Source organism: Mesorhizobium sp. M0618 (genome assembly GCF_040320765.1).
Lineage (GTDB): Bacteria > Pseudomonadota > Alphaproteobacteria > Rhizobiales > Rhizobiaceae > Mesorhizobium.
The window spans coordinates 167,776-222,896 of sequence record NZ_JAMYQH010000005.1 but is presented as its reverse complement, the minus strand read 5'-3'; the positions used below and the strand labels follow the sequence as shown (position 1 = coordinate 222,896).

Here is a 55,121-nt window from a genome sequence, read left to right as displayed (position 1 = left end):
TTTATCGCAAGGCCGGTAGCGGCGTCGAAGACGCGCACCGACGACGTAGTGGGGGCAATGACAGCGGTGTCGCCGATAGCCAGTCCGACATCATTGTCGAACACCGTTTTCACAGCCGCCTCGCCCTGGCCGAGATGAACGATGGTGCGCGCACCGATCCGTTCGACGAAGGTCACCGGCATTGCGAGGCCCTGCCCATTCTGCACCAACGTCGCCTGTTCAGGACGGAATCCGTAAAGCACCTCGCCGCGCGCACCACGCATGGCCGCCGCGAGTTCGACCGGCAGCGGCGGCGTGACGCCCAGCGGTCCGAGATCGACGACCAGTCCGCGGTCGCTTTCCACCGGCCTGCCCTTGAGCAGATTCATGCCCGGCGCACCGATAAAGCGGGCGACGAAGACATTGGCGGGATCGTTGTAGACCTCGAGTGGCGTGCCGACCTGCTGCAACACGCCATGATCCATGACCGCGATCCGGTCGGCCATGGTCATCGCCTCGAGCTGGTCGTGGGTAACATAGACCATGGTCTGGCGGAACTGCCGCTGCAGCTGCTTCAGTTCGGTGCGCATGACGGCCCGGAAAGCCGCGTCGACATTGGACAGCGGCTCGTCGAGCAGGAAGATCGCCGGCTCCATGATCGCCGAGCGGCCGATCGCCACCCGCTGCAATATGTTGACTGACAGCCTGTCGGCCTTGCGGTCGAGCAGCGGCGTCAGTTGCAGCATCTCGGCGATGGCGCCGACACGGCGATCGATCTCGGCTTTGGCAGCCCCTCGCATTTTTGGTCCATAGGCAAGGTTCTGGCGCACCGTCATATGCGTGAAGATGGCGTAGTTCTGGAAGACGAAGCCGACGCCGCGCCGGCCCATCGGTACGCCGGCCATGTCGCGCTCGCCGAACAGGATCTTGCCGCCGGTCGGCTCTTCCATGCCGGCGATCATGTTCATCGTCGTCGACTTGCCGCAGCCCGACGGGCCGAGCAGCGCCATGAACTCGCCGTCTGATATTGCCAGGTCCATGGTCTTGAGCGCGGTAAAGTCGCCGAATTTCTTGACCAGGTTCTGCAAGTGGATCGCGCTCATGCCGCTACCTCGCGTGCCCGCGCCATGCGCTTCATCGCGAACACCGCAACGATCGACAGCACGATCAATATGGCCAGCGCGATCGCCGCCACATAGCCCCAGATCAGGTCCTGCGTGGTGAGCTTGTAGATGTAGACCGAGATGGTTTCGGTGGCGACGCCTGGACCGCCGCCGGTCATGATGTAGAGCGTGTCGAAGATCTTGAAGTTCTCTATCACCCGGATCGCCAGCGCGATGATGATGATCGTCTTCATCTTCGGCAGCACGATGGTGACGAAGCGCTGCCAGGGATTGGCGCCGAGCAGCGTCGCCGCCTTGATCTGGTCCTCCGGCACGCCGACCAGGCCGGCGAGCAGGATGAGGAACATCAGCGGCGTCCATTGCCAGATATCGGCGACCATCACCGCGATCAGCGCCAGCGTCGGATCCGACAGCCAGGCGATGGTGACGGGAGAACCGGTCAGCGACGACAAGATGTCGTTCACCGGGCCGCCTGACTGGAACAGCATGAAGAACATGTAGCCGGCCACCGCCGGCACCACCATCATCGGCATCAGCAGGATCGAGTAGAAGACGCGCTTGCCCGGGAAATCGTCGGCAAACAGCGTCGCCAGTGCCAGGCCAAGCAGGAATTCCGCCGGCACGCAGACGATCATGACGATGGCCGTACGCTTCAGCGCGCTCCAGAAGCGCGCGTCGGCGGCGAGATCGGTGTAGTTGGCAAAGCTGTTCCACATCGACCAGGCGCTCCACCAGCCGGTGCCCGACAGAGGCGACCAGTCGGTGACGCTGATGTAGAGCTGCATCAACAGCGGGAAGGCCGAGATGAACAGCACGAGGATCTGAGCGGGCAATGTCAGCCGGAAACCCAGCCTTGCGCCCTCGTCACGCGAACCCGGCCTTGCTCCGACGGTTTTCATCTCATCCTTTGAAATCATGGCAGTCACCGCGCTCATTGCTTGAGCGCCCCGAATGTCAGCCCGCGCACCAGATGGCGTTGGATGGCGATGCCCATGATGACCGGCGGCACGGCCGCGATCAGGCCAAGCGCCGCCTTGGCGCCATAGAGCTGCCCAGTCATCGAGGAGGATAGCGAGGCCATGTAGACCGGGATGGTCACCCATTCGCGCGTCGTCAGAAGCAGCGCGATCAGATAGTCCGACCAGTTGAGGATGAAGACGAAGAGCGCGGCACTTGCCAGCGGCGCGCGCATCATCGGCAACGTGATGCGAGTGAAGACGCGCAGTCGCGAACAGCCCTCGACAAGCGCCGCCTCCTCGATCTCGCGCGGCATGTCGTCGAAGAAGGTTTTCATCAGCCAGAAGGCGAACGGCAAGGTGACGATGCCGTAGATCAGCGCCAGGCCCCACCAGCTGTCGGTGAAGTTGAGGAAAGCCCACATGATCATCACCGGGATCATGACCGCCATCGGCGGAAAGATCCGGAGCTGGATCAGCGCCAGCGGCAGGTTCTGGCCGGAGCCGAAACGCGACAGCCCATAAGCCGCGGCAGTGCCCGCCGACATGGCGATCACCGTGCCGAAAACCGCCGACAGCAGCGATGCGAGGATCGGCTTCAGCGCGTTACGGTCGAGCGCGACGATCAAATTGTTGGTCGACTCGCCGAAGACGAAACGGAAATTGCTGAGCGTCGGGTTCTTCGGCCACCAGGTCAGGTCGGCGCCGGTCGCCGACCATTCGGCGATCGGCTTGAAGGCCATCGATACCATCCACAGGATCGGCACCAGCGTAACCGCCATGGCCGCGAAGATCGCGGCATAGCGGAATATCAGGAAAGGAAAGGAACGCTTCATCTGGCGGCTTTGCTGGTGGCGTTGTGGGCGGAGGGGAGAAGCAAGCTCCTCCCCTCCTTCGATATGATCCAGGGAGAAGGATCAGACGATTGGATCGAGAACTGTCGGCCAGGCCTCCTTGTTGGTCTTGATGGCTTCGAGCAGTTTGTCCTCGCCGGTGCGCCGGGCGATCTTTTTCCACTCTGCCTCGGTATCGGCCATCGCCTGCTCCGATGTCTTGGCCTTGGTCAGCGCCGCCATCAGGTTCTCGTCGAGCGCATTGTGGAAGGCTGTCGCGCCGGGATAGTTGATGGTTGGCACGGTGCGGGCGACCGTCTCGCGCACGACGTCCATGTGGTAGGCATGATAGGTCTGGCGCACCAGCGGATCGGAGAAGTCCGAAAGCCGGAACGGGTCCAGATAACCGCCGGGGTTGGCGCTCATCCATGCGTAGATACGGGCCGAGCCCAGCCATTGCAGCAGGAGATAGGCGACCTCCTGGTTTTTCGACTGCGACGAGACCATGCCGGTCAGCGAGAACCACAGCACGGAACGGCTGATCAGCTTGCCGCCGATCTCGCGGCCGGGCGGCAGCATCGAGCCGATCTTGCCGGTGACGGCTGAATCCTTGTTGCCGGCATTGTCGAGGAATTTCGGCAAGTTGGAGAAGGCGCAGGTCATCGCCGCACCACCCTTGGCGAAGTTGCCGTATTGCTCCGGCCAACCCCAGGAGATCGCATCCGGCGAATGATGCGCGAGCGAAGCGACATATTCGTTGGTGGCGGCAATACCTTGCTCGGAATTGATCATCGGCTTGCCGTCATCGCCAAACAGGAATTGGTTGGGCGAAGCCATCGAGACATAGCGCTGGTACCAGTTCGTGTAGCCCCAGCCCTGGTTGCGCAGGTCGGTCGAGCCGAACAGGCCCTTGTCCGGTCGCTGGAAGAAGGCGGCTATGTCGCCATGCTGCTTCCAGGTCTTCGGCGGCGCCAGATCGTAGCCGTATTTGTCCTTGAAGGCCTTCTTCTCGGCTTCGTCGCCGAACAGGTCGGTGCGGTAAACCCAGGTCTGGAAGTCGCCGTCCAGCGACACGCCATAGTTCGAGCCGCGGTATTTGTTGAGCAGCGACACGCCCTTGGCGCCGTTGACATAGCCGCTGACGGGATCGTCCCACTCAGGCTTATGCTGCGCGACAAAGTCGTCGAGCTTGGCGATGCCGCCGGTTTCGGCGAGGTCGCCGAGGCGATTCCATTCGGTCGAGTAGATGTCGTAGGCCCCACCCTTGGTGGAGATGTCCTGCATCGTCTTGGTGAATTCCTGGCCGTTCGGCAGACCGACGATTTCGATCGCGATGCCGGTTTCCTTTTCCCACAGCTCCTTGATAGACGGCGCACCGGCCGGGAACGGCTGCGTGAGCTGGCCGATCGAGCCGTCGGACAGGCCGAGCACGATCTTGGCCGGCGCCTTGCCGGCGCCCTTCAGCGCCTTGGCCGCTTCGATGGCGCGGCCTTCCGGCGTGTCGGCGCCATACTGATAGCGCTCGGCACCATCGAAGCCCGTCGGGCCGCCGATCATGCCTGGCGCCAGCGCGTCGGCCGCATAGGCTCGGCCGGGACGAATGAATTGCGGCGCAATGCCAGTGGCGGCCATGATCACGGCCGCTTTTCCTCCAGACGCCAGCAGGCGGCGCCGCGAGATGCGGATCAAGTCAGACATTGAAACTCCTCCCATAGGGTCACGTTTCCTCCACGACCCTATGAGGGATATTGACGGCAGCACGGGAAGGCTGTCAACATCATAAATAATCAAAACACCTCACAACATCGCAAATAGGGCGGGGAAATGCGTAAAACCGGGATCCATACATCACTCCTGATGCCTCGATTTGATGGGAAACGCCTCTTCTCGATCCTGCGCGGCACAGCCGGATCATTTGATTTAGCCCGGCGGCTTGCACATCGGCCAAGGGCGGATACATCATTTCCCATCAGAATCGCCGATGGTGGGGAAGCCGTCGCCGGCCGATCTGACGCTTGCAGGAGATGAGAGACGGTGCGTTCCACCCTGACTGACATAGCCCGGGAAGCCGGCGTCTCCGCCGCCACCGTCGACCGCGTGCTCAACAACCGCCCCGGCGTACGGGCGCGCACGCGCGAAATCGTGCTCGAAATGGCGCAGCGGCTCGGCTACATCGCCGAAAGCCCGAACGGGGCGCCGCCGCGGCATTTGCGCGGCGACGTCATCCGGCTCGACTTCGCCCTGCCGGCCGGCACCAATTCCTTCATCAAGATGCTGCACCGCCAGATCGAGGCACAGGCTCTGGCGCGGCCCGACCTCGATGTTCGTATCGCCACCATAGAGGGCTTCAATCCTGACCGGCTCGCTCGCCTGTTGCAGGATCTGCGCGGACAGACGCAAGGCGTCGGCGTCATCGCGCTCGACCATCCGACGGTGCGCGAAGCAATCCGCTCCCTGTCGGCCAACGACATCAAGGTGGTGACCATCGCCTCCGACATCCTGCATGTACCCAGGGTCGCCTATATCGGCATCGACAACCGCGCCGCCGGGCGGCTGGCCGGCTATCTGCTCAACCGCTTCATGGGATCGGGGCGTCCGGGCAAGGTGGCGCTGTTCGCCGGCTCGCTGTCTTATCGCGGCCACGAGGAACGCGAGATGGGGTTCCGCCACGTATTGACCGAGGAATCACCCAATCTGCAGATCGTCGAGATGCGCGAAATGCTCGACGACCGCGAGAAGGCCTATTCGGAGGCATCGGCCCTGCTGGAGCGGCACCCCGACCTTGCCGCGATCTACAATGTCGGCGCCGGCAACACCGGCATCGCCCGCGCGCTCAAGGAGCGCGGCCGCGCCCAATCCATGGTCTTCCTCGGCCACGAAGTGACGGACGGCACCAAGGACCTTCTGCTCGACGGCACGCTCGACGCGGTCATCGACCAGAACCCGCGCGTCGAGGCCCGCGAAGCGCTCAACACCCTGATCCATGCGGTCCGGGGGCTGCCCTACGAATTGCACCAGCCAAGGCTGCAGGTGATCTTCAAGGAGAACATTCCGGAGATTTGACCTGTACGAGGCGGCGCCGCAAAGCGCCGCCAACTCAATCTTTCCGGGCCTATTGGACGGCAGCGACCTCAGCCGCGGCGCCATCGACAAAGCTCTTGTCGACCCATTTGCCATAGTCGATCGAGCCCTTCAGGAGCCCGGCGCTGGCCATGAATTTCTCCTCGCCCTGCAAGGCGGCGATCGCGTCGTCCGTGAGTTTCGGATCCTGATGGAACACCCCGTCGGCATAGGTCTTGCGGACGGATTTTTCCGACGACTTGGTCGCCTCGACAAAGGTCTTGATCGTCTGGTCCGGATGGGCGTCGGCCCAGCGCGAAATCTCGATATCGACCTTCAGCAGCCGCTTGACCAGATCGGGATATTTCGCCGCGAAGGCGCCGTTGACCGAGATGACGTTGGGCACGTTCCATTCCGGATGGGTGCTGGTGTCGAACAGGACGCGCGCCTCGCCGGTGTCGACCAGCTTGGCCGCCGTCGAATCAGTCTCGACAATGGCGTCGATATCGCCGCGCAGCAGCGCCGGGCCGGATGCCTCGAAAGGCAGGTTCAGACCTTCGACATCATTGGTGGTCAGGCCGACGCTGTTCAGCGCCTTGCTGAAATTCGAATGCCGCACCGTGCCGGTCAAATAGGCGACCTTCTTACCCTTGAGATCCTGCAGTGTCCTCAGCGGCGAGTCGGTCTTGACGACGATGTAGGAACCGCCAGCCTTCACATAGCTCGACAGGCCGATCAGCTTGATGTCGGCGCCGGACGCCGCAACGCGCAGCGCTGGATTGTTGCCGGTATAGGTGAATTCGGTCGCGCCGGTGGCCAACGCTGTCGTCGCCTCCGAACCGCCATTGAAAGTCACCAGTTCGACCTTGATGCCGTCCTTGGCGAATTCCTTCTCCCACCAGCCGTCCTTCTGGGCGAGGATGAATTTGAGATGCCCCGGCGCGGTACTGCCGATGCGGATGATTTCCGGCTTGTCCTGGGCGAAGGCAGGCATGCCGCCAAGGCCGATGACGACGGCAATGGCGCCCTTCAGGAGCAGTCGGCGAAGTGCATCGAATGGAATGCTGGGCATGGGAAAAATCCTTCCTGATTGGAATGAATGGACGGCTCAGATGAGCGAGGTCTCGGACTGGCCTTTCCAGGCTGTCGCCCAGCGCTCGAACCAGACAAGCAGGTAGTTGACGGTCAGGCCGATGACGGTCAGCGTCAGGATGCCGGCATACATGTCGGCCGTTTCCATCATCAGCTGCGAGTTCTGGATGAGGAAACCGAGGCCGGATTTGGCCGCCAGCATCTCGGCGCCAATGACCGCGAACAGCGAGGATTTCACCGCCAGCCGCGCGCCGGCGACGATCGAGGGAATGCTGGCCGGCAGGATGACTTTCCGGAACAGATCGAAGTCGGACGTGCCCATCGAGCGCGCCGCCTTGATCAGCAGCGGATCCACCGACTTGACGCCGCTGATCGTGTTGACGAGGAGAAAGAAAACCGAGGAGTAGAAGGTGATCGCCACCTTCGATTCCTCACCAATGCCGAGCAAAAGGATGAACACCGGCAGCAGTGCGAATTGCGATGTGTTGCGCAGCGTCTGCACCAGAAGGTCGGAAACCTTCTCGAACAGCCAATAGCGCCCCATCAACAGACCGAGCGGGATGGCCACCACCACGCCGAGTGCGAAGCCGATCGCAGCGCGCTGCAGGCTTATGCCGATATGCTCGATCAGCACGCCCGAGGCGAGCAGCGCCCACCAGGCGACCAGCACCTCGCTCAGCGGCGGAAAGAAGATCCGGTTCAGCCAGCCGAGCCGGGGCGCGATCTCCCACAGCAGGAAGAACAGGCCGAGCAGCGGCAAGCCATAGAGGAACGTGCCGTGGCTCGCTTTCTTGCTCCGGTTCTTGGCGCTGGCCTTGATGGCCGGGACCCTAGCGACGGCGACCGTTTCGCCAGCGCCGGCAAACAGGTGGAGCGCTCCAGCGGAGCCAAACTTCTCGGTCAGATAGGCCATTGGTCCAGCTCCTCAGTGACTGAAGGCTGGCGACAGGGTCCAGTCCTTCTGCGCCTTGTTGACCTCGTCGCGCAGCACGTCCCAGACGCGGGCGCGATAGGCGTTGAATTCGGCGCTGGCGCGGATGTCGCCGTCGCGCGGCCGTGGCAGGTCGATATCGATGATCTCCTTCACCGCGCCCGGCCGCGCCGTCATCACCACCACGCGATCGGCGAGGAAGATCGCCTCGTCGATCGAGTGGGTGACGAAAATGACAGTCGTGTTGATCTTGCCCCAGATCCGCAGCAGCTCGCCTTGCAGCAGTTCACGCGTCTGCTGGTCGAGCGCCGCGAACGGCTCATCCATCAGCAGCACTTCCGGGTTGCTGGCCAGCGCACGCGCGATTGCCACACGCTGCTGCATGCCGCCGGACAGCTGGTTGGGAAAACGGTCCTCGAAACCAGCAAGGCCGAACAGCGCCAACAGATGGCGGGCTGTGGCGGTACGCTCGGCCTTGGCCACGCCGCGCACTTCCAGCGCATATTCGATGTTGGCGAGCGCCGTGCGCCAGGGAAACAACGCATATTGCTGGAAGACATAGCCGGTCTTTGGATCGGGCCTGGTGATGCGCCTGCCGTCGAGCTGGACATTGCCGCCGGTCGCCTGCGTCAGCCCGCCAATGATATCGAGCAGCACCGACTTGCCCGAGCCGCTCGGGCCGACCAGCGTGATGAACTCGCCTTTGCGGATCGAGAGATCAACGCCGTCGAGCACGGTGACGCGGTCGGTCGCCTCGCCATCGACGGTGACGAACTGCCCCGGCTTGAGCTGGAACGTCTTGCTGATGTCGCTGACGACGATCCGGTCCATGTTCGGGCGATCCATATCTGTCTCCGATCGGTTCACTGCGCCACGCGGATGCGGTGCGTCGGGTCGAATTCCGAGCCGCCCGCCTTGCCGCGCTTCCAGCCAAGCGCGCGGGCATAGGAGCCGAACAGCCGTCGGGCGTCGGCCTGAGCTTCCGTGATGCCGGTCGGCCCTTCGGCGAACTCGGCCACATAAAGCGCGTCGGTCGGGCAGTAGATCTCGCAGAGAAAGCAGGTCTGGCAGTCCTCCTGGCGAGCGATCACCGGCACGCCATTGTCGGTCGCGTCGAAGACGTTGGCCGGGCACACCTTGACGCAGATGTCGCATTCGACGCAGCGCGGGGCCGAGACGATCTCGATCATGACGCCAGCTCCGCCAGCCGCTCAGGCGCACCTGCGATGCGGAACTCATCCACACCGGTGATGACCAGCCGGTGCGCGAAGGCCGGGCTCTTGCCCGGTAGGTCGGTGCGGCGATGCATGCCGCGGCTCTCGGTGCGGTGCAGCGCTGCGGCCACGGACCAGCGCCCGGCAGCGGCGATCGATGCCGCCTCGCGCGTGCGGACCCGATCCAGCCCCTCGCCTTGCAGATGGTCGCGCACGTCGCGCCAGACACTCTCCAGCCGCTCGCCGCTTTTCTCCAGGCCCTCGCCAGTGCGGAAGAAATTCTTGCCGAGCGGCGTCACTTCGCTACGCACCGCCTCGATAACTTCGCTCGCCGAGATGTCGGCACTCGCCGACGATGCCGGACGCAACCCGGCTTGGCCGAGCGATTGCACCGCGCTGCGGAAGGCCTTGCCGGTGCGGCGCTTGGCATGGGTCGAGGCGCCCTTGCCGGCCCACCAGCCGCTGGCCAGCGCCCAGGACGAATTGACGGCGCCGCCGCCCGACACGGCCCCGGTCATGATCTCGCGGCTGGCGGCATCGCCGGCGACGTAGAGGCCGGGCACGCCGGTGGCGCAATCGTCGGAGACGATGTCGATGCCGCCGGTGCCGCGCACCGTGCCTTCGGCGCGCAAGGTGATGCGGAACAGCTCGCTGAACGGATCGATGCCGGCGCGGTCGTAGGGCACGAAGCAATTCGGCTGGCCCTGGCGCAGCCAGCCTTGCAGCGCCGGCTCGGCCTGATCGAGCCGCGCATAGACCGGGCCGTCGATCAGCGCGCGCGCCACTTCCTCCTCGCGGTCGCCGATGCCGTTACGCAACGGCTCGCCGGTCGGTCCGACGATCGGGGAGCCATCTTCGCGATGGAACGAGGCCCAGCGGAACGGCAGGCCCTTGTTCAGCGATGAGCCATAGGGCGCCAGCGTGTATTTGCCGGTGAACTCTATACCCGACAGGCTGGCGCCGGCTTCGGCCGCCATCAGATAGCCGTCGCCAGTCAGCCCGGTGGCGCCGAGGATGCGTTCGCGAAAGGCGCAGCCGCCGGTCGCCAGCACCACGGCGTTGGCGTCGACGCGCCAGTCCTGGCCGATCTGTCTCGCAACACCAGCGGCGCCGACAATGGCATCGCCGTCGGACAGAAGTTCGAGCGCCGGATGATGGTCGAGTACGGTGACGCCGGCCAAAAGCACCCGGCGGCGCATGAAGCGCATGTAGTCCGGGCCGCGCAGATTGGCGATGTAGAGCCGTCCGTCATCCTCGCTCGGAAAGGGATAGCCCCATTCGGACAGCCTGAGCAGGTTGCGGTAGGCGGTGTCGACGCAGCGCAGCATCCAGCGCGGGTCGGCGAGTTCGCCGGTGCGCTGCCAGCGTCGTTCGACCACGGCGTGCCTGTTGTCACCCGGCGGTACGCACCAGGTGCCGGTATTGGACGGCGCAGTGGCGCCGCTGGTGCCGAGATAGCCCTTGTCGGCCAGCACCACCTTGGCGCCGCCCTCGGCCGCAGAGACTGCTGCCCAGGCTGCCGACGGACCGCCGCCCAGCACCAGCACGTCTGCCTGGAGCAGCAAGCTGTCGGAAGCGGATTTTTGCGGCTTGGGCATGGACACCTGGCGAACGCGTCGAGGCCGGCGCTAGGCCGCGCGCGCCGCGCTGGAAGACCAGACCGGCTCGTTGCCGGCACTCCATTTGATGTTGCAGCCGATCGACGGCACTTGGCTGGCAATGGGCCTGCCGCCCTCCAGCACGGTGTCGACCGCCGCTCGCAGATCGGCACCCGTCACCGGCTTGCCGTTGCCCGGCCGCGCCTCGTCGAACTGGCCGTGATAGGCGAGCCGCCGGTCAGTGCCGAACAGGAAGAAGTCGGGCGTGCAGGCCGCGCCATAGGCTTTCGCCGTCTGCTGCGACGCATCCTTGAGATAGGGGAAGGAATAGCCGAATTTTTCGGCCTCTTCGCCGATACGGGCAAGCGTTTCTTCCGGATGCGCTTCGTGGTCGTTGGCGTTGATCGCCACCACCTGCAGCCCCTTGCCCGCATAATCCCTGGCGAAAGCGGCAAGCTGCTCGCGGATCAGCACGACGAACGGGCAGCGGTTGGAAATAAAGGCGACGAGCAGGGCCGGCTTGGCGTCGAAATCGGCGAGGCGGTGCAGCACGCCTTGCGCGTCGGGCAGCAGGAAGTCGGTGGCCCTGGTGCCGAGGTCGATCGGATTGGACTCTGTCTTCGGCATCGATGCGCTCCCATGTGCAACCATTTTTCACAGCCCAAGATGCGAGCGCTCCGAACGTTCGCAGTTAGTCTATGAATTTAGTATAATTATAGGCTGGAGAGCCCATTCACGGTCAACCGCGCGGCTTAGAATATCGTGCCAATGTTTCAGGCTGAGCCGCCAAGTTTGTTCGGGCGGAAGCCGATCCGGAGAAATCCGGACGGATAGGATTTATCAAGCGCAACGGGTTCGCCGACGAATTGGTACTGCCCAGCCGAACCGCCTTCCGATTTTTACGACGTCATTCCCCTTCCGGATAGAGCGCCTTCGCCAGATCGCGGATCGCATCTGATGTGCGCGGCCCGAAGCCGATCATGTAGGCGCCGTCGAGCACGACCAGCGCCTTGTTGGCCGCCGCTGGCGTTGCCGCCAGCGCGCGGTTGCCGAACACCTGCTCGGGCGTCGGCCCGCCCTTGCCGTCGCTCATCATCAGGATGACATCGGGCGCCATCTCGATCAGTTTTTCCTCCGACGCCGCCTTGTAGCCCTGCACGATTTCCATCGGGTTGAGGCCGCCGGCATAGCGGATGATGGCGTCGGCAGAAGTACCCGCGCCGGCAGCGCTCAGACGTACCAGGCCATGGAAGAACACCACCTTCTTGCGCCGCTCCGGCGGGATTTGCGACGCCAGATCCGCGGCAGCCTGAAAGGCCGTGAGCACCTCGGCGGAAACCGCCTTGCCCTTGTCCTCGAGCCCAAGGCTGGCGGCGATCAGGGTGATCTTGCGGTCGATGCCTTGCGGGCTGTTGTCCTGCCGGACGAAGACGATCGGGATTGCCAGCGACTTCAGCACCTCGACCGCTTCAGGAGGCCCGCTGTCTTCGGCGGCCAGGATCAGGTTGGGGCGCAGGCTGGCCAGCCCCTCGACCGAAAGCTGGCGGCGGTAGCCGACATTGGGTTTTTGCGCGACTTCAGGCGGATATTTGCTGCCGCGATCGATAGCGACGATTCGCCCGCCGGCGCCCAGCGCGTGGACGATCTCGGTGACGTCGGAGCCGAGCGTCACGATTCGGGTCGCCGCGCCCGGCACGACGGTTCGCCCCAGCACATCGACAACGGTCTCGGCGGCCAGCGCCTTGAAGCCGCAGGAAGACGCCAGCACCGACAGTGCCAGAAGCAGCACCGCCGCGATCCTGCCAGGTTGTGACCAGTGGGTCGTCTTGCCTTCGCCTAAACTGCCGACCATGCCGCTGTTCCCGTGCCAGATGCTTCTCGATGATGGTTGGCTATAAATTTAAAGTTGACTTGTGTCATCATGTTTTAATATGTGACCCATGCCCTGACCTGCCTGGTCGAGGGATTTTTAATCATGCCAGCCAAGGCCGTTCAGCCACCGCCAGCAGTTTTGCTTTTGCTCGGGGGCAGCATGACAACTACAACAAACACGACATTGAGGGCGAGCACCGCGCTCGCCTTCGTGCTCGGCCTCTGCGCCGTGCCTCTTGCCAGCGCGCAGGAACAGGACCGGGAGAAAAAGGCCGCCGCCAAGACCGGCCGCCTGGCGTCGGCCAGTGTCGCGCAGAACCAGCCGGCGACGATGCTCGACGTGATCACCATCTCGGCGACGATGATCAAAACGGCGGTGATCGAATCGATGGCCGCCATCAGCGCCGTCGATCAGGACGAACTCGACCGCATTCAGCCCGACACAGCGGCCGATATCTTCCGCACCACGCCCGGCGTCGCTGCCTCGATGAATGGCGACGATCCCGCAACCGCCATCAACATTCGCGGCCTGGAGCAATATGGCCGCGTCGTCGTGACGCTCGACGGCGCCCGTCAGGACTATTGGCGCGTCGGTCATGGCTCTGGCTCGTTCTATGTCGAACCGGACCTGATCAAGGAAGCCACCGTCATTCGTGGCCCGGTGTCGAATGCCTATGGGTCAGGCGGCATCGGCGGCGTCGTCTCCTTCGAGACCAAGGACGCCGGCGATTTCCTCAAGAAGGACGAGCGCTGGGCGCTGAGCGAGAAGCTCGGCTACGAGGACAATGGCGACGGCTTCACCACCAGCACCACCGGTGCCTACCGCTTTAGCGGCGATGCCGACATCATCGGCAACCTCATCTATCGCGACCGCGACAGCTACACCGACGGCAATGGCGACACCGTGCCGTGGACCGGCGAGCGGGTGACCAGCGGCTATCTGAAGACGACGCTGCGGCCGGCCGATGACCATGAGCTGAAGCTCGGCGCCATCCTGCAGCGCTACAATGACCAGATCACCGGATCGAGTGGCTCGACCTCGCCGACGCTGAGCCGCTACGACACCAACACCACCAACCAGACCTACACCGCCGCCTACACCTGGAAGCCCGACGACAATGAGCTGATCGACTTCAGCGCCAATGCCTATCACAACCGCACCCGCGCCGAGCAGACACAGGTCTGGCCCACCTCGGCGATCGGCAATTTCCGCTTCTACGATGTCGCCACGACAGGCTTCAACGTGAAGAACTCCTCACGTTTCGACGCCTGGGGACTAGCACATACGCTGACCTACGGACTCGATTACTACTATCTCGAGGCCTCCTCGGAAGCGGCGCATTTCGGCGCTGGCGAACAGCAGGGCTATGGCGGCTTCCTGCAGTGGCAGGGCGATTACGAGGACTGGCTGCAGGTCATCACTGCGATGCGGTATGACGGCTACCGGCTCGATGGCGAGACGCGCATCCCGTCACCGCAGGAAGCCTCGATCTCCGGCGATCGTTGGTCGCCGCGCCTCACCGTCGGCGTCATGCCATTCGATGGCTTTCAGCTCTATGGCACCTATTCCGAAGGCTATCGGGCGCCGGGTCTGCAGGATGTCTTCCGTGGCGGCGGCGCGCATGGTGGCGGCGACACATATCGGCCCAATCTTCTGCTGCAGCCCGAGACGGCAAAGAACTGGGAGGCCGGCGTCAACGTGAAATATGACGATGTGCTGACGGCGGATGACCGGCTGCGCGCCAAGGTCAACGTCTTCCACACCGCCGTCGAGGACTATATCGACGTCGACCTGACCGTCCTGCCGCGCACGGCGATCAACATCGGCGACGCGCGCCTGAAGGGGGTCGAGGCCGAGATGGTTTATGACTATGGCTCAGGTTTCGTGAACCTCTCCGGTGCGCTGATCGACGCCAAGGTCGTCAGCGGCGTCTATTCCGGCCAGGCACTGAACAACACGCCGCTCGACCGCTTCTCGGCCACCATCGGCTTCCGCATGCTGGAGGACCAGCTCACCGTCGGCGCGCAATATCTCAGCGTCGGCAAGATCACCCGCACCAGCCGCACCAATCCCAACGCCGTGCCGGTCGTCGATGACGGTTTCGATCTGGTCAACGTCTTCGCCAACTGGCGCGTCAATGACAACCTCAAGCTCGACTTCGGCGTCGATAACATCTTCAACACCGCCTACACCGACCCGCAAAGCGCATGGTCGACCTCGGCGGCAACCGAACAGGGCGAGGGCCGCACCTTCAAGGTGGCCCTCACCGGCAGGATCGGAGGCTGACAATGAACGAAGCATCGGTGCGTGAACTGGCCTGTGAGGCACAGCTCAACCTGCGACATCTGCCTGATTACATGGACAGCATCAGCGACAGACTGCAGAGCTTCGAGGCCGATGCTTCGCATCATGGACAGCGAATCGATTTCCGCTTCGCCTTTGGCGAAGCCTCCATCGACATGGAGCGGCTGGTGATGCGGGCCAATGCCGCCGACCGCGACGGGCTGGCCCGCATCAAGGATCTGCTCGCCACGGCGGTGCAAGTCTATGCCAGGGACGAAAACCCCGAAATCGTCTGGACCGGCGATCTCTCAGGCGAAACCAGCCTCGCTCAGTTCCGCGAGATGGTGGTGACGGATGTTCGCGACCTCACCCCGCATATGCGCCGCATCCGCCTGGCCGGCGAGAACCTCTCGCGCTTCGCCAAGTTCGGCGGCATGCATATCCGCATGCTGTTTCCGACGAGGGATGTCCCCGATCCGCTCTGGCCGGTGCTGGGCGGCAATGGCCTCCCGGCCTGGCCCGCCGACGACCGGCGCCCGGTGGCGCGCGTCTACACCATCCGCGCGCTCGACGTGGAAAAGGGCATCATCGATGTCGACTTCCTGATCCATCCCGGCGAGAGCGTCGGCTCCGCTTGGGCCATGCAGGCAGTGCCCGGCATGAAGGTTGGCATCATGGGGCCGGTCGGCCGTCCGGTGCGGCAGGCAGAATGGTATGTCTTGGGCGCCGACGAAACCGGCTTGCCGGCGCTGGCGCGGCTGCTGGAGACGCTGCCGGCCGAGACAAAAGGCGTTGCGTTCGTCGAGATCGCCAATGACGGTGAACGGCAGGAGATCGCCAATGCCACCGGCATCGAATTGCATTGGCTGACACGGGATGGCGTGGCGGCGGGCGAGGACAGATTGCTGGCCGAGGCTGTCCGCTCGGTAGCGTGGCCGCAGGACGGTTCGGCCTTCGGTTGGTTCGCGGCGGAAGCCGCTGCCGCCAAGATCGTGCGCGAATATTGGCGCGACACTATGGGACTTGGTCGCGATCAAACGCTGGCGGCTGCCTATTGGCGGCGTGGTGCTGCCGGATTGATGGCGGGGTGAACTCTGATGATCGGCCCGCCGTCTTTGCCGATGCCGATATCAATTTGATCACCGGAGACAAGGTTCGAAATATCGCACACCACCAGCGGCATACGGATGTCATAAAGAAATTCGGCAACGATGGCGCCCACCGCCAGGATCGGGTCCGGCCGCTCCAGAAGAATACCGGCCGGCGCCGTGCCTCTGCGGATCGCCTCAGCCAGGACCGAGGATGAAGACGATGAGCCGCGCCCGCTCGGCATGACCAAAATCCTGCCGGCGACATTCTGGCCGAGACCGGGATGCGAATGGTCTGTTATCTCGCCGGTCTCGGCATCGATGCCGCCCCAGAAGCTGAGCGCTTGCGAAAATACCAGCGCCTGGCCCTTGGCCTCGCCGGCCAGCTGGAAGGTGCCGGTTCGTTCCACTGGTCGCGTCATGAGGCGCTCCGCACGACATGCCCGGCCGCAGCAGAGCGGATGCAATCCCGCATCTCGGCGAAGGCGACGGACACGCCGATATTGCCCGGCGCGTAATGTGCCCATTTGCCGGAATTGGTCATCACGACGCCGTCGAGGCGTTCCAGGATCGATGTGACATAGGTGCAGGTGTCGGCGACCGGGACCAGACCAAACGCCTCCATCCCCGCCAGCGCGCCCTCCTCCTGCAGTCGCGCCAGGGTCGCACGGCCCGTGTTGACGTAGATCGGGATGCGCCTTCCGGGTGCTGCCTCGCGCAGCAACGGCAACAGTCGCATCCACTCCTCATACGAAAAATGCGGCGTGCCGAGCGACACGGCCGCCACCGGCGCGCCATCCCGTACGCTCGATAGCCTGGCCAGCGCATGGTCGATATCGGCGCGGGTGATGCGGATCGTCTCGTCAGGCGCATGACCCTGGAACGCCTCATCGAGCGTCATCGCTTCCGGCGTGATGCCGACCGCATGGAACAGCGCCACAGCACCCGTCGTTGCAGCCGCCGCGCCCAGCGCCTTTAGCTGGTCCTCATCGCGCGGCTGCGGCAGACCGGCAATCACCGGAACGCGGTCGCCGCTCGCTTGCCCGATGAATAGCCCGACGCCGACGAAAAGGCTGTCGCTCGGCTCGCCGTCCAGAACATCCAGTTCGAACAGGATCCGGCCGCGCCGGTTCTCGCCGAGATGCAGACCCCAGGCCGGCGCGCGGCCGGTCATGGCGCAGCACAGATCGATGAAATCGCCATAGCGATTGGTGCGCGCGCCGATCACTGAATTGGCAAAGACGATGGCGTTGGATTCGCCCCAGGCGATCTGCTGGCCGAAGGCTGGCCGGAAGCGCGTCTGGTAGGGTGCGCAAGTGAATGTCGCCTGGCAGCCAAGCTCCAGATGCGCCTTCATCAGCCGCCGCGCCGGCACCTCTTCCGCCGCCGGCATCTTTACCATGCCGGGATGGATGAGATCGAACGAACCGACATTCAATGTTGTCGGCACCTGGACGCGGCCACCGCCTTCGACCAGCCGCTCGACGAAATCGAGCCCTGCCTTGCCGTGGTAGAGACAGCCGTCGATATGGGCGCCAGTGATGTCGAGGAGGCTGCCCGCGCCGACCGCCTTGGAAAAGGCGACCAGGATTTTCATGGCAGCGGCCGCGGACGGGCCCTGCTCGCCGTCGAGCATGGATCGGTCCTCGGCGGTCAATTCCAACGTCATGGGTGTGCTCCGGACCTTACTCGATCTTGTGGCGGGACAGCACCCCCCTCTGCCCTGCCGGGCATCTCCCCCGCAAGGGGGGAGATTGGCCCTCATATCCGCCTTCGCAAATTCCCAACGCTTCGGGAAGAGCATCGGCGCTCAAGCAGCCGATCTCCCCCCTTGCGGGGGAGATGCCCGGCAGGGCAGAGGGGGGTGCGAAGGAACGCCAACAGCCCCATCTATCGAACCGCGTCGACTATCCCGCCGCGATCAACACCGTACTCTCCGGCGACCAGCGCAGAACGACCTCCTGACCTTCCGCCAGCCTGTCGACACCCGTGTTCTGCACAATCACCTTCAACGTCTGGCCGCCACGCTCGACGAAATAGGTGCTGTTGTTGCCGGCGAAGATGCGCTTGGAAACCTGCCCCTTGAGCATGTTGGCGGTGCCATCCGGTGCTCCGGCATCCGTGGCGATGCGGATGCGTTCGGGGCGCACGGCGCAGCTCGCCTTGGCGCCGGCGGCAAGCTTGGCACCCGCGCCAGCGGCAATCGCCGTGCCGTCCGGCAGCCGGATGCCATCGCCCGTCGTATCGCCGCGAAAAATGTTGGCGTCGCCGAGGAAGGTGGCGGCGAACTCGCTCTTCGGCCTGTTATAGATCTCCTCCGGCGGCCCCTCCTGCACCAGCCTGCCGTCGCGCAATATGCCGATGCGGTCGCTCATCGTCAGCGCTTCTTCCTGGTCGTGCGTGACGAAGATCGTGGTGATGCCGATCTCGCGCTGGATACGTTTGAGCTCGATCTGCATGTCGACACGCAACGCCTTGTCGAGCGCGCCCAATGGCTCGTCGAGCAGCAGCACGCGCGGCTTGGTGACGATGGCGCGGGCGAGCGCCACACGCTGACGTTGGCCGCCCGACAGCTGATGTGGGCGGCGGCCACCGAGCTTGCCAAGCTGCACAAGATCGAGCGCGCGCTGCACCTCGGTCGCGATGATCGCCTTGGCCTCGCCGCGCACAGAGAGGCCGAAGGCGACATTGTCGGCGACGCTCATATTGGGAAACAGCGCATAGTTCTGGAACACCATGCCGATGCGCCGCTTTTCGACCGGCAACCGCTCGACGCTTTCACCGCCGATGGTGATGCGGCCGGAATCGGGAAAATCGAACCCGGCGATCTGCCGCAGCAGCGTGGTCTTACCGCTGCCCGACGGCCCGAGCAGCGCGTAGAAGCCGCCATCGGCGAAGTCGATGGAGACGTTGTCCAGTGCCTTGTGTGCGCCAAAGCTGCGCGAGACATCAGATACCTGCACGCCGGCCATTATTTCTCTCCGCCGAATTTGAAGAAGCGCGCCGTGAGCAGCATCAGCGCCATCGACACGACAATGATGATTGTCGAGACCGCATTGATTTCGGGTGTGAACCCTTTGCGGATCGCGGCATAAATTTCGACCGGCAGCGTCGTCTGCCCCGGCGTCGCCAGGAAATAGGACACCACGAACTGATCGAACGAAACGGCAAACGCAAACAGCCCGCCGGCGATGACGCCGGGCATGATCCAGGGCAGCGTAACGCGCCTCGTCACCTGCCACTGGTTGGCGCCGAGCGAGCGCGCCGCCTCTTCCAGCTCCGGCGCGAAGGTCTGCAGCCGGGCCGAGACGACGACGATGACATAGGGCAGCGCCAGTGCGACATGGCCGAGCAGGATGGCATGCAGGCCACGGCCGATGCCAACGCCGAAGAAAAAGATCAGCATCGCCGTGCCGGTGATCAGCCACGGTATGGCGATCGGCGGAAACAGCAGCGCCTGCAGGAATTTCTTGCCACGAAACTCATAGCGGTAGAGCGCCAATGATGCCGCCGAGCCGAGCACGACGCAGATGACTGTGGTGATGACCGCGATCTCGACGCTGTTCCAGGTGGCCGCGATCAGCTGGTCGTTCTGCCACAGCGAGGCGTACCATTCGGTCGTCCATTCGAACGGCAGTTGGTAGAAGGGCGAGACATTGAACGACATCAGCGCCATGATGATGATCGGCAGATAAAGAAAGGCGAGCAGCAGCCCGATGTAGAACCGGCCGAGCCATTCGAGGATGCGGGTCGTCGCCATCACGCGGCCCTCCGCAGCATTGGCGAGGCCACCGCCAGAATGACCAGCACCACCGCCAGCAGGATGAAGGAGAGCGCCGCACCGAGCGGCCAGTTGAACACGGCGACGAACTGGTCCTCGATGACCGTGCCGTAAAAGGTGCCGGTACGGCCGCCCAGGATGCGCGGCTCCATGAACGAACCGACGACCGGCACGAAGATCAGCGCCGCACCCGCCACCAATCCGGGCATCGACAGCGGGATGATCACCCGCTTCAGCACCTGCAGCCGCGAGGCTCCAAGCGAACGCCCGGCCTCGATCAACGAGTCGTCGATCGCCTGCAGCGTCAGATAACAGGTCAGCACCATGTACGGCACATAGGAATGCACCAGCCCGATGATGACGGCCGGATAGGAATACATCAGGTCGATGTTGATCTTGAACGGCAGCACGGCATTAAGCGCGGTGTCAAGGATGCCACCTTCGCGCAAAACCATCGCCCAGGAGAAGATGCGCACCAGCCCGTTCGACCAGAACGGCAGGATGACGAGCAGGAAGATCGCCTCGCGGCTGCGCCCCTTCAGCACCTTGGCGAGCACATAGGCCGCGGGATAGCCGATGACGACGCACCACAGCGTCACTTCGAGGCCAAGGCGCAGCGAGGCCAGCAGCAGCGTCAGATAGAGGCTCTGCGAGAAGAAGGCGGCATAGTTGCCAAGCGTGAACGCCCACGGCTTTCCCGACAGCGGCAGCTCGGTCATGAACGAGAAGAAGACCATAGCGGATAGCGGCAGGAAGATCGCCACCGTCAGCCAGAGATAGGCTGGCGCCAGCAGCGGCAATGCCGATCTCAGCCCGCTTCGCGACGCTGTCGCAGCTGCCATGGTACCCTCCTCCCAGTATTGGAAGAACCAGCCGACGCGAACCGCCGGCTGGCCTGGCTGTGATCTTACTTCACGTCGACCTTAAGCTGCTGCCAGAGCGCCAGATAGGCTGCGCGCTGGGCGTCGGTGATCGGCGCCTGGAACTGGATGCGCTTGGCCACTTCGGGATCACCCATGACCTTGCGGTTGAAGGCATCCTCGGGCAGCGCTTCCACCGCCTTGGTGTTGGCGGAGACGGGAGCACCGACCTTGGTGACCCATTCGACGTAGAATTTCGGGTCGATCATGTAGTTGATGAAGGCCTCGGCGCCGGCTACGTTCTTGGCGCCGACCGGAATGGAAAACGCGTCGAGCCAGGCAACGGCGCCTTCCTGCGGCACCACCAGCGAGACCGGCAGCTTGAAATGCGTCTTGGCGCGGTCGGCCGAGCCGCTCCAATAGGTGCCGATGTCGATCTGGTTGGAGGCGACCATCTGGTTCCAGTCGTTTTCCGAGCTCCAGAAGGTCTTGATCTGCGGCATCAGCGAGGTCAGCTTCGTCTTGACCGCATCCATATCCTTGATGTCGTTGATGTTCTGGCCAGTGGCGATGGCGCCGAACTGCACCGCTTCAACGGCATCGTCGCGAATGACGACGCGGCCCTTGTGGGCGGCATCCCACATTTCGGCGATGCTCGTCGGTGGCTTGTCGAAGGACTTTTCGTTGATGGCGAGTGCGGTGAGACCCCATACCCACGGCACGCCATAGACCTTGCCGTCGTGGACGAGCATTGGCGATCCCGCCTTGTCCTTGCTGATGTCGGCGTAGTTCGGCAGCTTGGAAACGTCGATCGGCTGGATCAGTTTCCCGGCCATCGCCTGGTCGTTGAAGGCGGCGTTGATCATGACCACGTCATAGAGGCCGGGATTGGTCCGGATCTTGGTCAGCATTTCCTGTTCGGAATTGAAGAAATCGTTGACGACCTTGTTGCCGGTCGCTTTTTCGAAAGCCTCGACGGCCCACGGTTCGTCGGCGCCGTAACCCTTCCAGTTGAGCACATGCACTTCGTCGGCCTTGGCGGCGAACGCGAGTGCGGAGGTAAAGACGGCGGTCGCCGTCAGCAGAGCAGTAAAATCAAGCATGCGCATGGTTGGTTCCTCTCTGTGGGTTTGCCCGGTTCCCGGGCTTGTCAGGCTTTTCCAGCTGTTATGCATTGGCCTTCTGTGTCCGGCCTGCTCCCGATAGGTCGGCGGCATGGCTCAGGAATGTCTGGATTTCACGGTTCGTCGGCGCCGACGAGCCACCATGGCGAGTAACCGAAATGGCCGCCGCAGCATTGGCATAGCGCGCTGCCTCGAAGGGCGGGATGCCGTGCGCCAGCGCGCTGACGAAACCGCCGATATGGGTGTCGCCGGCGCCATTGGTGTCGACGGCGTTGACCTTGAAGCCGGCAATGGTCTGCGCTGACCCATTGGCCAACCGTACGTGGCACCCCTTTGGCCCGGAACGGATGACCACACCGGCAGCTTGCGGGCAATGGTCGACCAGAAGTCGCGCCGCGAGGTCCTCGACATCGCCCGGGCCAGCAATCTCGACCGCCTCCGTCCTGTTGCAGCTCAGCCATGTGGTGCGGGCAAGCACCCGCGACAGGATCGGGCGCGGAATGTCCGAGATGACCGGGGTCGGATCGAAGACGAAGGGAATATCTGCCGGAAGTGCCTCGATCCAATCGGTGAGCGCATCGCGGCTCTTGGGATAGCTTAGCGTGTAGCCGGAGGTGAACACCCAGTCTCCCGGCGCCACCGCGACCGGCGCCATCAGGTCGCGGCTGAGCACGCTCTCCGCCCCTGGCCACGACACGAAGGTGCGTTCGGCGTCGCTCGAAATCATGGCGACGCAGTTGCCGCTGTCCGTCAATGGCGATGGCGGCGTCAGCGCCGCGATGCCCTCGGCGGCGAAAGCGGCACGCAGGAAATCGCCATTGGGTCCGCTGCCGAGTTGGCCGCCGAACACCACCTGCATGCCGGTGCGGCTGGCCGCGGCCATCATGTTGAAGCCGCCGCCGGCGACCTGGGCGAAGCTCGACGCCGTCTTTTCCATGCCGGGCGCCGGCAGGGCGTCGATGCGGTAGACATAGTCGACCACGGCACTGCCGACATGGACGAGACGGCCGCTCATTCCGCCGCATCCTTGCCGGAACCGATTTTCGCCACCCTTGCTGCCACGAGGTCGGCGGCAAGCGCGCGAACCTCTGACATGTCGAGGCCGACAAGCCGGGCGATATGCTGTTGCGGCAATCGGGAAAAACCGCTGCAGGCGCCGGCCATGCCGGCGGCGATGGCGCCGATCGTATCGGTGTCGCCGCCGATATTGGCGCTGATGATAGCTGCTTGCCATGGGTCGCCACGGGCGACTTCCAGCACGGCGAAGGCCGCCGGGACGGATTCCTGGCTGGCGACGCCGGTACCCACCAGATCGGTGATCAGCCGAATGGCATCCCTGATCGCCTTGCCGCGCACGATGTCCTGCGCCCAGACGATACGCGCGGCGATGTCGCCGCCGGTGACCCAATGACCAAGCGTCGCCCCTCGCCTCGCCGCCGCGACGGCGCTGGCGGAAGCATCGCGCCAGCCACCGCCGGCGATGCCGCGGCTGACGGCAGCGGCAACGGCAGCAGCGGAAGCGATTGCGATCGAGGTGTTGTGCGTCGCCCGGCAGGTCTCCGCCACCTTGGCGACGAACGCCTCCAATGGTTCGAGCGGCATCATGATGCCGACAGGCCCGATGCGCATGGCCGCGCCATTGGTGTCGCCGCTGCGTCCCGCTTCCTCGGCCGGTACGCCATTGTTGATGGCGTCGATGGCCCGTTTGGTCGACGGCCCCAAGAGATCATAGCTGCCGCGCGCCTTGACCTCGCGCTCCCAGTCGAGCAGCGCATTGACCCAGCGCGCGTGGTCGAAACGGTCGCCGGATTCGACCAGGATGCGGCCGAGCAGCAGCGCCTGTTCGGTGTCGTCGGTGATGGTGCCGGCAGCCAGTCCCTTCGACACCGGATGATCGGCGAAAGGCTCGATGAAATCCTCGACATGGCCGTGGAGTTCGGCAATGCGAACCGGCGACAAAAGCTGCGTCGGCATGCCGAGCGCATCTCCCAGCGCTCCGCCGACAAGCGCGCCCATGGCGCGATCGATGGCCTTGCTGGTTGCATCCGACATCGCTCAGAACCTCATATGCAGCGCAAAATGTGCCGGGTTGAGCAGGCTGGTGACATACTCGATCGGCCGATCGTCAGCCGCACGCGTCAGCCGGCGGCCGCGCAGGAAGGGCGTGCCTTGTGGGCAACCGAGGATGGCCGCATCCTCGGCATTGAGCATCTCGATCTCGACCCATTCCTCGCCATGGTCGGGAATGAGGCCGGCGGCGCGCAGCGTCTGGTGCAGCGAGCCCTCGCGCAGTCCGCGCAACGGTACGTCCTCAAGCTCGGAGGACAATGGCAGCCGGCTGCGCTCGATGGAGATCGCATGGCCGTCGCTGGCGTTGGTGCGCACCCGGTCAACGGCAATGAAGAACGGGCTTTCGATACCAAGCAGCGCAGCCAGATCGGGGTCTTCGATGACCTCCAGCCGCAGCGTCCGCGTCTCGGCATTGGCGCCGGCATCGGCCAGCGCGCGCGACCAACCGATGGAGTCATCGACCGGCTTGCCGTCGAAGGTGACGAACGAGCCAATACCAACCCTGGTCGTGATCAGCCCGCGGCTGGACAGTTCTTCGAGGCCCTTGCGGACCGTATTGCGACTGACGGAGAAGCGCTGGACAAGTTCATTCTCGCTTTGCAGGCGGTCGCCGAAGCCGAGAACACCGGAGCGGATTTCATGTTCGAGAACGGTGGCGATCTGCTCGGGTTTGCCCGTACCGGGAGACAGTTGAACCGCGCGCCGCTTCATATAGGTACCTGTTCAGTGAACCTGTATAGTCCTGTTCAATATCTGGATAGAAATGCCGTGTCAACAGATGCCGGAAACAGGCCCAATGAACCCCGAATTTCGGATTGTCCGCAGAGCGCGCCGAACTGGCCGGTTGCCATGGCCCGGAAAAGCCGGTGTGAAAGACCGAGATCAACCAAGAGGATAGAGCCGATCCTTGATTCAATTTCACCGGGCAGGCTACGGGATCGACACCTCACGCGGCTCAACGAGAATGTCCGCCTCGATAGCGGCGTTGATGAACGCCGCCCTTGCCGCCGAGACTTCTTTCTTTCCCTCTAGCACGGCCAGACAGACCTTACGGGCAACCATATGCTTTTGCCCGGTTGCAACCGGCCAGCGGTTCAGCAGGATGTCGGCAGCCTGAGCGACCCGCTCCACGTTGAAGATCGAGTTTCGCGATCGGCCGAGCGCAATCCTGACCGGCTCATCGAAACGCTGATCTTGCACGATGCCACTCCCCAAAGTCGGCATTCATCGATTCGCGGCCTTCAACCCCGCGCAATGTGATAGGTTCCGCGACAAAGGTGCAAGATGTCCGATTCCAGTGGCCAGAAAAATCCCAGGCTGATCGTCGTGGTCGCGTTCGATCGCGGTGAGGATGGCGAGTTGTTCCCAGCCTTTGGACCCGCCGACCAGCAGAGCGAAGACCGCGCCATACGCACCGCCAGGGCTCTAGCGGCAAAGCATGCCGGCGTCATCGCCTGGAGCCGCGAGGCCGATCCGACGCTGGGCGAATACGGCCCGCCGAACACGCTCTTCGTCAGCGGCGACGTACCTGACATGGAATAGTCGACTGGCGTCAGCTTCTGGATGCCTTGCCCATAGGGTTTGATGCGAGCCGGTTTCCCCTCGCCAGCAAGCAAAAGCCCGCTACGGTGAACCGGAGCGGGCCTTGGAGGAGGACAAGGGGTGGGACCCTCTCCTCTTGTTTCCACGGGGGGGTGTGGACCGCAATGACCATACGAAAGTTTTGCAGAGTGCAGGATCACAAGCCGGCTTGCCTGCATCACAATCCGGTGCACGCCGATATTGGGGGCGCTCACGAGATTGCGATCAGTTGCGATAACCCGGCTAGATACGCCCGAGCACGACAAGCACGATGGCGATGAGCAGCACGAGCCCAAGGCCGCCGCCGCCATAGTAGCCGGTGCCGTAGAACGGACCGCCACCGAGGCCGCTGAGGCCGCCAAGCAGCGCAATGATGATCGGTATGGTTCCAAGACTCATAGCGATGTTCAAAGACGAGCGCTCCAAAGGCTCTACCGTTCCGCGCGATTGTGGCGGGCATCGCGTGCGGAAGAGGTCTGCCGGCAACAGAAGCGGCCATCCAGATGATGGCAACCAGAATTTGATTCCGGCACGCCTGTGGACGCAGAAAGCCCGCCAGCGTGGCGGGCTTTCCTACCGGCCGGAGGCCAGGAGAGTGCGGTCGAGCCTCACGGCTGATTCGGCACTTCCAATCCCCGGCCCCTCCAGTATCAGCGACGAGCGATCAGGAGGCAGAGTTGCCGTAGATCGCGGTCGTAGGCGCCTTCGCTGCTGAGCACGTCGACGCAGCGCTTCTTCATTCGCGCCACGTTGCTATCCGACATCTGGGCCACGACACCCGGCAGGCTCGGCCTGCTGGGGTTTGACGGATTGGACGGATTGCTCGGGTTCGACGGATTGCCTGGATTGATGCCGCCACCAATACCCACGCCGACGCCGCTCGTCCCGCCTACATTGGCGCCAAGGCCGGCCGTAATGCCGCCAGACCCTCCGATGTTGGCGCCCGCGCCGGCATTGATGCCGTTGCTGCCGCCGACCGAAGCGCCGAGACCAGCATTGACACCGCTCGAGCCGCCAACATTGGCACCGGCACCGGCATTTACACCACCGCTGCCGCCGACCGAGGCGCCCACTCCGGCACTGATGCCGCCACTGCCGCCAACGGAAGCCCCGACACCGGCATTGACGCCGCCGCTACCACCCACCGAGGCACCAACGCCAAGGCCGATTCCCGCAGCATTGGCGGGCAGGGAAAGAGCTAAAATTACCGCACTACCCGCCAACATATTGGCGACTGTCTTGATGGTGTGAGCCATAACACTCTCCTGTTGTCGTTGCGCTAAAGCAATTGGCGAGAGGCCGATTGCAAGATCAACTACGCGAGGTGGTGAATTTCAGTTTCAGAGAGAGAATACTGAACCTGAGGCGTGGTGTACATCAACAAAATTTCTGAAACAAAATGATATTAAAGTTTGAATAATTGTTCTTTACACGAAGAATTCGTAAGGCATTGGCGATCGGACGTTACTCTGCTCCATGCCGCACACCGCGCTGGACATGGATAGGCCTCTCGCAAGATCAGCAAGACCGCCGCGATGATTGCAAGTGGCCAGAGTCTATCGGCGGCCGGATGCGGGAGTGAGAGAGTGCAAGCGTGATTGCAGGCCGAACGATTCTGCGCCGGCCCGCTTGTCAGACGATCCCGTAGAACAGCCTGTAGTGGGCGCGCTTCATATAGTCCCGGTATTCCGGCGTGGCGGCTAACAGCGCCTCTTCGCGCAGGATGCGATGAACCTGGAAGAAGGTGATCGCGGCGTAGACAGCAAGATTGTAGAAGGAAAAGGCCGACAGCAGGAACAGGACATGACCGGCAAGGTATCCGGCATAGATCGGGTGCCGCACCAGGCGGTAGGCACCGTCGGTCATCACGCCGCGATTGCCCGGCAGAATGGCGAAAGAACGCCCTAGCGATATCTTCCCCCAGATCACGAACCCCAACGCCAGGACTTGCAGCGGCGCAGCGGCATAGACCGGGATGATGGCCACGCCCGGTTCCAGGTCGATGAAGCCGACACCGAAACTGGCGACCACCGAACAACCACCGTCAGCGGGTTCCAGTCGCGTACCTGCGGTCGCCGCGACAGAAGCAGCCAGGTAAAGGTCAGTATCTCGGAGATTGCCACCAGCGCCACATTGATGCGGGTCGGGTCGAGCATCAGGTGATATACGCCGCGGTAGACGAACATGCCCGCGAAGGCCAGCGCGCAGATCCGAAAGAAACCTTCACGCAAATCCACCAGGATTTCGCGCTTTCGGGCTGCGGACAGAATCCTGCCGTCACTGACGTGCGAAAGCGCCTCTCCCTCGAGGCGACCTTTGCACGCAACCATTGCCGGGCAGTTAATCAACAAGATCAGATCGGTGTTAAACTGGCTGTCAGGGAGCCAGGGTGCCACATCCAGACGACCCTGCTCCACGCGGTCGTCCAGAAAGACGGGCGACCCATTTCATTTGATCTTGGCAGACTAGCTCAGATAGTCGTTGCGGAAATAGCTCCCGAAATCCGGGCGTTGAGCAACCAGCTTGCCATCGGCATCGCGCAAGATGCCGGACGCGAAGAGATAGTCGCCGATCGCTTCCATCTTGGCCGAATCCATCGTCCCGATGGCGCCGCTTTGGCTGCGCAGATAATGGCCGTCGATCAGCGCCTTCAGCGAGGCGTGGATCAGCGCCGGATTGGTCAACGCATCCTTGTTGGCCGCGATCAGCAGGGCTGCCGCATCTTCGGGGTGATCGACCGCGAACTGGTAGCCGCGCCGTGTCGCCTGGACAAAGGCTGCCGCAGGCTTGGGGTTTGCCTGGAGATAGGCTTCGCTCGAAGAGATCAGTGTCGTATGCTCGTCAGGCACGCCGTAATCGGCATAGACGAAGCTGCGTTGTTTGACGCCCTTGAGCTCGGCTTCGACACCCTCCCAGGTCGAGACTTCGAGCGTGAAATCGACCGAACCATTGGCCAGCGCCTCATAGGCTGAGGTGCCGAGCGTCACCGTCTCGAAATTGCCCTTGCCGCCATCATGGCGGATGATGGTCGATATCAGGGCGTTTTCCCAGGCGCTGCCGAAGCCGCCATAGGTCAGGCCGTCAAGGTTTCTCGGGCTTACTATCTCGCTGCGGGCCGCATTGAAGACCACGCGGCCGGTTTCCGATTGCACCACCGCATAGACGCCCTTCAGGTCCGCTCCGGCGGTTCTCTGGGTGAACAGGCTGATGGTGCCGTTGATGCCGAAATCGGCGACGCGATTTGCAACCAGCGTGCCCGCACCGGTATCGCTGTAAGGCAGGATGTCGACCTCGAGCCCGGCCTCGCGATAGAAGCCCTTGTCGCGGGCGACGAACAGTCCGATGTGGTTGGTGTTGACCGTCCAGTCGAGGGCAACGGTGACCTTTTGTGCCGATTGTGCTTGGGCTCGCCCCGATCCGGCAATGAGCGGAAGGCCTGTGGCAAGGGTCAGCAACAAGGCCTGCCGGCGCGTCAAGTCAGTCATGATCGTGTCCTTTGGATGGGGTGGCGTTGACGATGATGTCGAGAATCTCGGCCTCGAGCGTACTTGCCTGGCGCGCGGCATCGCCGCCAAGGCTGCGCGGGCGCGGCAGCGGCACCTTAATTTCACGCACGATGCGGGCCGGGCGCGCCGACAGCACATAGATGCGGTCGGACAGGAACACGGCTTCGCGCACGTCATGGGTGATCAGGAGCGCCGTCCAGCGATGATGCCGCCACATCTGTTCCAGCCAGCGCTGCATGGCCGTGCGGGTCAGCGCGTCGAGCGCGCCGAACGGCTCGTCGAGCAAAAGCATGTCGCGTTGCTGCACCACCGTGCGCAGCAAGGCCGCGCGCTGGCGCATACCGCCGGACAGTTGCGCTGGAAAATGCCGCTCGAAGCCGGCAAGCCCGAATTCGGCAAACAACGGCGCAACGCGCACCCGCGCCGCCTGTCTCCTCATGCCTTGGACTTCGAGCCCGAGCGTCGCGTTGTCGAGGATGCGCCGCCACGGCATCAGCGCGTCACGCTGCGGCATGAAGGCGAAATGCCTGCCGTGGTCGTCGAGCGGCGCGCCGTCGAACAACATCTCGCCCTCGCCATGCTCGGCGCCGGTCAGAAGCTGAAAGAGCGTCGATTTGCCGGCGCCCGAGGGTCCAAGAATCGAGACGAATTCACCAGCGCCGACGCTAAGCGAAATATCGGCCAGCACGTCGAGCCGACCGAACGCCTTGCGCACGTGCCGCAGTTCCAGCCGGCTCATCGCCAGGCTCCCTTCCCGGCGGTTTCCTTGCCGGCCCGCTCCCAGGGCATCGCAAGGCGCTGCAGCAGTACAGTCAACCCGAACAGGACAAGGGTCAGGGCAGCGCTCACTCCGACGGCGGCAAGAACCAGGTCAGGACGGAAATTGTTCTTGGCGTTGAGCATGTAGATGCCCAGCCCCTTCGCGGCCCCCGCATATTCGGCGAAGATCGCGCCGACCACGGCGTAGGTGATGGAGATCCTCAAGCCAGCGAAGAAATAGGGCAGCGCCGAAGGCAGCCGTGCCAGCACGAAGATGCGCCAGCGCCCTGCCCCCATGGCGCGCAGCATTTGCCCGATCTCGGCCTCGGTCGACTCATAACCCTCGACCAATGCAACCAGCATCGGAAAGAAGGTAACCAGCGCCACCAGCATGATCTTGGGCGCCAGCCCGAAGCCGAACCACAGCACCACCAGCGGCGCGATGGCCACCAGCGGCAAGGTCTGGCTGACGATGAAGACGGGAAACAGCGCACGCCGCAGCGGCTGGAAGAAGTCGACCAGCATCGACAGCACGAAGGCGGCGCTGAGCGAACAGGCAAAGCCGAGCAGCGTGGCGCCGATGGTCGGAATGGCGTTGTCGGCCAGCGCCTGGCGATTGAGCAGCGCTTGCTCGAAAACGCGCGACGGCGCCGGCAGCATCGTCGGCCTGATGCCGGAATAGGTGGCATAAAGCTCCCACGCCACTAGGAGCAAACCGACCGAGATCATGGCCGGCATTGCCTTGACAAGAAGGCCCGCGATCGGGCGCGAAGCGAATGATGATGAGACCACGGGAGATAACCTTTGACGGCCGCGCGGATGCGGCGGCAGCTTCAGACAGCCGACGGGCTGTTGGCCGAGACCGTGACGTCGAGGGTTACGTGGCCGGCGCCTGGTCCGAAGCGGCAGAAGGCCTCGTCCAGCGCCGAAAAGATCGCACCGGCATCACCGCGCAGTTTCGTGCAGAAATGCTTGGAACGCTCATAGACGCCGGACTGCTTGAGAAAATCGATGCAGCCGTAGATCTCGTCCATGTGGTCGTCGGTGCCCATCACATAGAGCGAGAACTGCGCCGCCGCCGGCTGGCCGGTGGCAGCAGCATTGCGCACCGCCGCGATGGCCGCATCCTTGCGCGGGCCGAGTGGCCCGACAGGCCCGCCAAGTGCATCGGAGCGGCAGATCGGATCATCCGGCTCGCCAGGGCACCCGCGCGAGATGGTGGCCGACAACACGCAATGTTTGCCGCTACGTGCCGCCGCCACGAAGAGGTCGCGCATGGCGGGAAACAGCACTTCGGGCGACCCGACCAGCAAGGTCGAGATGTCGTCGGTCTCGATCCTGAGCTTGTCGCGCCAGGGATCGAGCGCACCGAGCGCGCCAAGAATGACACCGACGAATTCGTCGGTCATGGGGTATAGGGAAATCTGTGCGCCTGAAAACATCGCCCGCCTCGCTCCGCTGGTATTACCCAGATCAGCTTCTAGGGTCTGTGGGCTTGCCGCCCCCGTCTCAGCCCCGACCGTACGGAGCACCCCTGTGGATGTGCGCCTTAAAGCATCATTCGAGTTCAAGGGAAAGCCGTTTTTTCAGAGCACTGCGCCAAAAGCATTGCGCCAGTCACGGTGCGCCTGAGCGGAATTTTGTCGGGAACCTTCGCCGCCGCGACCGGTTGTCCCCACAGTCGCAACGCGATCACTTTCGTAGAAAATAAGCGACGACTTCACAGAAATGGAGACAAACCATGTTCATGAAAATCCTCGCAGCTTCGGTTCTCACCATTGGTCTGGCCACGTCAGCCATGGCGCAAAGCGCCGGCAGCAACAACGCAAATGGAAGCGGCAGCGGCAAGTCGGTGACGGTTGAGCCGAACACGCCGGCTTCCCCGAATACGATCGAGCCGGACACTGTCGACCCGGGCACGACCAACAGCACGACTGGCACGGTAGGGGACATGAATTCGAACGCGGATCAGAATTGCCCGACCAACCCGCAAGGCGCGCAGCCGGACGCCGATGGTAACGCGACGGCGCCAACGGTAAACGATAATCATTGTGGCAAGTAACCACGTCGCAAACGGATGAAGCCGCTGGGCATCGCCCAGCGACTTCATCCGTTTTTCTGGTCCGCAGCACTCGCTTTGCCGAACAGCCGGATTTCTGGAGCGGGTCTCCCGGCGGGCGGGCGCGAAAATAGGTGTTTCGAATTGAGCAGCCGTTTGAGCACTCTACCGTAGGTAAAATACAGGACCCGACCGTTGGCGAGATCAAATTCCACTGTTCCCCACCGCCTGACCGGAGCCTTTCCTGTGCAGGGCCCCAGCCTTCTGATCTGGAATCCCAGCCTGACTTTGCGCGTTCCGATTTCAAGATAGATGCCTGGCAGAAGGCCAAGCACATGCCATAGCCGTACAACATGCTCGACCGACATGGCCGGCGAGATTATCAGGTGGCTGGGCTGAAGCCGCGCCCAGACGAAATCGCCTTTCGGCTGCGGCATTCCTGACAACAGCCCCCGGCAGTAGGTCGGCACCGCCTCGCTCACCAGAATCCGCATAGCGGTTGCCGTGCTGTCGACCAGGGCTTCTCTCGATGTCCAGTCAGCTTCGGAAAACGGCACCTGCCCGAGAATGTCACCCTCGTCAAAACCGGCGGACATCTTGTGGAGCGTGACGCCGCCATGAGCCGCATGCCGGCCGTCCACGGCCAAGCGCTGGATCGGGTGGGGCCCTCGATAGTCGGGGAGCAGCGCCGGGTGGAGGTTGACCCCGCCTTTGGAAAAATGGCCAAGAACCTCTTGAGGGATCAAGACAGGCAAAGTGTAGCAGACCAGCACATCGGCGCGGACGTCAGACAATTGCCGACCAAGCGCATTCCAATCGTAAGGGCGGCCAAATTCGATCAACTTGACAGGCGTGTTACCGATAAACCGCCTGAGCAGCAGCTTGCGTTGAAGCCTTCGCCGGAAATTGCCAATGCTGAAACCAGTGGGACGACGCCGGAACCCGGGCACGATGATCGCGCCAATTGCATTTCCAGCCTCTAGCCAGCCGGCGAGCAGAGGCCCGGTATAGTTAGAGATATCGAGGACAAAAACGGCTGTGATCGGCTCCGAGTGATCGGTCGATTCGATCGGCCTCATCTTCGGCGGCTCAAACGGGCCGACAGATCAGGGCGAGCTTGTCAGGTCGGCTGAGTGGAAGGCGATGCCAAGGCAGTGACAACCGAAAGACGCTCGCGTTTTACAAACACTGGCTTTTCGTAAACTTTTTTCACGGCCCGTCTCCCGAAATCAACTCTTCCTGCGCAGTTGGACCGCGATACGGCAGGCTGTCAACCGCCTGACCGTGTTTGCCTACCGCATCCGCATTCGCCGTTGACGAAGGTGTTCGAAGGGCGCTTTCGCACATTGGTGAAAGCTCGATGGCTTCACCGACGCGACAAGCCGCGCTGACCGAAAGGGGTTTGGATGCGATGATCTGCTCGACGACACCGTCGAGCAGCAATGCAGGGCAAATCGCAGTTGCAAATCTACGAAACCGCCGTCTCGCGAACCGGCAGCTTCCAGCCTGGCCTGACGAAGTGGCAGGTGTATCCGTTGGGATATTTCTCCAGATAGTCCTGATGCTCGGGCTCGGCTTCCCAGAATGGACCAACGGGTGCGACTTCGGTGACAACCTTGCCCGGCCACAGGCCCGAGGCATCGACATCGGCGATGGTGTCCTCGGCGACGCGCTTCTGTTCGTCGCTGGTGTAATAGATCGCCGAGCGATAACTCGTCCCGACATCGTTGCCCTGGCGGTTGCGCGTCGTCGGATCGTGGATCTGGAAAAAGCGTTCCAGCAGCGTGCTATAGCTTATGATGGCCGGATCGAAATTGATCTCGATCGCTTCGGCGTGGCTGCCATGGTTGCGATAGGTGGCGTTGGGCACGTCGCCGCCGCTGTAGCCGACGCGGGTGGAGATGACGCCTGGATAGCGCCGTATCAAATCCTGCATGCCCCAGAAACAGCCGCCGGCAAGGACTGCACGTTCGGTCGAAGTCGCCATGTCACGTCTCCTCAAAAGCAATTCCAGGAAAAGTGTAAAGTGTGTAGCGGTTTTCCGTCTGGAATTGCGTAAAAGCAAGTGGTCTCGCCATAAATGGGCATTGTCACCTGCTTCGTCCAGCGGACGCGGTGGATCTACTTCAGTTGCTCGTTTGGGCGAGCCTGTCGATCAAACCCGGTAGCTTCATGCCAGGCGGAATGGCGGCAAAGCTGATCGCCACCGGTGGTGCCCTGAGCGACCAGTCGAAAAGAACGGTCTTGACGGGGATGTTGCCCAGCCACGCCAGCAGCCGAGGTGGCACGCCGCTCCCGGGCCAGACCAGGAGCATGCCGTGATCGCGCAGCCGCTGGCTGGTGATCCAGGGGGCGAGCCGCATGTCGAGGTCGGTGAAGATCGACGGCTTGTCATAGGCGTTGAGGCCCGCCAGCAACGCGATGCGGGTATCGCCGCCGACGATGTCGAGCCGACCGGGCACCGCCGCGTGCCAGACCGCCTCGGCTTCGTCCGAAATCTGCCGCGCTGGCCAGCAGACGGCATCCATGCGCCCGCGCAAATTGCAACTCGTCCAGCGGATGCCCGCATAGGCACCGGACATGCCGAGGATGCAGGCGAACGCGCAGATCGCCAGCCGTCGCAGTTCGACGGCGCCGAGCCGATGACCCAGCAAGGCGAGCGCCACAACGCCGACCAGATTGTACATCGGCGCGCCCCACGCCTCGCCGGCGCCGGTGAACAGCGAAGCCACCATGACAAGCACCGCCGGACCAAGCCCCATCCACACGAGATAGACCAGCGCGCCGCGCTCGATGGGCTGTTCCGGCGCGGGCGAACGCCGCAACAGCCCCGATATCGCCAGCACCAGCAATAAGCCGCAGAGCCCCGCCATTTGGACACCGATATAGTAAAGGCGGGCGCGGTGGACCAACACCCATTCATCGCGGCCGGCGGCATAGGTCAGCGGCAGGAAATCGATGCGGTAGAGCTGGACGGCCAGCGGCGCGGCGACGGCGAGGAAAACCGCGAGCCCAAGCCAGGGCCAGGGCGTGGCGAGCCGGTTGCGTGCCCGTGTGTCCGACAACAGCCAGATCGCCCCGAAGAGCAACAGCAACCCGGTGGAAAACTTGGCATAGAGCCCGACGCCCGACACCAGTCCGAGCGGCAGCCACCAGCCCGGCCCACCGCCACGGCCCGCACGCCACAGCAGCCAGCAGATTGCGGCCCAGAAGGGCATCTGCGCGTAATCATGATTGAACTGCGGTGTCGGCCAGCCGAAGAAATACAATGACGGCATCAAAAGCACGGCGGCCAGCGCGCGGGTTCTCCCGAGCATGTCGCGGGCCAGCAGGTAGACGAAGACGAAGGTCGCCGAGACGACAAGCTGGGCGAGCAGATATTGCGGCCAGCGGAACGATCCGGTCAGAAGATGGCTGATCTCGAGCAGCCAGCCGGGAAGCTGCGGATGCTTGTAGGTCAAAAGCACCCATTCGCGGCCCCACATGAAGCTCTCGACGACATCGCCGGGCGGGGCGGCATCGACAAGCGCCGGAACCACGGTCCAGCACAGGATCTGCGTCAGGCACAAAGCGCCAGGCCGGCTTCTGGATAGCGCATCAGACCCGGCCAGATCGACGACTGCCGCCAGTCGCCTGGAACAGAACTGCCGACCGGCAGCCAACCGTTCATGGGTTCGTCGATTCGCGTCATGCGGTGGATAAATCACACCGGACGGTTTTACGAACAGCCCAGAACTTGAAGCTTACGAAAATGTATACTTGGCCGACCATGGCAAAACCAAGATTGAGGCAGAGTTTCGCGCCACCATGCCGCCTCTCCCGTCATCACATGCCAGCAAGACAACAATGGAACACGCCATCCCGCAGCACCCTGAACATGCCGGGCATGGCGCCTTGGGCGTGATCGCGGCAGGTGTCGCCTACGCCTGACCGGCTCCCGTCCCCAAAAAAGCATCCAGGATTTGAAAAATGCGCCACCACCATGCCGTCATTCATTACCGTGCGCTCGATTTCTGGATGGCCCGTGCGGCCGTTCTCGTCATCATCTGCCTGCAGCTTCTGGTCATCAACAATCTCTCATTCGGGCCGCGCTGGGTGGCGCCCGCGCTGGAGGCGGCCCTGCTGCTGCCCTTGTCGGTGGCCACCGCCTGGACACAGGCCGCCACCCGAAAGGCGGTCGAGGACCACGAGTGGCATGCGATCGGCCAGTTTCGGGTCATGATCCGCAGAACAGCCCTGACCATGACCGCCATCATCAGCATCATGAATTGCGGTTCGCTGGTCCTGCTGGTGCGTGCCTTGCTGGAGGGCCATGCCGGCAACAGCGGTACGACGCTGCTGATCGACGCACTCAACATCTGGGTTACCAACGTCATCGTGTTTGCCTTGTGGTTCTGGAGCACCGACCGCGGCGGTCCGCCGACCTGCGGCCTCGTCAAGCTCGCACAGGCCGATTTCCTGTTCGCGCAGATGACGTTGAACGACCGTGAGCTTCGAGATTGGCTGCCCGGCTTCGTCGATTATTTCTTCCTCGCCTTCACCAATGCGACCGCATTTTCGCCCACCGATACCTTGCCACTCTCCCAGCGCGCCAAGCTGCTGATGATGGCCGAGGCCATGATCTCGCTGCTGACCATCGCGCTGGTCGCGGCACGCGCGGTCAACATCCTCGCTTGATCGGCCCGACACGCGAAAATAGCCCGCCCGGCGAACCGGAACGGGCTATTTTGGGTTGTCTTCGATGATTGGAATGCAGCGCCGAACTAGTGGCGCTTGCCCAGCCTGTAGCTGTTGCCGCCCAGCAGGTTGACGCCGAGCCCGCTCAGAACGCCACCGACGATGTTGGTCTTGTTGCCGTTCAGAATGCCTGAGACGACATTGCCGCTCAGGATGTTGTTGCCGCTGAGCACGTCGTTCAGCGCGGTGATCTTGCCAAGGTCGATGGATGGCGAAACATTGATCAGGCTGCCCGAATTGCCTCCCCAGCCGCCCGAACCTCCGCACCCACAACCTGCCTCGGCGGCTCCAACGGACGATGCAACTGCAACAGCGGCTAAAATAACAGTGAACTTATTCATGAAAGCTACTCCCGTTTGATGATGGAGATGGCTTCCGTCTTCTGTGGTCTACCTCTTGTTTAACAATATATGAACACTTCATCCGCTCAAGTCTTTATCTGGTTTCGGTGCATCAATCAAAAATTAACAATAATCATTATGCATAACCGACATGATTAACTTGCTTGTGACAACGGGCGATGACGAGACCGGTCAGATCGAATGCCGCTCAGCAATAGCCGATCGGAAATACAAAAAAGCCGCCCCGGCGTGAGCCGAAGCGGGCAGCGGTCGTTTCTGGAAATGAGAGCAGCGCCGCGCCAGGTTGCCTGCCTCGGTAATTCCGAGGCAGTAGCCAACAGACGACGCGGTGCCAATAGCTACTCCTCCACCCCCGGCTTGAATCTCCGCACCACAAACTCGAACAGCACGTCCGAAATCCACATGGCGCAGACGCCGATCAGGAAGGCAGCCGCCAGCGTGGTGGTGTCGTCGGCGGGATCGGGCATCGGCAGGCCGGCGATCCTGGCGTAGGAAACCGCCGGCAGCGTCAGGTAGGCCGCCGCAAGTGCGCCGCAGATCGGCGAGGCCACCATTTCGCGCAGCTTGTAGCGATGCCGCGACAGCGCGCGCAGAACGCCGCCGGCGAGACCGGCCGCCACGACCGGTCCCTTGATGCCGAGCAGGTCGAAAAGATCGTTCATCATGGCCTCCAGCCGCAAAGTTTCTGGCCCTTTTCGTTGTGAGCCAGGATCGCCGCCACCGACGCATCGGAAAGGGTCGCCGCCTCTGCCCTTGTCGGGCGGAGGGGATGCCCGGCCGCGCAGAACGACCCGCCTGATTTGGTGCAGCCGGCCAGCAGGAGCGAGAGCGCTATGATTTTGACCATCTGGCCAGTCTCCCCCTGTTGTCGTCCGGCGCCCGGCCGGCGACGGCATCGTCGATCTTCTGGGCTTCGGTGCGCGCCGCTGCGTCGGCCGCATCCTGCCTGGCCTTCTGGCTGGCCTTGCCCTTGGCATAGGCCGTCCAGACACCGGCAAGCGCGGCGCCCATTGCCAGAAGATACGGCCAGGCCTGGCCAAGCAGCGCGAGGGCGAGTGTTCCCATCTCATGTCTCCTTGGCCGGCGGCGCGACCATGCCGCGCGGCCCGTCACGCACCGCGTTGATGATGATCTTGGCAAGGGCAATGGCGCCGCTGATCTGAAGCGCGGTGCGGTCGCCCACCCCGAGCAGCGTCCAGTCGAAGCCGGCGAGCGCGCCGCCGCAGATGATGGCGATCAGCGTGTTGAGGAGATTGTGCAGCGCATTGGTGTTGAACCATGTCATTGAAACAGGCTCCCGAAAAAATCGGCGACCCGATGCCGGAAGGCCGCGAGCGCTCCGGCCATGAGAACGAGGATGCCGGCCGCGGCAGCCGTCTTGCCGCCGGGCGCCGGCTGCACGGGCTGGGTCGCCGGCATCACATCAGCCGATGTCTCGACCCTGGGCGACGCCGGCGCGGCCACCGGTGCCGCGGGGCGCTGCGCCGACATCAGCAGGGCCTGAACCCGCACCGACCTGACACGATCGGACCAGCCGCGCCCGAATGTTGCCCATGTCGGCAACCGCTTGAGGAACGCCAGCCGCGCATCGCAAAGCGCATCGATGGTGACGCCGGCCGGCTTTGCCTTGGCCGCCGCGACGGTGACCGGTCCGATCCGCCCGTCCTGCGCAACGCCGACGGCCGCCTGCAAATATTTGGCCGCCCGGCCAGGCCCGCTGTTGACGGCGAAATCGAACACCGCATGGTCGACGCCATCGGGCAATTCGGCGCCGAGCACAGCGTCCCAGTAGAAGCGGCGATAAACGGTGGCGACCTGCGCGTCGCTGATCGCACGCAGATCCGCCTTCGTCGCGTCGGCCTTCACATAGCGGCGGAAGCTGGCAAGCGTCACGCCCTTCATGGTGGCGCCGCCGGGGTCAGCCGGATTGTCCGACCACCCGCCTTCCGATTTGAGAACAAGCGCAAGCGCCCGCGCGAAGTTGCGGTCCATGGTGGTTCCTTTGATGATTGAACTATGGTCGGGGAGACCGTGGAGGAACTTCACGGTCGAGGAAATGCGAGGCGGGAAAAACGCAGGGCGCTGCAGAGTGATGCGATGATCAGGAAGTCCGCAGTCGGAGAAAACCATGAACCGGGCAAGCCGTGGATATGAGTCATGCACCTTGCCAGAAGTTGGGCCGGCGCGTTTACTTTCGGCTGCTGATTCCAGCTCGTAAGGAACCGAGATGATCCTGGAAGCTATACGGAACGTGCGCGATATTGGCTTTGAAATTCTTACCGCCGGCAGAAGAACGGTAACAGTCCGGAACATCGCCCTGTCTTTGGATGGCGTCTCCCGCCGCATGCGGTACGTGATGGCCAGAGGTTACGAGGATCAAGATGCGGCTCTGGCTTCGCGCTTTTTGAGCCACCACGACAAGGTTCTGGAGGCCGGCAGCGCGATCGGCTTCATGGCGTTGAACTGCATGATCGACATCGGCATCGATGATTACTGCATGGTCGAAGCAAACCCTCGCCTAGAGGCATCCATCCGCGAGAACTTTCGCCTCAATGGGATAAGCTTGCCCGTTCTTAGGACCGTCGCTGTAGGTCCGGCCGACGGTTCTATCAGCTTCGGTATCAGCCGAAATTTCTGGTCATCCAGCGCGTTGCGTCGAGACAACGAAGCCGAACGACTCACAATACCTATGCTCTCAATCCCGACAATCGTTTCAGACCTGCCGTTTAGGCCAACCGTCTTGATCATGGATATCGAAGGCGCTGAAACGAGCATTCCGCCAAACCATTTTGAGTTATTTGAAAAACTCATCATCGAGTTCCACCCCAAATTGACCGGCCCTGCCGAAGCGCTGGAGTTGGAGCGGAACATAACCAGGCGTGGATTTACAGAGTTTGGCCGAACTGGGGGAACAATCGCGTTTATAAAGGCGCAGTGATAGCCGATTCGAGGTGAGACAGCCATGAGACCAATTGCTTTCATTGCCATTGCCGTCGGACTTGGAGCGGTCATGACTATCGGCGTCCTAGCATTCGCCACTCCCAAGGTTCCCAAAGCCGTGCCGAAGCTGGCAGAAATAAAGGACATCAAAGGTCGACTGACCGTGCTCACCGCTAATTCGTTCGAGGTGGATGGCACTTCCATTGTTCTCTGTGGAGTTAGGCCATCAGGTACGACGTCTGCGGAAAAAGTAGCCCATAGCGTTAGCCTTTCTTATGAAAATGCCTATGTGAAATGTAAGCCTGTTGGCGGCGGCACCCCATGCGATGGGAAGACGGTGGCAACGTTGGGTAGATTTATCGTAGCGCAATGCAAGATTGACGGGGCGCTTGACTTAGCAACGGCGTTGACAGAATCCGGATTTCTTTGCGGGACGATCCCTGTCTACAAGTCCTGCTAGAACGATGTCACACTATTACACAAAAACAAAAAGTATTCCAATCGATAGGCAGTCAACTTTTGCTGACAAACTTAAGACAATTTACGCCGCCGCTGCCGTCATCGCAATGAGTCTGCAAAGTGTCTACCTGTCTCAATTCGGGGTGGCCGCCTTTTGCTACCTCGGGCTTCTCATGCTGATCCCTCTATTAAGTGCGCCGGTCAAGGCGAGTGCTTTTTGGATCGTTGCTTTCCTACTAGTCGGGATGTGCGGAACTTTCACCGAAGGGGGCGGCACCAAAGCAGTCCTAGGCACTATTGGCAGCAGCTTGGCTCTCATCCTCGTTCCAGCTTGCTTTGCCAAAGACAGTCGCCCTTTGTTGGTTGGTTTGCGATGGGCGATCGCTGCGCACGCGCTTATGGTCCTGTTCCAGATTTTCTATTTCGCGGCGTTCCGAACTTATTTTGACCCGCTTGCAAGTCTTGGCCTTGGTGACCAGACGGTCATGAGTAAGAAAGGACTTGAGCTTGCTGTCGGCAGAGTGCCGCGCTTTGCAGGCTTGTCGAATGAACCAGGCACCCATTCGACTATGATCGCAAGCCTGCTTGCTGGCGAGTACGCCCTTTCGCGCAAGCTCTCCAAGGTATCAATTTTAGGCATTCTTTCAGCGATCGCGACGATGTCGCTTGGCGGCATGATGTTCGTCGCAATGTTCTGCGGAGTTGTTGGGCTCCACCAATTTTTTGCTGTTCGAAGATGGAGACTTCTTGTGGCCGCCGTCGGTATAGCGCTGCTTTCAATCATCATATATTGGACGTTGCTGAATCTTGAAACAAGATCGCAACTCTATATCGAGGGCACGCAGCACGATCAGATGATGGAGTGGGCATTTTCCTACCAGCGGATAACGCTGTTTGGCCTAAGCGAAAGTCAGATACCGATGTTCTTCACATTTGGCTATCTCGGCGTTGGCCTCGACTTTCTGCTCCGATACGGCTTATGGGCAGTTGTAGGGGTTGCCATGTATTTGTCGAGCTTGCCGCTCTTGGGCATTGGCCTGTCGGTTGTGTTGTTGGCCACAAAATTGAAGCTGACGTATCCTCTAGTTTTCGTCATCCTCGCAACGATCAACTTAGGCATGACGCAGTACCCTTACGCAAAGTTGCGAATTCATCCTAGGCTTCGAAATCCCCTGACCAGCCGATAGCCGAACTGACAACCCACAGTCCTACCGTATAGGCCTCCAGTGTTACGCGCTCGCCGGGATCGAGAATGAGATATTTTCCTGCACCGCCGCCCTTGATCGTATCCGTCCCGTTGGGCTTGATGTTCATGACATGGGTTGCGTGTACTCCGGCAAAGCCGATCCGAAGGCCAGGCACGGCAGGCGGCAGCGTATGTGTCCACGTCGCGCCGGCGCCGTTGTTGTGGCAGAGTGCCCGGTTGTGAAGCCCAGACAGCGTCGTGTTGACGGTCAGATTGATCGGCACACTCGACGTCCCCTGCAGACCGGGATTGTTGCCGCCAATAAACCTGGTCACGGTGCCGGCCGTGATGGAACTGCCGGTGCCATCGCCAACCCATTCCGACATGTCGAAACCATCGACCAGCATTTCGTCTATCGCGCCGCCGGTGGTCACCCGAAAGGCAACGCCAATGGCGGTAGAGTTCTTCAGGGCGATGTCCCTGAGACTGGCTTTGCGCAGCCGCTGGCCCACGGAAAGGTTGAACCGGATACCATGCGACTGGGTGTTTCCCCTGATGCCAGAAAGGCTAAGGCTCGCCGGTGTCACGACGTTCGCAACGACAATGGCGTCGGTCGAGCAGTTCATCAACGTGCCCGGGCCGATCGCAAGAGGCGTCTGGTAGGGCGCGGCGATTACAGCTGTGGCACCTGACGTTCCGCCCCTGATTGTCTCGCCAGCTGGAAAGATGCCGGCCGAACCGCGCACATAGATGCGCCGGGTCGCGCTGTTTGCCGTTTTGGCAACCGCAGAGATGCCTCCAGTGATTGTTTCAGCGGCCTGAAATGTCCCGCTTACCGGCAAGACCCTCAGCACGTTGGCAAAGAAGTCGACCAAGATGCCCGTCGCGCCGGATGAACCGCCAGTCACCGTCTCACCGAGTTCATAGTCGACGGTTGAACCGGTGATGACGATTTCAAAATGTTGGAACCGCAGGGTTCCGGTCGAGCCAGAGGTGCCGCCGCTGACCGTTTCGCCAGTCGCAAACGATCCAACTTGCGAGCTGAGGGCGAACTGATATTCGCCGTTTGGCTCCAATTGCAGAGCGGTGTTGTAGCGATCGACGTACCAGTTATCGAGCCGGCCCGACTGAATCTGAACGCCGAAGACGTTACCGGCAGAACTACCGGACAGCCGGTTGCCGATTGCCTTGACATTCGAAATGACGATCTCGCTGTTGGCGTCAGTCGCGGCTATGCCAACCAGACAGTCATTCGCCACCACGTTGGTTATGATCCCTCGTGGATCTCGCGCACCGGTCATCTCCACCCAGACACCGGCGGAGGGGCTGTCGAGATGTGCATCTGCGAAAACCCCGTCGACCAACACGTCGGTGGTGTTTAGATTCCCCGTATAGGTCAACACGACGCCGTCGCGTTTGCACTTCGCCGACCGGATGTTGCGCACGATCGGCTTACGGACGCCGGCCACGTAAACCGTGTCGCCAAACTCGCCGCCGGTTGGCGTGACGATGTTATAGCCGTCAATGTCCTCAATCGTCGGGCTGTCGACACAGAGCGCCATCACGCCGGCAAGGCCAAGATTGCGGACTTTCACGCCACGAATTGTCGGCCGCTTCCGGCGTGCACCAGTGGAGAGGCCGACGCGAATACCGATAGAAGCCTGGTAGCCGGCATGTGATCCACCATCGATCGTGAGGCCCCCGTCTATCAGGACGTCATCGGCGGCGATATCGATGACGGGATGGTGGCCGGTAACGGTACCGACTGGCGCGCGCAGGATCAGGGCAGAGCCGCCCAGGCATTCGACGCGCTTCTTCGCTGTCGAGATCGTGTGGTTGCCGTCGGTCTGGTAGGAGCCGTCAATCAGCACATGCGGATAGCTGCCCGCGAGCAGTGCACCTATTGCAGCCGTGGCATTCGCACCGCCACCACGCGCCCCGAGCATTGATGCCGTCACCGGGGTTGAGGCGAGAGTATAGCCCGTCTTCATCATGCCATCGCTCAGCGTGATCACCAAATCCCCGGCATTCGTTCCATTCTTGCGGTACACAGCGCCGCTGCCTGCCACGTGAGAGCTGTCGTAGAAGGCGGTGCGGATGTATGTGGGTGCTATCGGCGGCGAATAGGCCTCCGCCGTCGCCTTGGTCGCGAATTGCGGATCGAGCAAGGTTGTCATGGCGCCCGTCGCTACGTCCGCAGCGGCCTGTGCCTGGTCGATGATGCCTTGCGCGGCTGCCTGGATATCCCCGACGGTGTCGTCGGACTGGTAGAACGACAGCACAATGTCATCGGTTCCGATCACAGGGTTCAGCGTCTGGAAGGCAAAGACGAAATCGGCCGAGGCGTTGCCCTGCTGGACATGCACCGTCGTTCCCTTCTGCATGGTGCGCCCGGTGCGGGCATCGGCGGCGCGGAACCATCGGCCTTCGCTTACCGTATAGATACCGTTTTGCGTCTGGTCGGCCTGGTCCTTGACCAGCACGCGGTCGCCCACCTCCGTCGCCACCCCGTCGATGGTCTGAAGGCCGAAAAACGCAATGCTGGCGGTCGTCGCCAGACGAACGGGTTCGCGCTCGCCGGTCAGAAGGCGAACGGCGGCGGCTGAAGATCGGGCCATGCTGGCTTGCTCCATGGAAAAGCCTCGCGAAAGCGAGGCTGAGAGGGGTAAGGCCGGCGGCATAGCCGCTAGCTGACTGCGCGGCGGCGCCTTCGAGACTTGTCATGGCGATGCGCGCACGGCGCCGAATCATGAGAAATTCACAATCGAAAGAGAACCTGGGGACGACTCCGCATCGATGAGGAGCCGCAGATGGTGCGCGAACTGTAGCGGTCCCTTGTGGTGCTGGCGGCCCGAGCGCTTTCTATTGTCTGTATTTGTGGTCGTCCCCTACTTCAAAGTGCAATCATAGGATCGCCCCTGGCATATAAATGCAGCTCGGACGCGCGCGCAGTAGGTGCGCGGATCCTGTATCGATGCGACGCAGGGGCCAGTCAAAACTCCATGAAATCGATAGTAACAGCGACACCGGCAAGCACCCGCCCGGCGCCGGCGGAGTTTGAATTTACTATGACAACGTCGCCGGGCTCGAGATCAGCGCCAGCGGAGTTGCTGGCTACTCCACCGTCGCGCGTGACAAAGGCTGTCAGCCCGACTGCTGTGGTATCAATAGTGGAAACGTTTGTGGAGATCCCGCCGCGAAAGCGGCGAACGATCAAGTTGCGGTAGTTGACTGCGTCGGCTGCGACGTCGGCTGTAGTTTGGTAGCTGGCGCGAACGATGCGACCGCGACGGCGGGCAACAAACACGCTCTTGTTTATCGTGCCAGTCGCGGCGTAATCGTCAAGTTGCGCCGCAATACTTTCGGCGAAGATGTATTTCTGCGCATCACCCTGCACCGTCACAGTTCCACGGACCTTGTTGTTTTTCCCCCACATGATCGCATAGGGGTAAAGCTGATACTGCCATTTCACCGCGCCCTGTATGGGGCGCCAGATGATCGTTCCGTCGAAAATGCGATTATCGGTCCCCGCAGGTCCTCCTGCCGCCGCCGAGATGCCCGCCCCTACGCAGATAAAGAAGGCACCACCGTGCGAGACCACATTGTCGACCGCATAGGCAGTCGATACCGCCCACGCGGCAATTGAAGCTGAGCCGTCGTCCGTCACCGACAGCGCCGTTCCGGCCGGCCCGCCACTGCCCGCCGACCGACCTTCGGCTGTGGCGCGGTAGACGTTGCCGCCGTTTGTCACAAGAGCGTTGCGCTTGTAGATAGTGTCGGGAGCCCAAGCAGGGATGGCAGTGCTGTCTCCGTTCAAGATCACATCGCCTTCGATGTCACAATCATCAACTGAGGCGCGGCCAGCTCGCGCGCCGAGATTTGTAATGGTCAGATCAGTTTGAGTGCCACCAGCCGTGTTGTTGCCGCGCGTCACCAGGCGTCGCACTTTCACACGAGACGCCGACTGAATGCTAATGCCACCTTTGTCGGAGGCCTCAATGCGCAGGCCATCGATATCTATGTCGAGGTCTGACCACCCGATTTGATCGCCATTCCCCACCGCTGAAAAACAGGTGAGAGCATGGTTGAACCCGCAAATCGCACGGTAGGATGTAATGTCCTTGAGCTTGACGTTGATGCCTTCGCGTATCCAAAAATAACTGTGGTCATCGAGCGTGATGTTTTCAAGCGTGATGTCCTGCACTGGACCAGCGCCTGGGTGGCCGCCAGCCGCCCAATCCCAGCCGATGTAGAAAACGGGAGCGGCCGTCGTGCCGACCGCTGAACCGGAAATATTGCTGATAAGGATGCGCTTGGAAAGTTGGTAGTTTCTGACCGGGTTTCCGGCGACGTAATCGGCGAAAATCTCCGGTGTCGTGGTTTTGTAGTTTATCGTGGCGATATTGCCAACATTGAAGACAGAGAAGTCGCCAATCGAGGCATCAACCTGATCGTTGACGTCAATGCACTGGTTCAGACGAGACGTCGACTTGAAAACGCCATTTCGGATGACGACGCGCTTGCTTGTCCCGTCGAGATCGATCGCCTCTGAGAAATCATCAAAAATGAAGTTCGTAATCACAAGGCTATCGACGTAGCGGACATTGAAGCCACCTGTCATTTTTTGGTGAAAATGCCCATTGATCTGGACGTTTTTGCAGTTTTGAATGTGGGAATAGTAGCCGCGCCGCCCCCCGCTGGAACGGCCGATTGTATCCAGGTATCGCAACCCATCGACGCCTACCACGTAGGCAAGCCGCTGGTTGCTGTTAATTGCATCGGCATCGTTGACGCTATCGAAGGTAACGCCGTCAAAGGTGATGTTCTTCCGCGTTCCAACCGCCATATTCATATCGGTCGAGAACACCGGCTGAACATCATTTGCGCTGACGCCAGGGCGGCTCACGCCGTGAAGCACCGCCTCGCGCCCGGTGATCGCCACATTGTCCACCGTCAGCGCAACTGCCCGATAGATGTTATTTGTGGGTTGTCCGGCGAGCGTGAAGGGTGAGACAGGACCGGGAACCATCCTATAGGTCCCAGCTGGAAGGTCGACGCCCCCGATCGCCAGATTGTAAGCAGCCTGGACCGCCGGGCCGTCGTCATTGACGTTGTCTTTGCGCGCTCCTTTTTGGGTCGCCGTGGGAGTGCCCGACAGCGAATAACCAACAATCGTCGCATGGTCGGCCAGCATGATCACCAGATCCCCGGCACTCGTTCCGTTCTTCTGATAAATCGCGCCGCTGCCTGCTACCTGGTGACTGTCGTAGAAGGCTGTGCGGATGTATGTCGGGGCGATCGGCGGGGAAAACGCCTGGGCGGCTGCGAGCGTAGCGAATTGCGGATCGAGCACCGTCGTCATGGCGCCCGTCGCCACGTCCGCCGCGGCCTGGGCCTGGTCGATGATGCCTTGCGCGGCTGCCTGGATATCGCCGACGGTGTCGTCGGACTGGTAAAACGACAGCACAATGTCGTCGGCACCGATCACGGGGCTCACTGTCTGGAAGGCATAGACGAAAGCGGCCGAAGCCGTGCCCTCCTGGACATGCACCGTCGTCCCCTTCTGCATGGTGCGCCCCGCGCGCGCATCGGCGGCGCGGTACCAGTAGCCTTCCGAGGCCGTATAGATGCCGTTCAGCCTGGCGTCCGCCTGGTCCTTGACCAGCACCCGGTCGCCGGTCGCTGTCTGGACGCCGTCAACCATTTTGAGGCCCTGGATCCAGGCAACGCCGTCGATGACGATCGTCTCCAGGTTCGCCGTCGTTGCCAGGCGCACGGGTTCGCGCTCGCCGGTCAACAGGCGAACGGCGGCGGTTGCAGGTCGGGCCATAAGGCTTGCTCCATGAAAAAAGCCCCGCGCAAGCGAGGCTGTGAAAAGGGTCTGATTTTGGGGCGTGGGCGCGTCGGGAGGTTAACCCCCGTCACATGGGTGGGACCGATAAAAGTGCGCTGTCACCGTAACTGCAGCACAAGGTCGGCATCAGCCTTTTCGCCTCGGTCAGCAACCCAGTTGCCGCGCTTTTCGCACGCACTATCGATCTTTTAGATAATTTCGCGCCCAGGCTCTTGCTTCGGGGCTGCCTACATTTGGCGAGTCGTGCTCTTGCACTATTTTCTTTGTCTAGATTTCACTCCGATCCGTATCGATAGAATTCATAAAAGTGCATCGTCACCGTAATCCCCCTCCGGGGAGATGTCGGGCAGGACGAGGGGGCGCCGTAGAACGCCAGCCGCACCGCAATTCCAATCAGAAAACAGCGTTCAACCTGCGAAGTTATTGTCCACGAACATCTCGGCAAATTGCTGAGGGTTAAGCGTTACATTGTTGTCGCGGGCGATTTTGAGATTCTTTGCCCACATATCCCGGATTGCTGCCGGCATTCCCTCGGGCATGTGCATGGCTTGGGCAATTGCATCATGCCATTGTCCGTCGCCGCCATAGATAGATTGCAGTTTGGGGGCCATCTTTTTCAAGCCATCCTCCGACTCTTGAGAAAGTTCTCCAATGACCCAGAGCACATAAAGCTCCAGCAGCCTAAGCAGCGGCTGTCCATCGTAACGTGGGTTAGTCGCCATGTTTCCCCTCACGCATCATTGGTGGCGTATTCGATGAGTCTTTGGCAGATAGCCGACAGGCTGGGCTTTTCCTTCAGTGAAGCTACCCAGGCCTCGGTAAATTCAATCGCAATGAATATCTCGATGAAATATGTAAGCCCCGCTTTGGCTGCCGCCTTCGGAGGCACCGTGCTATCGTCGGGTGCGGTCGCAACCATTGCATTGGAATCTTCAGTCCAAGGCTCCGCCACATAAATCGTGTCATCCTCGTCAAAGTCCGACAACCGTCCAACAATATCCAACAACTTGATTATTTTCCCCATAAAGAAAATCCTCCTCGACGATTCGGGTGCAATGCTTTCTGAAAGATAGTCCCAGGATCATGCTGCGATCTAGGGACAAGTTGCATCACACCGGCTTTTGTGTCGTGGTGCCAAGTGTAGCCGGGGGGCGCTCTTCGGGGAACGAGCCCCCTCTTTGTCCGCTGGAGGTTAATTCCCGCATCTTGCAGAGCTTTCGCGAAATCCGGCTCTCTTTCCATTAGCACCAGCAGGGCTTCGTTGGCCGCCTGGAAATGGCGTGGGCGCGAAACGTTCGGATATAATGCAGAATCTATCTCTGTCTCGAACACCACACTATAGAATTGACCGGTCGGCCCTCGACTAGCGCCGTCGCCTGCTTCTTCTGTCAGCGGTTCGGTCCCGGGTGTAGGTAAGTCGTCTACGCCTTTGTAAAGATCCGCTCCTTCAGAAAGAGCGTCCTCCGTCGAGTCGGCGAGCTTGCCGCTGCTTCTGCGAACAAGCGCCTCGGCCCCCTCCGCTAGGTCGTCGGACCGCCTCAAGACCTGCGAGAGTTCCTTAACCAAAGGCCCCGCAATCTTGCCGGCTTGTTGCAGGCCGACGGATACCAATTTCTCGGTGGGGAGCGTTCCTAAGACATTGAGAATGGTGTCGCCGACGTTGCCAGACATCGCGGACGCAACAGCCTTATCGGCCGCGACCATGGGCGCAATGCCGAGCAGCGAGATGCCCTGCTCGCCGGCTCCCTCGGAGCCAACCAGCATCCGCGCCAGATTACGCCGCACGCTGCTTGGCTTACTATCGCCGGCGATAAGGTAGCCAAGCTTATCTTGGGGCGTAGGAATGTAATTCGTGACTTCTACATGCGAGTCCCGCAGACCCAACTCGGCTGCTTGGCGCAGATCGAGCAGCATTTCGGGGTCGACTATCCAATCGCGACGTGTTCGATCAGCTAGGCTTCTCTCTGTCTGCGCTGCACTTGTCCGAATTAGGTGGTCTAGCATTGCCTTTTGGGCAGCTTCGGTAGGCAGTGCAGCAAAGAGGTTGTTTAGGGCGGGATCTTGCGGGTTTGTTCCGTTTTTGAGTCCGTCGACGACGCCTCCCGCCACGGAATTGGGCAGCGGTTGAATCTTCTCGAAGCCCAGTTGCTGCTGAGCGGCGATCGAGCCGATGATGGCTGCCTGATAGTCTTCCGGCGTCGAAAGATTGTTCCAAGCCGCATCGAGATTCGCGAACGTCTTACGTACATAGCCACCCGGATCGCCCTGCCTCTCTTTGAGCGTGAGGTCGGCGGCCGTGGCTATTACTTCATGACGCGCGCTGTCCTCTTCCGGCGTAGCACTATCGGCCTTGGGCGAGGACTCTTTGACTCTGGCCAAAACGGCCTCATTCGACATGCCACGCATGCTGTAGAATTGCCGACTGACATCCATTGCTTGGCTGAAGGCTTGGAAGCGCCTGACGCCTTCGGTGGCGCCGTAGAGAGCGATGAACTGCTCCGGAGTCTGCACGGGGCCGGAATAGGTTCCAGTTTCCCTGATGGAGCTTGGCGCATTCCGTTCGGCGAGGCCGATGTTGGTTCGTGTTTCGACCTGCCGTGCGATCTCAGCGGTCCGCGCTTTCTGGGCCAACGCTGGCCTGTCTTCAGGCGGGATGTCGTCCCGGACAACCTGCACCGCTCGCTCATATGGCGTCGGCTCGCCAAGGCGATCGTCTCTTGGCGCCACAAAACTTGTGGTATTTGCCTGTGGGCCACCAACCGCCTCGGCCGTATCATCTTTGATCCGGCTGCCAGCCCGCCCCGCACCCAGCATCTCAGCCGCCCGCTTCGGATCCTGGGCAATCATTGCCTGGACCAGCGCCTTGGCCGTGTTGGTGCGCCAGGTGGCCTCGGCTGTTTGCCGAATGATCGAGTTGCCGATCTTGGCGATCAGGTCGAAGCCGCTCTGCCGGATCGCCTCGAATGTCTCGGCGTCGTTCGGGTCGCCCTGTGCGATGGAACCCGTGGACATGGTGTCGACCTTGGTCCACTCGGCCAACTCATACTCGTCACGGCGCTGGAGCTGCCGCTGCGCCATGCGCCGTGCGCCAATCGCGCGCATCGTCTCCTTCTGCCTGGCGAAACCAGCACGCTGGCTTTCGGGCATATCAGGCAAGGCATCGCCGAACAGCCTGTCGAACAGGCCTGTTTTGACCACCCGGCCGTCGCGCGGATTGACCTGGCCATACATGGCCTCATGCAGGCCGGCGCCGTCCGGGGCGTTGGCCGCCACCTCGTCTTCGGCTTGCCCGATCCGGCTGGTGAACCGCCGCCGCGCCAGTTCGGCGTCGAACGCGTCCTGCTGGTCCTTCATCTGCTGGTAGCGCTCGGCGATAGCCGAGAACTGGTCGCCAAGACCCTGCATGGCGCCGCCAATCGGCGATCCCCCGGGGTACGGCACCGCATTGCCGGCATCGAGCCGGCGCTGCGCTATGTGGAGCGGAATGGTGGCCATCAGTAGAGGCCTCCGGTGGACGAGCCGCCCGGCGGCGGTGGGAAGGCGCCCTTGCCGAAGGTCACGGCCTTGGTCGGGTCGTAGAGGCCGGAGAGACCCGATACGAGATTGCTGCCGGCCTTGAAGATCGAGGCCGTGACCGCCTGCTTGCCGGAGAAGCGCGAGAGCGCGGCTTGCGTATTGAGACTGTTCTGGCGCAGTTTCGAGCCGTACTGGATCGCGTCGAGATCAAGCTGGCCCTGCCTGGCATTGGCGGCCAGCACCTCGGCCGGCGAGCCTGATATGCCGACGCCCGAGGCGCCGGCCTGCGCACGCGCCTGGCCCAGCAGGAAATCCTGCTTATAGCGCTCCTGGCTCTGCTCGAAGGCGGAACTCTGCGCCTCGGCCTGCGCTTGCTGCCCGTAGGCCTTGGCCTGATAGTCGGCCATCTGCTTCGACTGCTGGCCTTCGACCAGCGCGCCGCCAACAGAAAGGGCGGTGCCGATAAGGGCAAGTGTGCACATGCGTTCAGCCTCGTTCGCCAAAGGAGGTGTTTGCGGGAATGAATTTGCTTTTGACGCCGTCCACCGGCGCGCCGAGCGCCGGGCGCGGGTCGAGCGCACCGCCGGGGGTGAGGAACGACACAAGCAGCCTGTCGGCCTGCAACGCCGGCCGGCTGAGACGGGCGGGTGCAGCGGCCCGCGGGCCGGCCATGGCGGCGCGGCGGGTCGTGGTCAGATTGATCTTCAGCTCGGCGACGCCGGCGGCATCGAACAGGCCGTTGGCGGTGGCAATGGTGCGGGCGAGCGCATCGGCCTCGAACAATTCCTGGCGCAGCAGCTCGACCAGCCGGCGGGCGCTGCCCCAGCGCTCGCCAAGCGTTGCAGCTTTGGCCTTGATCTCGTCGCCAAGCGCGGCGATGTCGGCCCGCGCTTCGCCTTGCGCGGCCTCCGCACGGCGCTTGCCGGCGGCGTCGATGGTCTTTTCCAGCAGCCCGATCTGGTCGTTGCAGTCGTCCAGCGCGGCACGCGCGGCGGCCAGGTCGCCATCGCCGAAGACCGCGCGGTCCTCGGCTTGCGCCAGTTCGGTTCTGCAGTGAAGCGCGTCGTTGAGGTCGGTGTCGAGCAAGGCGATGACGGCGGCGAATTCGGCAGCCGTCCGCGCCATCCCGAGGATTTCGGCATGGGGAGATGTCATTTCGGGGATCCTTTGGTGAATTGTTATCTCCCCACTCGAGGGGGAGATGGCCGGCAGGCCAGAGGGGGGTCGGCACGACCGGGTGCGACCTACCGCGGCAGATGAGATTGGCGCTTCGCGTGGAGCGTCGGCATCCTCTTTCAACGTGGAGGAGGTTGGCGTCCGGTCGAACCGACCCCCTCTGTCGCCTCCGGCGACATCTCCCCCTCAAGGGGGGAAATCACCATCTTCAACGCCGGCGCTCTACGGCTCGGCGTCGAACACCGGCGTGAACGCACGGATCGTGCAGGGCGTCGGGTTGACATGGCGGATCCGCACTCGGCCCTGCCCTTCCCAGCTGTCGTCGATCGGCACCTCGACATTGCCGGTGAACAGCGTTGCCCGCCCGTCCGGCGCGATGATCGAGGGCATGCGCACCGGCTCCCAGCGGCCGCGCATCAAGGACTGGACTTGAAGCCCCGTGGTGTCGGTCTCGAGCAGCGACAGGATCACCTTCGCCACCTTCTTGCGGCGGCCGATGATGGAGCCGTCGCGGCCGCCGACATCGAGCTCCAGCGTGTCGGCGCCCGCCGCGTAGGGCAGGCCGAGTTGCCATTTGGCGGCGGTAGAACCGCCCGGCAGCGTGACGGTGCCGCCGCCGCTGACGGTCAGCCCGCGATAGACCTTGCCGTCGGCGAGCACATCGACGGACTGGCCGGCAAGGTGCATGGCGCCGCCCACCGTGGTGACCGCAAGACCCGCGTAGGACAGGCCGCAATCGACCTCGAAGGCGTCCGCGATGGCGCCGTATTCGAACGGCGCGGTCTTGATCTCGATGTAGCGCCTGGTCACGCCGCCAATGCTGCGCTTCACGATCAGCCAGAGATCGTCATTGCCGTCCTGGCCGGGGGTGACCGCAGCGCTTTCGACATCAGCCCAATTTGAACCATCGGAGCCCGCCCCGCTGACGTTGCCGCCCAGGCGATGCCGGTGCATGCCGCGCACCTCCTGGCTCGGCTGATGGGTGTAGCCGCCAAGCTCGCCATTCTCGAGCGGGAACCACAGCAACGGGTCGGGATCGGTCTGGAAGGCGAGCTCGACCACACCCTTTTTGGGAATATGCTCGGAGACCTGGCCGACATCGTCCGAAGCAAAACGGCTCTGCGCCGTCTGCGTCAGCTCGGCGATCGATTTGCGCGAGCGTGTGACATAGAGGAACGACTGGCCGGCATCGACCGGGCGGATGCGGGCGCAGCCAAAGGTGCGCGAGCGCCGGTTCTTGAACGAGGACGGCGTCAGCGCCTCGTCGATGCCCGAGCCCGACAGGGCGCGGATGCCGCCTGAGGTGCCGATCAGAAGCGCGCCGTCGCTGTCGGCGATCCAGACAATGTCGTTGGCCTGGCCGCCGCCCGCCTGGACGAACTCCAGCGCGTCGTCGTCCTTCTCGCCCAGTGCAAAATTGTCGAAATCGCCGGTGGCCGAGGCATAGACCGAGAATTTGCGGCTGAAGGCCAGCCGCTCCTCGTAGAGCGACCCGCTTTCGACGTACTTGCCGGGCACGAAGGTGCCGAGCCGCCAGCGCGTGATCGGGTTCATGTTCGGCAGCGCATGGCCGTAGAGAATGATCTTGACGACCGTCGTGCTGGTGCGGCTGGTGATCCTCGCCCACCGCCAGATGCCGTCGGCGCCCAACAAGCGGATGGCGCGGCCGACATCGGTCGCCTGGAAGCCGGTGTCATTGTTGATGCCGATGCTTGAAGACGCGGTGATGTCGAACGGCGTCTGGTCGAATGCGGCGACATGGATCGCAAGCTCGGCCGAAACGCTGCTTTCGGCATCATCGCCGCCACCGCCGCTGAACACCAGTTGATGATATTCAAAGGCCGATTTGTTCGTGAATTCGTAGAAGCGCGTCTCGCCATTGCCCCAGCCGAGCTCGCCCGTACGAGTATCCAGGGTGACCCAGTTGGTGCCATCATTGGAACCCTGCAATTCCCAGGCGGTGAAGAAATCATAATTGCCCGTTGCTACCCGGGACGTGGTGATCCAGTAGGCATCGGCCACGCGCTGTGAACCGCCGGCATTGCGGAACCGGATATAGCCGTCACCGCCGCCAGAGATCTGGATATCCTGCGTCTTGTCGCGGTCGAACATCTGCCAGGCAGAGGCGCTGCCGCTGCCGGTGGAAGCGGTGCCGGAAGGCGTCGTGTTGCTGGTCATCTGCGGCGTCAGATGCCCGGTGTCGGACGGTGTCAGCGTCGTCGCCGTGTCGTTGACCGGGTCGTAGGGACCGTCGAGGAATTCAAAATCCGTCAGAGCCCACGCCGTGTGTGCGCTGCGCGTCAGCACCTTGGGCGGATAGTCCCGGTGAGTGACCCACATCTGGTCGGCCGACTGGACATAGGCGAGCTCGAACAGGTCCGCCTCGAGATAGGGCGAAGCGACCTCCACCGTGTCGACGCGCGCGCCATAGGCATGGACGCGGATGTACCGGTCGCCGAATTCGAGCGCATAGGCTTGATCGGCCGAGAAGATGAACGGGATCAGCCGCGTCGTCTTCGCGGAAATCTTCACCTCGCCGGCAAAATAGGTGCCGCCGCGCTTGCGGATGCCGCCATGCGGCAGGGTGATGAAGTTCTCGCATTTGGCCAGCGCCGCCCGATAGAAGTCGAGCGAGGCGCGTGCATGCAGGCGCGGCGAGATCTCGCCGCGGGTGAAGACGTCCTGGACGGGATAGAGCGTCGTCATCAGCGCGCAATCCTGTTGTCGCCGCGCTGATTGGACCACGAGGCGGTGTAGAGCCGGCTGCCGCGCTGGATGGCGTTGGCGTTGAGCGCCGCGTCCAGCGCCCGGTCATAGGCCGAGCGGGCAATATCGATCATGCCTGACTTGTGCGTCAGCGGATGCGCCACCTTGACGGCAAGGGCCGCCACCAGAACCTCGGTGAACAGCGCATCCCAGTCGTTGGGATCGGTGAGGTTGGCGACGTAACGGATGGTCATCGGGCCGGACTGGTCGGAATAGATCAGCCCCGCCTCCTGGCGCCACGAAATCGGCACGCCGTCCGGCTCGCCATCACGGGTCAGCGGCAGCGGCCGCAGGCAGTCGGCCGGCAGTTCATAGGCAAAGGTCAAGCCGCAATCGCTGCCGGTGTCCGCCCCG

58 protein-coding genes and 1 riboswitch (2 of these 59 only partly in view) are annotated in these 55,121 nt (G+C 62.4%); of the genes, 10 read left to right on the top strand and 48 right to left on the bottom strand.

Annotation, left to right across the window (positions count from 1 at the left end):
* From NKJ04_RS08430 to NKJ04_RS08415, 4 genes are all read right to left on the bottom strand, one after another.
* Nucleotides 1–1,082: the 5' portion of an ABC transporter ATP-binding protein gene (locus tag NKJ04_RS08430; protein ID WP_352674311.1), read on the bottom strand. It extends 10 nt beyond the left edge of the window; the window shows 1,082 of its 1,092 coding nt (coding positions 1–1,082); it begins with the start codon at nucleotides 1,080–1,082; its stop codon lies off the left edge, out of view.
* Nucleotides 1,079–2,038: a carbohydrate ABC transporter permease gene (locus NKJ04_RS08425; RefSeq protein ID WP_352674309.1), complete on the bottom strand. Its 960-nt coding sequence runs from the start codon at nucleotides 2,036–2,038 to the stop codon at nucleotides 1,079–1,081. Before NKJ04_RS08425 ends, NKJ04_RS08430 begins: the two co-directional genes overlap by 4 nt.
* Nucleotides 2,035–2,895 (bottom strand): carbohydrate ABC transporter permease, encoded by an 861-nt coding sequence (locus NKJ04_RS08420; protein WP_023814037.1) that lies wholly within the window; start codon nucleotides 2,893–2,895, stop codon nucleotides 2,035–2,037. The genes NKJ04_RS08425 and NKJ04_RS08420 overlap by 4 nt, the downstream gene beginning before the upstream one ends.
* 81 nt (nucleotides 2,896–2,976) lie before the next feature.
* The gene (locus NKJ04_RS08415; RefSeq protein ID WP_352674307.1) at nucleotides 2,977–4,590 is read right to left on the bottom strand and encodes an extracellular solute-binding protein; all 1,614 of its coding nucleotides are present in this window, start codon (nucleotides 4,588–4,590) and stop codon (nucleotides 2,977–2,979) included.
* Nucleotides 4,591–4,926: 336 nt separating this feature from the next.
* Here NKJ04_RS08415 and NKJ04_RS08410 point away from each other — a divergent pair, with 336 nt between their 5' ends.
* A complete protein-coding gene (locus tag NKJ04_RS08410) occupies nucleotides 4,927–5,955 on the top strand; it encodes a LacI family DNA-binding transcriptional regulator (protein ID WP_352674305.1) in 1,029 nt (342 codons plus the stop codon).
* A gap of 49 nt (nucleotides 5,956–6,004) precedes the next feature.
* Here the strand turns inward: NKJ04_RS08410 and NKJ04_RS08405 are convergent, their stop codons facing one another.
* The 7 genes from NKJ04_RS08405 to NKJ04_RS08375 all read right to left on the bottom strand — a co-directional run bounded on the left by NKJ04_RS08405 (nucleotide 6,005) and on the right by NKJ04_RS08375 (nucleotide 12,639).
* Nucleotides 6,005–7,024 (bottom strand): aliphatic sulfonate ABC transporter substrate-binding protein, encoded by a 1,020-nt coding sequence (locus NKJ04_RS08405; RefSeq protein WP_352674303.1) that lies wholly within the window; start codon nucleotides 7,022–7,024, stop codon nucleotides 6,005–6,007.
* A gap of 36 nt (nucleotides 7,025–7,060) precedes the next feature.
* Nucleotides 7,061–7,957: an ABC transporter permease gene (locus tag NKJ04_RS08400; RefSeq protein WP_352554749.1), complete on the bottom strand. Its 897-nt coding sequence runs from the start codon at nucleotides 7,955–7,957 to the stop codon at nucleotides 7,061–7,063.
* 12 nt (nucleotides 7,958–7,969) lie between these two features.
* Nucleotides 7,970–8,806: an ABC transporter ATP-binding protein gene (locus tag NKJ04_RS08395; protein WP_031213850.1), complete on the bottom strand. Its 837-nt coding sequence runs from the start codon at nucleotides 8,804–8,806 to the stop codon at nucleotides 7,970–7,972.
* 32 nt (nucleotides 8,807–8,838) lie between these two features.
* Nucleotides 8,839–9,165 (bottom strand): 4Fe-4S dicluster domain-containing protein, encoded by a 327-nt coding sequence (locus NKJ04_RS08390; protein ID WP_352674301.1) that lies wholly within the window; start codon nucleotides 9,163–9,165, stop codon nucleotides 8,839–8,841.
* Nucleotides 9,162–10,787 (bottom strand): FAD-binding protein, encoded by a 1,626-nt coding sequence (locus tag NKJ04_RS08385; RefSeq protein ID WP_352674299.1) that lies wholly within the window; start codon nucleotides 10,785–10,787, stop codon nucleotides 9,162–9,164. Before NKJ04_RS08385 ends, NKJ04_RS08390 begins: the two co-directional genes overlap by 4 nt.
* 30 nt (nucleotides 10,788–10,817) lie before the next feature.
* Complete coding sequence (locus tag NKJ04_RS08380; protein WP_352441193.1) at nucleotides 10,818–11,414, bottom strand: thioredoxin family protein; 597 nt, start codon at nucleotides 11,412–11,414, stop codon at nucleotides 10,818–10,820.
* A gap of 280 nt (nucleotides 11,415–11,694) precedes the next feature.
* Nucleotides 11,695–12,639 (bottom strand): heme/hemin ABC transporter substrate-binding protein, encoded by a 945-nt coding sequence (locus NKJ04_RS08375; RefSeq protein ID WP_352674297.1) that lies wholly within the window; start codon nucleotides 12,637–12,639, stop codon nucleotides 11,695–11,697.
* Between the two features lie 180 nt (nucleotides 12,640–12,819).
* On the opposite strand from NKJ04_RS08375, the gene NKJ04_RS08370 reads away from it, so the two are divergent.
* Nucleotides 12,820–14,946 carry a TonB-dependent hemoglobin/transferrin/lactoferrin family receptor gene (locus NKJ04_RS08370; RefSeq protein WP_352674295.1) on the top strand — a complete coding sequence of 709 codons (2,127 nt, stop codon included), beginning with the start codon at nucleotides 12,820–12,822 and terminating at the stop codon, nucleotides 14,944–14,946.
* 2 nt (nucleotides 14,947–14,948) lie between these two features.
* Nucleotides 14,949–16,034 (top strand): SIP domain-containing protein, encoded by a 1,086-nt coding sequence (locus tag NKJ04_RS08365; RefSeq protein WP_352674293.1) that lies wholly within the window; start codon nucleotides 14,949–14,951, stop codon nucleotides 16,032–16,034.
* On the opposite strand, the gene NKJ04_RS08360 is transcribed toward NKJ04_RS08365, so the two are convergent.
* From NKJ04_RS08360 to NKJ04_RS08315, 10 genes are all read right to left on the bottom strand, one after another.
* Complete coding sequence (locus NKJ04_RS08360; RefSeq protein WP_031213854.1) at nucleotides 15,995–16,453, bottom strand: aconitase X swivel domain-containing protein; 459 nt, start codon at nucleotides 16,451–16,453, stop codon at nucleotides 15,995–15,997. The genes NKJ04_RS08365 and NKJ04_RS08360 overlap by 40 nt on opposite strands.
* The gene (locus NKJ04_RS08355; RefSeq protein ID WP_352674291.1) at nucleotides 16,450–17,700 is read right to left on the bottom strand and encodes an aconitase X; all 1,251 of its coding nucleotides are present in this window, start codon (nucleotides 17,698–17,700) and stop codon (nucleotides 16,450–16,452) included. The genes NKJ04_RS08360 and NKJ04_RS08355 overlap by 4 nt, the downstream gene beginning before the upstream one ends.
* Before the next feature lie 238 nt (nucleotides 17,701–17,938).
* Nucleotides 17,939–19,003 (bottom strand): ABC transporter ATP-binding protein, encoded by a 1,065-nt coding sequence (locus NKJ04_RS08350; RefSeq protein WP_352674289.1) that lies wholly within the window; start codon nucleotides 19,001–19,003, stop codon nucleotides 17,939–17,941.
* Nucleotides 19,003–19,791, bottom strand: coding sequence for an ABC transporter permease (locus NKJ04_RS08345; RefSeq protein ID WP_352441200.1), 789 nt, complete (start codon nucleotides 19,789–19,791; stop codon nucleotides 19,003–19,005). Before NKJ04_RS08345 ends, NKJ04_RS08350 begins: the two co-directional genes overlap by 1 nt.
* Complete coding sequence (locus tag NKJ04_RS08340) at nucleotides 19,791–20,654, bottom strand: ABC transporter permease (RefSeq protein WP_127297903.1); 864 nt, start codon at nucleotides 20,652–20,654, stop codon at nucleotides 19,791–19,793. The genes NKJ04_RS08345 and NKJ04_RS08340 overlap by 1 nt, the downstream gene beginning before the upstream one ends.
* Nucleotides 20,655–20,719: 65 nt before the next feature.
* A complete protein-coding gene (locus tag NKJ04_RS08335; RefSeq protein ID WP_352674288.1) occupies nucleotides 20,720–21,781 on the bottom strand; it encodes an ABC transporter substrate-binding protein in 1,062 nt (353 codons plus the stop codon).
* Between the two features lie 58 nt (nucleotides 21,782–21,839).
* Nucleotides 21,840–22,811, bottom strand: coding sequence for a PfkB family carbohydrate kinase (locus NKJ04_RS08330; RefSeq protein WP_352674286.1), 972 nt, complete (start codon nucleotides 22,809–22,811; stop codon nucleotides 21,840–21,842).
* Entirely contained in the window at nucleotides 22,808–23,848 is a 1,041-nt protein-coding gene (locus NKJ04_RS08325; protein ID WP_023814057.1) for an ADP-ribosylglycohydrolase family protein, read from the bottom strand. Before NKJ04_RS08325 ends, NKJ04_RS08330 begins: the two co-directional genes overlap by 4 nt.
* Before the next feature lie 3 nt (nucleotides 23,849–23,851).
* Nucleotides 23,852–24,577: a GntR family transcriptional regulator gene (locus tag NKJ04_RS08320; protein WP_023814058.1), complete on the bottom strand. Its 726-nt coding sequence runs from the start codon at nucleotides 24,575–24,577 to the stop codon at nucleotides 23,852–23,854.
* 219 nt (nucleotides 24,578–24,796) lie between these two features.
* Nucleotides 24,797–25,066 carry a DUF982 domain-containing protein gene (locus tag NKJ04_RS08315; RefSeq protein ID WP_027035091.1) on the bottom strand — a complete coding sequence of 90 codons (270 nt, stop codon included), beginning with the start codon at nucleotides 25,064–25,066 and terminating at the stop codon, nucleotides 24,797–24,799.
* Between the two features lie 84 nt (nucleotides 25,067–25,150).
* On the opposite strand from NKJ04_RS08315, the gene NKJ04_RS08310 reads away from it, so the two are divergent.
* Nucleotides 25,151–25,408 carry a hypothetical protein gene (locus tag NKJ04_RS08310; RefSeq protein WP_023814060.1) on the top strand — a complete coding sequence of 86 codons (258 nt, stop codon included), beginning with the start codon at nucleotides 25,151–25,153 and terminating at the stop codon, nucleotides 25,406–25,408.
* Between the two features lie 282 nt (nucleotides 25,409–25,690).
* Here NKJ04_RS08310 and NKJ04_RS08305 read toward each other — a convergent pair whose 3' ends face one another.
* From NKJ04_RS08305 to NKJ04_RS08270, 8 genes are all read right to left on the bottom strand, one after another.
* Entirely contained in the window at nucleotides 25,691–25,846 is a 156-nt protein-coding gene (locus NKJ04_RS08305) for a DUF3309 family protein (RefSeq protein ID WP_023814061.1), read from the bottom strand.
* 251 nt (nucleotides 25,847–26,097) lie between these two features.
* On the bottom strand, nucleotides 26,098–26,703 hold the full coding sequence (locus NKJ04_RS08300; RefSeq protein ID WP_031213861.1) for a hypothetical protein: 606 nt from the start codon (nucleotides 26,701–26,703) through the stop codon (nucleotides 26,098–26,100).
* 376 nt (nucleotides 26,704–27,079) lie between these two features.
* On the bottom strand, nucleotides 27,080–27,433 hold the full coding sequence (locus NKJ04_RS08295; RefSeq protein WP_352674284.1) for a methyltransferase family protein: 354 nt from the start codon (nucleotides 27,431–27,433) through the stop codon (nucleotides 27,080–27,082).
* Nucleotides 27,373–27,864, bottom strand: a complete 492-nt coding sequence (locus NKJ04_RS08290; protein WP_352674283.1) for a hypothetical protein — start codon at nucleotides 27,862–27,864, stop codon at nucleotides 27,373–27,375. Before NKJ04_RS08290 ends, NKJ04_RS08295 begins: the two co-directional genes overlap by 61 nt.
* Nucleotides 27,865–27,912: 48 nt before the next feature.
* Nucleotides 27,913–28,932 (bottom strand): ABC transporter substrate-binding protein, encoded by a 1,020-nt coding sequence (locus NKJ04_RS08285; RefSeq protein WP_128304628.1) that lies wholly within the window; start codon nucleotides 28,930–28,932, stop codon nucleotides 27,913–27,915.
* Nucleotides 28,925–29,692, bottom strand: coding sequence for an ABC transporter ATP-binding protein (locus NKJ04_RS08280; RefSeq protein WP_352674281.1), 768 nt, complete (start codon nucleotides 29,690–29,692; stop codon nucleotides 28,925–28,927). The genes NKJ04_RS08285 and NKJ04_RS08280 overlap by 8 nt, the downstream gene beginning before the upstream one ends.
* Entirely contained in the window at nucleotides 29,689–30,450 is a 762-nt protein-coding gene (locus NKJ04_RS08275; RefSeq protein ID WP_352674336.1) for an ABC transporter permease, read from the bottom strand. Before NKJ04_RS08275 ends, NKJ04_RS08280 begins: the two co-directional genes overlap by 4 nt.
* Nucleotides 30,451–30,545: 95 nt before the next feature.
* Nucleotides 30,546–31,154, bottom strand: coding sequence for a YkoF family thiamine/hydroxymethylpyrimidine-binding protein (locus NKJ04_RS08270; protein WP_031213866.1), 609 nt, complete (start codon nucleotides 31,152–31,154; stop codon nucleotides 30,546–30,548).
* Nucleotides 31,145–31,258, bottom strand: a riboswitch (TPP riboswitch). It overlaps the preceding gene by 10 nt.
* A gap of 195 nt (nucleotides 31,259–31,453) precedes the next feature.
* On the opposite strand from NKJ04_RS08270, the gene NKJ04_RS08265 reads away from it, so the two are divergent.
* Nucleotides 31,454–31,774 carry a RodZ family helix-turn-helix domain-containing protein gene (locus NKJ04_RS08265; protein ID WP_023814068.1) on the top strand — a complete coding sequence of 107 codons (321 nt, stop codon included), beginning with the start codon at nucleotides 31,454–31,456 and terminating at the stop codon, nucleotides 31,772–31,774.
* Nucleotides 31,775–31,818: 44 nt separating this feature from the next.
* Here the strand turns inward: NKJ04_RS08265 and NKJ04_RS08260 are convergent, their stop codons facing one another.
* The 4 genes from NKJ04_RS08260 to NKJ04_RS08245 all read right to left on the bottom strand — a co-directional run bounded on the left by NKJ04_RS08260 (nucleotide 31,819) and on the right by NKJ04_RS08245 (nucleotide 35,340).
* Nucleotides 31,819–32,850 (bottom strand): formyltransferase family protein, encoded by a 1,032-nt coding sequence (locus tag NKJ04_RS08260; protein WP_023814069.1) that lies wholly within the window; start codon nucleotides 32,848–32,850, stop codon nucleotides 31,819–31,821.
* 130 nt (nucleotides 32,851–32,980) lie between these two features.
* Nucleotides 32,981–33,214, bottom strand: a complete 234-nt coding sequence (locus tag NKJ04_RS08255) for a hypothetical protein (RefSeq protein ID WP_155930624.1) — start codon at nucleotides 33,212–33,214, stop codon at nucleotides 32,981–32,983.
* A 25-nt stretch (nucleotides 33,215–33,239) separates the two neighbouring features.
* Nucleotides 33,240–33,758, bottom strand: coding sequence for a peptide-methionine (S)-S-oxide reductase MsrA (gene msrA, locus NKJ04_RS08250; protein WP_352674279.1), 519 nt, complete (start codon nucleotides 33,756–33,758; stop codon nucleotides 33,240–33,242).
* Nucleotides 33,759–33,897: 139 nt separating this feature from the next.
* Nucleotides 33,898–35,340, bottom strand: a complete 1,443-nt coding sequence (locus NKJ04_RS08245; protein ID WP_352674277.1) for a glycosyltransferase family 39 protein — start codon at nucleotides 35,338–35,340, stop codon at nucleotides 33,898–33,900.
* Between the two features lie 190 nt (nucleotides 35,341–35,530).
* On the opposite strand from NKJ04_RS08245, the gene NKJ04_RS08240 reads away from it, so the two are divergent.
* Complete coding sequence (locus NKJ04_RS08240; protein ID WP_164762750.1) at nucleotides 35,531–35,701, top strand: hypothetical protein; 171 nt, start codon at nucleotides 35,531–35,533, stop codon at nucleotides 35,699–35,701.
* Nucleotides 35,702–35,740: 39 nt separating this feature from the next.
* Entirely contained in the window at nucleotides 35,741–36,448 is a 708-nt protein-coding gene (locus NKJ04_RS08235) for a hypothetical protein (RefSeq protein ID WP_023814072.1), read from the top strand.
* 86 nt (nucleotides 36,449–36,534) lie between these two features.
* On the opposite strand, the gene NKJ04_RS08230 is transcribed toward NKJ04_RS08235, so the two are convergent.
* The 6 genes from NKJ04_RS08230 to NKJ04_RS08205 form a co-directional block, all read right to left on the bottom strand.
* Nucleotides 36,535–36,849: a hypothetical protein gene (locus NKJ04_RS08230; RefSeq protein ID WP_127297818.1), complete on the bottom strand. Its 315-nt coding sequence runs from the start codon at nucleotides 36,847–36,849 to the stop codon at nucleotides 36,535–36,537.
* A gap of 359 nt (nucleotides 36,850–37,208) precedes the next feature.
* A complete protein-coding gene (locus NKJ04_RS08225; protein WP_013530789.1) occupies nucleotides 37,209–37,532 on the bottom strand; it encodes a hypothetical protein in 324 nt (107 codons plus the stop codon).
* Nucleotides 37,532–37,717 carry a hypothetical protein gene (locus tag NKJ04_RS08220; protein WP_032909564.1) on the bottom strand — a complete coding sequence of 62 codons (186 nt, stop codon included), beginning with the start codon at nucleotides 37,715–37,717 and terminating at the stop codon, nucleotides 37,532–37,534. Before NKJ04_RS08220 ends, NKJ04_RS08225 begins: the two co-directional genes overlap by 1 nt.
* Nucleotides 37,702–37,935: a hypothetical protein gene (locus tag NKJ04_RS08215; RefSeq protein WP_023814075.1), complete on the bottom strand. Its 234-nt coding sequence runs from the start codon at nucleotides 37,933–37,935 to the stop codon at nucleotides 37,702–37,704. The genes NKJ04_RS08220 and NKJ04_RS08215 overlap by 16 nt, the downstream gene beginning before the upstream one ends.
* 1 nt (nucleotide 37,936) lies before the next feature.
* Complete coding sequence (locus NKJ04_RS08210) at nucleotides 37,937–38,155, bottom strand: hypothetical protein (protein WP_023814076.1); 219 nt, start codon at nucleotides 38,153–38,155, stop codon at nucleotides 37,937–37,939.
* Nucleotides 38,152–38,862 (bottom strand): glycoside hydrolase family 108 protein, encoded by a 711-nt coding sequence (locus NKJ04_RS08205; RefSeq protein ID WP_352674276.1) that lies wholly within the window; start codon nucleotides 38,860–38,862, stop codon nucleotides 38,152–38,154. Before NKJ04_RS08205 ends, NKJ04_RS08210 begins: the two co-directional genes overlap by 4 nt.
* Nucleotides 38,863–39,097: 235 nt before the next feature.
* Here NKJ04_RS08205 and NKJ04_RS08200 point away from each other — a divergent pair, with 235 nt between their 5' ends.
* From NKJ04_RS08200 to NKJ04_RS08190, 3 genes are read left to right on the top strand one after another with little or no spacing between them, the layout of a single operon-like run.
* Nucleotides 39,098–39,808 (top strand): FkbM family methyltransferase, encoded by a 711-nt coding sequence (locus NKJ04_RS08200; protein WP_164892974.1) that lies wholly within the window; start codon nucleotides 39,098–39,100, stop codon nucleotides 39,806–39,808.
* 24 nt (nucleotides 39,809–39,832) lie between these two features.
* Nucleotides 39,833–40,270 (top strand): hypothetical protein, encoded by a 438-nt coding sequence (locus NKJ04_RS08195; RefSeq protein ID WP_352674275.1) that lies wholly within the window; start codon nucleotides 39,833–39,835, stop codon nucleotides 40,268–40,270.
* A 4-nt stretch (nucleotides 40,271–40,274) separates the two neighbouring features.
* Entirely contained in the window at nucleotides 40,275–41,456 is a 1,182-nt protein-coding gene (locus NKJ04_RS08190) for a hypothetical protein (protein ID WP_352674274.1), read from the top strand.
* On the opposite strand, the gene NKJ04_RS08185 is transcribed toward NKJ04_RS08190, so the two are convergent.
* The 9 genes from NKJ04_RS08185 to NKJ04_RS08145 form a co-directional block, all read right to left on the bottom strand.
* The gene (locus NKJ04_RS08185; protein WP_352674273.1) at nucleotides 41,425–44,088 is read right to left on the bottom strand and encodes a right-handed parallel beta-helix repeat-containing protein; all 2,664 of its coding nucleotides are present in this window, start codon (nucleotides 44,086–44,088) and stop codon (nucleotides 41,425–41,427) included. The genes NKJ04_RS08190 and NKJ04_RS08185 overlap by 32 nt on opposite strands.
* Before the next feature lie 359 nt (nucleotides 44,089–44,447).
* Nucleotides 44,448–47,285 (bottom strand): hypothetical protein, encoded by a 2,838-nt coding sequence (locus NKJ04_RS08180; RefSeq protein ID WP_352674272.1) that lies wholly within the window; start codon nucleotides 47,283–47,285, stop codon nucleotides 44,448–44,450.
* A gap of 431 nt (nucleotides 47,286–47,716) precedes the next feature.
* Nucleotides 47,717–48,031, bottom strand: a complete 315-nt coding sequence (locus NKJ04_RS08175; protein ID WP_352674271.1) for a hypothetical protein — start codon at nucleotides 48,029–48,031, stop codon at nucleotides 47,717–47,719.
* 8 nt (nucleotides 48,032–48,039) lie between these two features.
* Complete coding sequence (locus tag NKJ04_RS08170) at nucleotides 48,040–48,333, bottom strand: hypothetical protein (RefSeq protein ID WP_023814084.1); 294 nt, start codon at nucleotides 48,331–48,333, stop codon at nucleotides 48,040–48,042.
* Entirely contained in the window at nucleotides 48,321–50,804 is a 2,484-nt protein-coding gene (locus NKJ04_RS08165; protein WP_352674269.1) for an HNH endonuclease, read from the bottom strand. Before NKJ04_RS08165 ends, NKJ04_RS08170 begins: the two co-directional genes overlap by 13 nt.
* Entirely contained in the window at nucleotides 50,804–51,307 is a 504-nt protein-coding gene (locus NKJ04_RS08160) for a hypothetical protein (protein ID WP_352674268.1), read from the bottom strand. Before NKJ04_RS08160 ends, NKJ04_RS08165 begins: the two co-directional genes overlap by 1 nt.
* Before the next feature lie 4 nt (nucleotides 51,308–51,311).
* Nucleotides 51,312–51,980: a hypothetical protein gene (locus tag NKJ04_RS08155; RefSeq protein ID WP_031213875.1), complete on the bottom strand. Its 669-nt coding sequence runs from the start codon at nucleotides 51,978–51,980 to the stop codon at nucleotides 51,312–51,314.
* 243 nt (nucleotides 51,981–52,223) lie between these two features.
* A complete protein-coding gene (locus NKJ04_RS08150) occupies nucleotides 52,224–54,707 on the bottom strand; it encodes a phage tail protein (RefSeq protein WP_352554729.1) in 2,484 nt (827 codons plus the stop codon).
* Nucleotides 54,707–55,121, bottom strand: the 3' portion of a protein-coding gene (locus NKJ04_RS08145; protein ID WP_352554728.1) for a phage connector family protein. It continues 182 nt past the right edge of the window; 415 of the gene's 597 nt are visible here — the last part of the coding sequence; the start codon falls outside the window, past its right edge — the gene reads right to left on this strand; it ends in the stop codon at nucleotides 54,707–54,709. Before NKJ04_RS08145 ends, NKJ04_RS08150 begins: the two co-directional genes overlap by 1 nt.

Excerpts from the sequence above, each read along its gene's own strand:
- NKJ04_RS08420 (WP_023814037.1), bottom strand. The coding sequence starts at position 2,895 with ATGAAGCGTTCCTTTCCTTTCCTGATATTCCGCTATGCCGCGATCTTC.
- NKJ04_RS08220 (WP_032909564.1), bottom strand. The coding sequence starts at position 37,717 with ATGGTCAAAATCATAGCGCTCTCGCTCCTGCTGGCCGGCTGCACCAAA.
- NKJ04_RS08235 (WP_023814072.1), top strand. The coding sequence starts at position 35,741 with ATGCGCCACCACCATGCCGTCATTCATTACCGTGCGCTCGATTTCTGG.
- NKJ04_RS08405 (WP_352674303.1), bottom strand. The coding sequence starts at position 7,024 with ATGCCCAGCATTCCATTCGATGCACTTCGCCGACTGCTCCTGAAGGGC.
- NKJ04_RS08365 (WP_352674293.1), top strand. The coding sequence starts at position 14,949 with ATGAACGAAGCATCGGTGCGTGAACTGGCCTGTGAGGCACAGCTCAAC.
- NKJ04_RS08340 (WP_127297903.1), bottom strand. The coding sequence starts at position 20,654 with ATGGCAGCTGCGACAGCGTCGCGAAGCGGGCTGAGATCGGCATTGCCG.
- NKJ04_RS08225 (WP_013530789.1), bottom strand. The coding sequence starts at position 37,532 with ATGAACGATCTTTTCGACCTGCTCGGCATCAAGGGACCGGTCGTGGCG.
- NKJ04_RS08375 (WP_352674297.1), bottom strand. The coding sequence starts at position 12,639 with ATGGTCGGCAGTTTAGGCGAAGGCAAGACGACCCACTGGTCACAACCT.
- NKJ04_RS08215 (WP_023814075.1), bottom strand. The coding sequence starts at position 37,935 with ATGGGAACACTCGCCCTCGCGCTGCTTGGCCAGGCCTGGCCGTATCTT.
- NKJ04_RS08345 (WP_352441200.1), bottom strand. The coding sequence starts at position 19,791 with ATGGCGACGACCCGCATCCTCGAATGGCTCGGCCGGTTCTACATCGGG.
- NKJ04_RS08275 (WP_352674336.1), bottom strand. The coding sequence starts at position 30,450 with ATGCCGGCCATGATCTCGGTCGGTTTGCTCCTAGTGGCGTGGGAGCTT.
- NKJ04_RS08205 (WP_352674276.1), bottom strand. The coding sequence starts at position 38,862 with ATGGACCGCAACTTCGCGCGGGCGCTTGCGCTTGTTCTCAAATCGGAA.
- NKJ04_RS08320 (WP_023814058.1), bottom strand. The coding sequence starts at position 24,577 with ATGAAGCGGCGCGCGGTTCAACTGTCTCCCGGTACGGGCAAACCCGAG.
- NKJ04_RS08185 (WP_352674273.1), bottom strand. The coding sequence starts at position 44,088 with ATGGAGCAAGCCAGCATGGCCCGATCTTCAGCCGCCGCCGTTCGCCTT.
- NKJ04_RS08395 (WP_031213850.1), bottom strand. The coding sequence starts at position 8,806 with ATGGACCGGATCGTCGTCAGCGACATCAGCAAGACGTTCCAGCTCAAG.
- NKJ04_RS08265 (WP_023814068.1), top strand. The coding sequence starts at position 31,454 with ATGTTCATGAAAATCCTCGCAGCTTCGGTTCTCACCATTGGTCTGGCC.
- NKJ04_RS08200 (WP_164892974.1), top strand. The coding sequence starts at position 39,098 with ATGATCCTGGAAGCTATACGGAACGTGCGCGATATTGGCTTTGAAATT.
- NKJ04_RS08230 (WP_127297818.1), bottom strand. The coding sequence starts at position 36,849 with ATGAATAAGTTCACTGTTATTTTAGCCGCTGTTGCAGTTGCATCGTCC.
- NKJ04_RS08160 (WP_352674268.1), bottom strand. The coding sequence starts at position 51,307 with ATGTGCACACTTGCCCTTATCGGCACCGCCCTTTCTGTTGGCGGCGCG.
- NKJ04_RS08175 (WP_352674271.1), bottom strand. The coding sequence starts at position 48,031 with ATGGCGACTAACCCACGTTACGATGGACAGCCGCTGCTTAGGCTGCTG.
- NKJ04_RS08285 (WP_128304628.1), bottom strand. The coding sequence starts at position 28,932 with ATGACTGACTTGACGCGCCGGCAGGCCTTGTTGCTGACCCTTGCCACA.
- NKJ04_RS08360 (WP_031213854.1), bottom strand. The coding sequence starts at position 16,453 with ATGACGCGACCAGTGGAACGAACCGGCACCTTCCAGCTGGCCGGCGAG.
- NKJ04_RS08385 (WP_352674299.1), bottom strand. The coding sequence starts at position 10,787 with ATGCCCAAGCCGCAAAAATCCGCTTCCGACAGCTTGCTGCTCCAGGCA.
- NKJ04_RS08190 (WP_352674274.1), top strand. The coding sequence starts at position 40,275 with ATGTCACACTATTACACAAAAACAAAAAGTATTCCAATCGATAGGCAG.
- NKJ04_RS08195 (WP_352674275.1), top strand. The coding sequence starts at position 39,833 with ATGAGACCAATTGCTTTCATTGCCATTGCCGTCGGACTTGGAGCGGTC.
- NKJ04_RS08310 (WP_023814060.1), top strand. The coding sequence starts at position 25,151 with ATGTCCGATTCCAGTGGCCAGAAAAATCCCAGGCTGATCGTCGTGGTC.
- NKJ04_RS08165 (WP_352674269.1), bottom strand. The coding sequence starts at position 50,804 with ATGGCCACCATTCCGCTCCACATAGCGCAGCGCCGGCTCGATGCCGGC.
- NKJ04_RS08415 (WP_352674307.1), bottom strand. The coding sequence starts at position 4,590 with ATGTCTGACTTGATCCGCATCTCGCGGCGCCGCCTGCTGGCGTCTGGA.
- NKJ04_RS08350 (WP_352674289.1), bottom strand. The coding sequence starts at position 19,003 with ATGGCCGGCGTGCAGGTATCTGATGTCTCGCGCAGCTTTGGCGCACAC.
- NKJ04_RS08155 (WP_031213875.1), bottom strand. The coding sequence starts at position 51,980 with ATGACATCTCCCCATGCCGAAATCCTCGGGATGGCGCGGACGGCTGCC.
- msrA (WP_352674279.1), bottom strand. The coding sequence starts at position 33,758 with ATGGCGACTTCGACCGAACGTGCAGTCCTTGCCGGCGGCTGTTTCTGG.
- NKJ04_RS08380 (WP_352441193.1), bottom strand. The coding sequence starts at position 11,414 with ATGCCGAAGACAGAGTCCAATCCGATCGACCTCGGCACCAGGGCCACC.
- NKJ04_RS08370 (WP_352674295.1), top strand. The coding sequence starts at position 12,820 with ATGACAACTACAACAAACACGACATTGAGGGCGAGCACCGCGCTCGCC.
- NKJ04_RS08325 (WP_023814057.1), bottom strand. The coding sequence starts at position 23,848 with ATGTCGGATGCAACCAGCAAGGCCATCGATCGCGCCATGGGCGCGCTT.
- NKJ04_RS08270 (WP_031213866.1), bottom strand. The coding sequence starts at position 31,154 with ATGTTTTCAGGCGCACAGATTTCCCTATACCCCATGACCGACGAATTC.
- NKJ04_RS08335 (WP_352674288.1), bottom strand. The coding sequence starts at position 21,781 with ATGCGCATGCTTGATTTTACTGCTCTGCTGACGGCGACCGCCGTCTTT.
- NKJ04_RS08210 (WP_023814076.1), bottom strand. The coding sequence starts at position 38,155 with ATGACATGGTTCAACACCAATGCGCTGCACAATCTCCTCAACACGCTG.
- NKJ04_RS08390 (WP_352674301.1), bottom strand. The coding sequence starts at position 9,165 with ATGATCGAGATCGTCTCGGCCCCGCGCTGCGTCGAATGCGACATCTGC.
- NKJ04_RS08260 (WP_023814069.1), bottom strand. The coding sequence starts at position 32,850 with ATGAGGCCGATCGAATCGACCGATCACTCGGAGCCGATCACAGCCGTT.
- NKJ04_RS08355 (WP_352674291.1), bottom strand. The coding sequence starts at position 17,700 with ATGACGTTGGAATTGACCGCCGAGGACCGATCCATGCTCGACGGCGAG.
- NKJ04_RS08400 (WP_352554749.1), bottom strand. The coding sequence starts at position 7,957 with ATGGCCTATCTGACCGAGAAGTTTGGCTCCGCTGGAGCGCTCCACCTG.
- NKJ04_RS08300 (WP_031213861.1), bottom strand. The coding sequence starts at position 26,703 with ATGGCTCACACCATCAAGACAGTCGCCAATATGTTGGCGGGTAGTGCG.
- NKJ04_RS08305 (WP_023814061.1), bottom strand. The coding sequence starts at position 25,846 with ATGAGTCTTGGAACCATACCGATCATCATTGCGCTGCTTGGCGGCCTC.
- NKJ04_RS08170 (WP_023814084.1), bottom strand. The coding sequence starts at position 48,333 with ATGGGGAAAATAATCAAGTTGTTGGATATTGTTGGACGGTTGTCGGAC.
- NKJ04_RS08330 (WP_352674286.1), bottom strand. The coding sequence starts at position 22,811 with ATGAGCGGCCGTCTCGTCCATGTCGGCAGTGCCGTGGTCGACTATGTC.
- NKJ04_RS08425 (WP_352674309.1), bottom strand. The coding sequence starts at position 2,038 with ATGAGCGCGGTGACTGCCATGATTTCAAAGGATGAGATGAAAACCGTC.
- NKJ04_RS08150 (WP_352554729.1), bottom strand. The coding sequence starts at position 54,707 with ATGACGACGCTCTATCCCGTCCAGGACGTCTTCACCCGCGGCGAGATC.
- NKJ04_RS08180 (WP_352674272.1), bottom strand. The coding sequence starts at position 47,285 with ATGGCCCGACCTGCAACCGCCGCCGTTCGCCTGTTGACCGGCGAGCGC.
- NKJ04_RS08280 (WP_352674281.1), bottom strand. The coding sequence starts at position 29,692 with ATGAGCCGGCTGGAACTGCGGCACGTGCGCAAGGCGTTCGGTCGGCTC.